The organism is Thauera butanivorans NBRC 103042 (assembly GCF_001591165.1).
In the GTDB taxonomy this organism is placed as follows: domain Bacteria; phylum Pseudomonadota; class Gammaproteobacteria; order Burkholderiales; family Rhodocyclaceae; genus Thauera; species Thauera butanivorans.
The window spans coordinates 1-55799 of sequence record NZ_BCUG01000016.1 but is presented as its reverse complement, the minus strand read 5'-3'; the positions used below and the strand labels follow the sequence as shown (position 1 = coordinate 55799).

The 55799-nt window shown below is 67.9% G+C and carries 55 protein-coding genes, 1 other RNA gene and 1 pseudogene (1 of these 57 running past the window's edge); 19 read left to right on the top strand and 38 right to left on the bottom strand.

Features of this window, described 5'->3' with window-relative positions; genetic code table 11:
- A protein-coding gene (gene secD / locus TBU01S_RS07585; protein WP_068636034.1) for a protein translocase subunit SecD crosses the window boundary here: on the top strand, positions 1-504 show its end. Its footprint begins 1362 nt before the window's first position; the window shows 504 of its 1866 coding nt (coding positions 1363-1866); its start codon lies off the left edge, out of view; the stop codon is at positions 502-504.
- Positions 505-529: 25 nt separating this feature from the next.
- Positions 530-1462 carry a protein translocase subunit SecF gene (gene secF, locus TBU01S_RS07580; protein WP_068636033.1) on the top strand — a complete coding sequence of 311 codons (933 nt, stop codon included), beginning with the start codon at positions 530-532 and terminating at the stop codon, positions 1460-1462.
- Between the two features lie 280 nt (positions 1463-1742).
- Here the strand turns inward: secF and TBU01S_RS07575 are convergent, their stop codons facing one another.
- The 4 genes from TBU01S_RS07575 to TBU01S_RS07560 form a co-directional block, all read right to left on the bottom strand.
- Positions 1743-3623, bottom strand: coding sequence for an MFS transporter (locus TBU01S_RS07575; protein WP_068636032.1), 1881 nt, complete (start codon positions 3621-3623; stop codon positions 1743-1745).
- Positions 3620-4891, bottom strand: coding sequence for an amidohydrolase family protein (locus TBU01S_RS07570; RefSeq protein ID WP_245650870.1), 1272 nt, complete (start codon positions 4889-4891; stop codon positions 3620-3622). Before TBU01S_RS07570 ends, TBU01S_RS07575 begins: the two co-directional genes overlap by 4 nt.
- Positions 4888-7041, bottom strand: coding sequence for a bifunctional acyl-ACP--phospholipid O-acyltransferase/long-chain-fatty-acid--ACP ligase (gene aas / locus TBU01S_RS07565; RefSeq protein ID WP_068636096.1), 2154 nt, complete (start codon positions 7039-7041; stop codon positions 4888-4890). Before aas ends, TBU01S_RS07570 begins: the two co-directional genes overlap by 4 nt.
- A gap of 96 nt (positions 7042-7137) precedes the next feature.
- Positions 7138-7899, bottom strand: a complete 762-nt coding sequence (locus TBU01S_RS07560) for a helix-turn-helix domain-containing protein (RefSeq protein ID WP_068636031.1) — start codon at positions 7897-7899, stop codon at positions 7138-7140.
- Positions 7900-8033: 134 nt separating this feature from the next.
- On the opposite strand from TBU01S_RS07560, the gene TBU01S_RS07555 reads away from it, so the two are divergent.
- Positions 8034-8585, top strand: coding sequence for a class I SAM-dependent methyltransferase (locus tag TBU01S_RS07555; RefSeq protein ID WP_068636030.1), 552 nt, complete (start codon positions 8034-8036; stop codon positions 8583-8585).
- Positions 8586-8620: 35 nt separating this feature from the next.
- Here the strand turns inward: TBU01S_RS07555 and TBU01S_RS07550 are convergent, their stop codons facing one another.
- Together TBU01S_RS07550 and purB are read right to left on the bottom strand one after the other, a co-directional pair.
- Complete coding sequence (locus TBU01S_RS07550; protein ID WP_068636029.1) at positions 8621-8938, bottom strand: DUF2322 family protein; 318 nt, start codon at positions 8936-8938, stop codon at positions 8621-8623.
- A gap of 74 nt (positions 8939-9012) precedes the next feature.
- On the bottom strand, positions 9013-10389 hold the full coding sequence (purB, locus tag TBU01S_RS07545) for an adenylosuccinate lyase (RefSeq protein ID WP_068636028.1): 1377 nt from the start codon (positions 10387-10389) through the stop codon (positions 9013-9015).
- A gap of 83 nt (positions 10390-10472) precedes the next feature.
- Here purB and apaG point away from each other — a divergent pair, with 83 nt between their 5' ends.
- Positions 10473-10868 carry a Co2+/Mg2+ efflux facilitator ApaG/CorD gene (apaG, locus tag TBU01S_RS07540; RefSeq protein WP_068636027.1) on the top strand — a complete coding sequence of 132 codons (396 nt, stop codon included), beginning with the start codon at positions 10473-10475 and terminating at the stop codon, positions 10866-10868.
- A 194-nt stretch (positions 10869-11062) separates the two neighbouring features.
- Here apaG and pqqE read toward each other — a convergent pair whose 3' ends face one another.
- The 5 genes from pqqE to pqqA are packed head-to-tail and all read right to left on the bottom strand — an operon-like array spanning position 11063 to position 14398.
- Positions 11063-12229: a pyrroloquinoline quinone biosynthesis protein PqqE gene (gene pqqE, locus TBU01S_RS07535; protein ID WP_068636026.1), complete on the bottom strand. Its 1167-nt coding sequence runs from the start codon at positions 12227-12229 to the stop codon at positions 11063-11065.
- On the bottom strand, positions 12226-12537 hold the full coding sequence (gene pqqD, locus TBU01S_RS07530; protein ID WP_068636025.1) for a pyrroloquinoline quinone biosynthesis peptide chaperone PqqD: 312 nt from the start codon (positions 12535-12537) through the stop codon (positions 12226-12228). The genes pqqE and pqqD overlap by 4 nt, the downstream gene beginning before the upstream one ends.
- Positions 12534-13304 (bottom strand): pyrroloquinoline-quinone synthase PqqC, encoded by a 771-nt coding sequence (gene pqqC / locus TBU01S_RS07525; RefSeq protein ID WP_068636024.1) that lies wholly within the window; start codon positions 13302-13304, stop codon positions 12534-12536. Before pqqC ends, pqqD begins: the two co-directional genes overlap by 4 nt.
- A 46-nt stretch (positions 13305-13350) precedes the next feature.
- Positions 13351-14265 carry a pyrroloquinoline quinone biosynthesis protein PqqB gene (pqqB, locus tag TBU01S_RS07520; RefSeq protein ID WP_068636023.1) on the bottom strand — a complete coding sequence of 305 codons (915 nt, stop codon included), beginning with the start codon at positions 14263-14265 and terminating at the stop codon, positions 13351-13353.
- Between the two features lie 58 nt (positions 14266-14323).
- Positions 14324-14398, bottom strand: a complete 75-nt coding sequence (pqqA, locus tag TBU01S_RS07515) for a pyrroloquinoline quinone precursor peptide PqqA (RefSeq protein WP_068636095.1) — start codon at positions 14396-14398, stop codon at positions 14324-14326.
- A 197-nt stretch (positions 14399-14595) separates the two neighbouring features.
- Between pqqA and TBU01S_RS07510 the strand changes: the two genes are divergently transcribed.
- Complete coding sequence (locus tag TBU01S_RS07510) at positions 14596-15561, top strand: alpha/beta fold hydrolase (RefSeq protein WP_369404197.1); 966 nt, start codon at positions 14596-14598, stop codon at positions 15559-15561.
- A gap of 211 nt (positions 15562-15772) precedes the next feature.
- Positions 15773-16186, top strand: a complete 414-nt coding sequence (locus tag TBU01S_RS07505; RefSeq protein WP_217999583.1) for an NUDIX hydrolase — start codon at positions 15773-15775, stop codon at positions 16184-16186.
- Here TBU01S_RS07505 and argJ read toward each other — a convergent pair.
- Together argJ and secA are read right to left on the bottom strand one after the other, a co-directional pair.
- Positions 16164-17402, bottom strand: coding sequence for a bifunctional glutamate N-acetyltransferase/amino-acid acetyltransferase ArgJ (argJ, locus tag TBU01S_RS07500; RefSeq protein WP_068636021.1), 1239 nt, complete (start codon positions 17400-17402; stop codon positions 16164-16166). The genes TBU01S_RS07505 and argJ overlap by 23 nt on opposite strands.
- Positions 17403-17421: 19 nt before the next feature.
- Positions 17422-20151 carry a preprotein translocase subunit SecA gene (secA, locus tag TBU01S_RS07495; protein WP_068636020.1) on the bottom strand — a complete coding sequence of 910 codons (2730 nt, stop codon included), beginning with the start codon at positions 20149-20151 and terminating at the stop codon, positions 17422-17424.
- Positions 20152-20259: 108 nt separating this feature from the next.
- Here secA and TBU01S_RS07490 point away from each other — a divergent pair, with 108 nt between their 5' ends.
- Positions 20260-20691, top strand: a complete 432-nt coding sequence (locus tag TBU01S_RS07490) for a DciA family protein (RefSeq protein WP_068636019.1) — start codon at positions 20260-20262, stop codon at positions 20689-20691.
- Between the two features lie 45 nt (positions 20692-20736).
- Here TBU01S_RS07490 and TBU01S_RS07485 read toward each other — a convergent pair whose 3' ends face one another.
- The 21 genes from TBU01S_RS07485 to rsmI all read right to left on the bottom strand — a co-directional run bounded on the left by TBU01S_RS07485 (position 20737) and on the right by rsmI (position 42466).
- Positions 20737-20925, bottom strand: a complete 189-nt coding sequence (locus TBU01S_RS07485) for a hypothetical protein (RefSeq protein WP_068636018.1) — start codon at positions 20923-20925, stop codon at positions 20737-20739.
- Positions 20926-20953: 28 nt separating this feature from the next.
- Complete coding sequence (lpxC, locus tag TBU01S_RS07480; protein ID WP_068636017.1) at positions 20954-21880, bottom strand: UDP-3-O-acyl-N-acetylglucosamine deacetylase; 927 nt, start codon at positions 21878-21880, stop codon at positions 20954-20956.
- Between the two features lie 280 nt (positions 21881-22160).
- A complete protein-coding gene (gene ftsZ / locus TBU01S_RS07475) occupies positions 22161-23309 on the bottom strand; it encodes a cell division protein FtsZ (RefSeq protein ID WP_068636016.1) in 1149 nt (382 codons plus the stop codon).
- A 157-nt stretch (positions 23310-23466) separates the two neighbouring features.
- Positions 23467-24696, bottom strand: coding sequence for a cell division protein FtsA (ftsA, locus tag TBU01S_RS07470; protein ID WP_068636015.1), 1230 nt, complete (start codon positions 24694-24696; stop codon positions 23467-23469).
- Positions 24696-25565: a cell division protein FtsQ/DivIB gene (locus TBU01S_RS07465; RefSeq protein WP_068636014.1), complete on the bottom strand. Its 870-nt coding sequence runs from the start codon at positions 25563-25565 to the stop codon at positions 24696-24698. Before TBU01S_RS07465 ends, ftsA begins: the two co-directional genes overlap by 1 nt.
- Positions 25558-26472: a D-alanine--D-alanine ligase gene (locus TBU01S_RS07460; protein ID WP_068636013.1), complete on the bottom strand. Its 915-nt coding sequence runs from the start codon at positions 26470-26472 to the stop codon at positions 25558-25560. The genes TBU01S_RS07465 and TBU01S_RS07460 overlap by 8 nt, the downstream gene beginning before the upstream one ends.
- Positions 26469-27884: a UDP-N-acetylmuramate--L-alanine ligase gene (gene murC, locus TBU01S_RS07455; RefSeq protein WP_068636093.1), complete on the bottom strand. Its 1416-nt coding sequence runs from the start codon at positions 27882-27884 to the stop codon at positions 26469-26471. Before murC ends, TBU01S_RS07460 begins: the two co-directional genes overlap by 4 nt.
- Positions 27885-27980: 96 nt before the next feature.
- Entirely contained in the window at positions 27981-29051 is a 1071-nt protein-coding gene (gene murG, locus TBU01S_RS07450; protein WP_068636012.1) for an undecaprenyldiphospho-muramoylpentapeptide beta-N-acetylglucosaminyltransferase, read from the bottom strand.
- Complete coding sequence (ftsW, locus tag TBU01S_RS07445; RefSeq protein ID WP_088178851.1) at positions 29048-30274, bottom strand: putative lipid II flippase FtsW; 1227 nt, start codon at positions 30272-30274, stop codon at positions 29048-29050. Before ftsW ends, murG begins: the two co-directional genes overlap by 4 nt.
- Positions 30271-31674, bottom strand: a complete 1404-nt coding sequence (murD, locus tag TBU01S_RS07440; protein ID WP_068636011.1) for a UDP-N-acetylmuramoyl-L-alanine--D-glutamate ligase — start codon at positions 31672-31674, stop codon at positions 30271-30273. The genes ftsW and murD overlap by 4 nt, the downstream gene beginning before the upstream one ends.
- Positions 31671-32759, bottom strand: coding sequence for a phospho-N-acetylmuramoyl-pentapeptide-transferase (mraY, locus tag TBU01S_RS07435; protein ID WP_068636010.1), 1089 nt, complete (start codon positions 32757-32759; stop codon positions 31671-31673). Before mraY ends, murD begins: the two co-directional genes overlap by 4 nt.
- A gap of 1 nt (position 32760) precedes the next feature.
- The gene (locus tag TBU01S_RS07430) at positions 32761-34173 is read right to left on the bottom strand and encodes a UDP-N-acetylmuramoyl-tripeptide--D-alanyl-D-alanine ligase (RefSeq protein WP_068636009.1); all 1413 of its coding nucleotides are present in this window, start codon (positions 34171-34173) and stop codon (positions 32761-32763) included.
- Positions 34170-35669, bottom strand: coding sequence for a UDP-N-acetylmuramoyl-L-alanyl-D-glutamate--2,6-diaminopimelate ligase (locus tag TBU01S_RS07425; RefSeq protein WP_068636008.1), 1500 nt, complete (start codon positions 35667-35669; stop codon positions 34170-34172). The genes TBU01S_RS07430 and TBU01S_RS07425 overlap by 4 nt, the downstream gene beginning before the upstream one ends.
- The gene (locus TBU01S_RS07420) at positions 35670-37442 is read right to left on the bottom strand and encodes a peptidoglycan D,D-transpeptidase FtsI family protein (RefSeq protein ID WP_068636007.1); all 1773 of its coding nucleotides are present in this window, start codon (positions 37440-37442) and stop codon (positions 35670-35672) included.
- Complete coding sequence (gene ftsL, locus TBU01S_RS07415) at positions 37439-37708, bottom strand: cell division protein FtsL (RefSeq protein ID WP_068636006.1); 270 nt, start codon at positions 37706-37708, stop codon at positions 37439-37441. The genes TBU01S_RS07420 and ftsL overlap by 4 nt, the downstream gene beginning before the upstream one ends.
- Positions 37705-38652 (bottom strand): 16S rRNA (cytosine(1402)-N(4))-methyltransferase RsmH, encoded by a 948-nt coding sequence (gene rsmH / locus TBU01S_RS07410; protein WP_068636005.1) that lies wholly within the window; start codon positions 38650-38652, stop codon positions 37705-37707. Before rsmH ends, ftsL begins: the two co-directional genes overlap by 4 nt.
- A gap of 8 nt (positions 38653-38660) precedes the next feature.
- Positions 38661-39104, bottom strand: coding sequence for a division/cell wall cluster transcriptional repressor MraZ (gene mraZ / locus TBU01S_RS07405; RefSeq protein ID WP_068636004.1), 444 nt, complete (start codon positions 39102-39104; stop codon positions 38661-38663).
- Positions 39105-39578: 474 nt separating this feature from the next.
- Positions 39579-40023, bottom strand: an RNA gene (gene rnpB / locus TBU01S_RS07400) — RNase P RNA component class A.
- A gap of 22 nt (positions 40024-40045) precedes the next feature.
- Complete coding sequence (locus tag TBU01S_RS07395; protein ID WP_068636003.1) at positions 40046-40483, bottom strand: hypothetical protein; 438 nt, start codon at positions 40481-40483, stop codon at positions 40046-40048.
- Positions 40484-40494: 11 nt separating this feature from the next.
- Positions 40495-41529, bottom strand: a complete 1035-nt coding sequence (gene pyrC / locus TBU01S_RS07390; RefSeq protein WP_068636002.1) for a dihydroorotase — start codon at positions 41527-41529, stop codon at positions 40495-40497.
- A gap of 103 nt (positions 41530-41632) precedes the next feature.
- A complete protein-coding gene (gene rsmI, locus TBU01S_RS07385; protein ID WP_068636091.1) occupies positions 41633-42466 on the bottom strand; it encodes a 16S rRNA (cytidine(1402)-2'-O)-methyltransferase in 834 nt (277 codons plus the stop codon).
- Between the two features lie 111 nt (positions 42467-42577).
- On the opposite strand from rsmI, the gene TBU01S_RS07380 reads away from it, so the two are divergent.
- Genes TBU01S_RS07380 through TBU01S_RS07370 form a run of 3 tightly spaced genes read left to right on the top strand, consistent with a single transcriptional unit; the run spans position 42578 to position 44291 of the window.
- Complete coding sequence (locus TBU01S_RS07380) at positions 42578-43006, top strand: YraN family protein (RefSeq protein WP_068636001.1); 429 nt, start codon at positions 42578-42580, stop codon at positions 43004-43006.
- 44 nt (positions 43007-43050) lie between these two features.
- Positions 43051-43644, top strand: a complete 594-nt coding sequence (locus tag TBU01S_RS07375) for an SIS domain-containing protein (protein ID WP_068636000.1) — start codon at positions 43051-43053, stop codon at positions 43642-43644.
- Positions 43644-44291 (top strand): BON domain-containing protein, encoded by a 648-nt coding sequence (locus TBU01S_RS07370; protein ID WP_068635999.1) that lies wholly within the window; start codon positions 43644-43646, stop codon positions 44289-44291. Before TBU01S_RS07375 ends, TBU01S_RS07370 begins: the two co-directional genes overlap by 1 nt.
- Positions 44292-44323: 32 nt before the next feature.
- On the opposite strand, the gene mpl is transcribed toward TBU01S_RS07370, so the two are convergent.
- Entirely contained in the window at positions 44324-45676 is a 1353-nt protein-coding gene (mpl, locus tag TBU01S_RS07365) for a UDP-N-acetylmuramate:L-alanyl-gamma-D-glutamyl-meso-diaminopimelate ligase (protein ID WP_068635998.1), read from the bottom strand.
- A 143-nt stretch (positions 45677-45819) separates the two neighbouring features.
- Between mpl and TBU01S_RS07360 the strand changes: the two genes are divergently transcribed.
- The 7 genes and pseudogenes from TBU01S_RS07360 to TBU01S_RS07335 all read left to right on the top strand — a co-directional run bounded on the left by TBU01S_RS07360 (position 45820) and on the right by TBU01S_RS07335 (position 51345).
- Positions 45820-46368, top strand: coding sequence for a hypothetical protein (locus tag TBU01S_RS07360; protein WP_245650873.1), 549 nt, complete (start codon positions 45820-45822; stop codon positions 46366-46368).
- A gap of 11 nt (positions 46369-46379) precedes the next feature.
- Positions 46380-46925, top strand: coding sequence for a TlpA family protein disulfide reductase (locus tag TBU01S_RS07355; RefSeq protein WP_068635996.1), 546 nt, complete (start codon positions 46380-46382; stop codon positions 46923-46925).
- Between the two features lie 348 nt (positions 46926-47273).
- Positions 47274-47729: an acetyl-CoA carboxylase biotin carboxyl carrier protein gene (gene accB, locus TBU01S_RS07350; RefSeq protein WP_068635995.1), complete on the top strand. Its 456-nt coding sequence runs from the start codon at positions 47274-47276 to the stop codon at positions 47727-47729.
- Between the two features lie 7 nt (positions 47730-47736).
- A complete protein-coding gene (gene accC / locus TBU01S_RS07345) occupies positions 47737-49095 on the top strand; it encodes an acetyl-CoA carboxylase biotin carboxylase subunit (protein ID WP_068635994.1) in 1359 nt (452 codons plus the stop codon).
- A gap of 4 nt (positions 49096-49099) precedes the next feature.
- Positions 49100-50002: a 50S ribosomal protein L11 methyltransferase gene (prmA, locus tag TBU01S_RS07340; protein ID WP_068635993.1), complete on the top strand. Its 903-nt coding sequence runs from the start codon at positions 49100-49102 to the stop codon at positions 50000-50002.
- Positions 49999-50100, top strand: a pseudogene (locus TBU01S_RS24965) (zinc-ribbon domain-containing protein); the annotation flags it as partial. The gene prmA and the pseudogene TBU01S_RS24965, both read left to right, overlap by 4 nt.
- A gap of 255 nt (positions 50101-50355) precedes the next feature.
- A complete protein-coding gene (locus TBU01S_RS07335; RefSeq protein WP_068635992.1) occupies positions 50356-51345 on the top strand; it encodes a DUF3426 domain-containing protein in 990 nt (329 codons plus the stop codon).
- 26 nt (positions 51346-51371) lie between these two features.
- Here the strand turns inward: TBU01S_RS07335 and TBU01S_RS07330 are convergent, their stop codons facing one another.
- Positions 51372-51827, bottom strand: coding sequence for an outer membrane lipoprotein (locus TBU01S_RS07330; RefSeq protein ID WP_169802959.1), 456 nt, complete (start codon positions 51825-51827; stop codon positions 51372-51374).
- 11 nt (positions 51828-51838) lie between these two features.
- Positions 51839-52774, bottom strand: coding sequence for a carbohydrate kinase family protein (locus TBU01S_RS07325; RefSeq protein WP_068635990.1), 936 nt, complete (start codon positions 52772-52774; stop codon positions 51839-51841).
- 176 nt (positions 52775-52950) lie between these two features.
- Between TBU01S_RS07325 and TBU01S_RS07320 the strand changes: the two genes are divergently transcribed.
- On the top strand, positions 52951-53718 hold the full coding sequence (locus TBU01S_RS07320) for a GNAT family N-acetyltransferase (protein WP_068635989.1): 768 nt from the start codon (positions 52951-52953) through the stop codon (positions 53716-53718).
- 20 nt (positions 53719-53738) lie between these two features.
- A complete protein-coding gene (locus tag TBU01S_RS07315) occupies positions 53739-54605 on the top strand; it encodes a lysophospholipid acyltransferase family protein (RefSeq protein ID WP_088178850.1) in 867 nt (288 codons plus the stop codon).
- On the opposite strand, the gene TBU01S_RS07310 is transcribed toward TBU01S_RS07315, so the two are convergent.
- Positions 54606-55403 carry a symmetrical bis(5'-nucleosyl)-tetraphosphatase gene (locus tag TBU01S_RS07310; protein ID WP_068635988.1) on the bottom strand — a complete coding sequence of 266 codons (798 nt, stop codon included), beginning with the start codon at positions 55401-55403 and terminating at the stop codon, positions 54606-54608.
- Positions 55404-55799 lie beyond the last annotated feature (396 nt).

Below are 55799 nucleotides of genomic sequence, written 5' to 3'. Positions count from 1 at the left end.
CTGTGGGGCTTCGTCGCCATCGCCGTGTTCATGTGCCTGTACTACGCGCTGTTCGGCGTCGTGTCGTCGATCGCGCTGGCCGCCAACCTGCTGCTGCTGGTGGCGCTGCTGTCGCTGCTGCAGGCCACGCTGACGCTGCCCGGCATCGCCGCAATGGCGCTCACACTGGGCATGGCGATCGACGCCAACGTGCTGATCAACGAGCGCATTCGCGAGGAACTGCGCAACGGTTCCAGCCCGCAGGCCGCGATCGCCGCCGGCTACGAGCGTGCCGGGAGCACCATTCTCGACTCCAACGTCACCAGCCTGATCGCCGGTATCGCGCTGCTGGTGTTCGGTTCGGGGCCGGTGCGCGGCTTCGCCGTGGTGCACTGCCTCGGCATCCTGACTTCGATGTTCAGCGCCATCCTGGTGTCGCGGATGCTGATCAACTTCATCTACGGCCGCCGCCGCAAGATCGACAGCCTGTCCATCGGCCAGGTCTGGAAACCGGACAGCAACTGAGCGCGGGACAAGGGAACGCACAATCATGGAATTCTTCCGCATCAAGAAAGACATCCCGTTCATGCGCCACTCGCTGGTGTTCAACGCGATCTCTTTCGCCACTTTCCTGCTCGCGGTGTTCTTCATCGCCACCCGCGGCCTGCACCTGTCGGTGGAGTTCACCGGCGGCACGCTGGTCGAAGTCATCTATACCGAGGCCCAGCCGCTGGAGCCGATCCGTACCGCGCTCGCGGCCGACGGCAACACCGACATCCTGGTGCAGCACTTCGGCAGCGCGCGCGACGTGCTGATCCGCCTGCCCAACCGCGACGACGTCGACAGCAACGGCATCGCCGACCGCGTGATGGCCACGCTGCACAAGATGGACGCGCCGGCGCCGGAACTGCGCCGCGTCGAGTTCGTCGGCCCGCAGGTGGGCAAGGAGCTCGCCAGCGACGGCGCGATGGCGCTGCTGCTGGTGATCATCGGCATCGTCGTCTATCTGGCGCTGCGCTTCGAATGGCGCCTGGGCGTCGCCACCATCGTCGCCAACCTCCACGACGTGATCATCATCCTGGGCTTCTTCGCCTTCTTCCAGTGGGAATTCTCGCTGGCGGTACTGGCGGCGACGCTGGCGGTGCTGGGCTACTCGGTGAACGAATCGGTGGTCATCTTCGACCGCGTGCGCGAAACCTTCCGCAAGAAGCGCGGCTACACCACCGAGCAGGTGGTCGATCATGCCATCACCAGCACCATCTCGCGTACCGTCATCACTCACGGCAGCACCCAGATGATGGTGTTGTCGATGCTGATCTTCGGCGGCGAGACGCTGTTCTACTTCTCGCTGGCGCTGACCATCGGCATCTGCTTCGGCATCTACTCCTCGGTGCTGGTCGCCAGCCCGCTGGCGATCTGGCTCGGCATGAAGCGCGAGCAGTTCGTGAAGGTGAAGAAGGAGAAAGAAGAAGCGGTGGTCTGATACGGCCCGGCACGCTGAGGAAAAGGCGCCCCACCCGGGCGCCTTTTTCATTTCGGCACCGGGTTCCGCTGGACTGCGCCGAATCCCGGCATGGCAGGCCCGTCACCGCGGCGAAACGCCCGGACAGGGCGCAGTCCTCCGATCAGGCGCAGGGCCGGCAGGGAGACGGAAAGACGCCGGCTCCTGCTCATCGAGCGGGCCGACCAGGCCCGTCTCCCAGGCCAGGTAGCGCCGCGCGTCTTCCTTGTTGCCGTCGTGCCAATCCGCCCGGCCCGCCAACTCAAGCCCGGTCGCCGCGCAGGGCCGCCACCCGCTGATACAAGGCTTCGGGCGAAACCTCGGCGGCTTCGATCGGCGCATCCGCCACCAGCTCGATGCGGCTGAAGGCACCGCGGCGGAAGGGCCGCGTCATCGCCGCGCCGCCCTTGCGGCTGAAGAAGCTGCCCCACAGCCCGCGCAAGGCCATCGGCACCACCGGCACCGGCGTGCGGGCGACGATGCGGGCGATGCCGGGGCGGAAAGGCGACATCCCGCCGTCGCCGGTGATCTTCCCTTCCGGAAACAGGCCCACCAGTTCACCGGCTTCCAGCGCCCGCGCCACTTCGTCGAAGGCGCGCTCCATCATTGCCCGGTCTTCACTGGCCGGCGCGATCGGAATCGCGCGGCTGGTGCGGAAAATGAAGGACAGGATCGGCCAGCGGAAGATGCGGTGATCCATGACGAAGCGGATCGGCCGCCGGCAGGCCGCCATGATGATCAGCGCATCGACGAAGCTCACGTGGTTGGCGACGATGACCGCGCCGCCCTTCTCCGGCACCTGCTCGATGCCCTCGACGCGCAGCCGGTACACCGTATGCACCAGCAGCCAGACGATGAAGCGCAGCAGGAACTCCGGCACCAGGGTGTAGATGTAGATCGCCACCACGGCATTGAGCAGCGCCGTCACCAGGAACAGTTGCGGCACGCTGGCGCCGGCCGCCAGCAGCCCGGCCCCCAGACCGGCCGCCGCGACCATGAACAGCGCATTGAGAATGTTGTTGGCAGCGATGATGCGCGAACGGTGCGAAGGCGCAGAGCGGCTCTGCACCAGCGCGTACAGCGGCACGATGTAGAAGCCGCCGCATAGCGACAGCATCACCAGATCGAACAGGATGCGCCACACCGCCGGCTCGGCCAGCAGTTCGGCGAGCGGACGCATCGCCGCGCCGGCTTCCAGCCCCGCGCTCGCCCACCACAGGTCCAGGCCGAACAGGGTCAGGCCGATCGAACCGAATGGCACCAGGCCGATCTCGACCTGCTTGCCCGACAGCCGCTCGCACAGCAGCGAACCGAGCGCGATGCCGAGCGAGAACACTGCCAGCAACAGGGTGACCGCCTTCTCGTCGCCGCCCAGCACGGTGGCGGCGAAACCGGGAAACTGCGACAGGAACATCGCGCCGTAGAACCAGAACCACGAGATGCCGAGGATGGACAGGAACACCGTGCGCTCGTCGGCAGCGAAGCGGATCATCTGCCAGGTCTGGCGGACCGGGCTCCAGGCTATCTTCATCTGCGGATCGACCGCGGCCGCCGGCGGAATCGCGCGGCTGCTCAGATAGCCCAGCACCGCCACCGCCAGCGTGCCGGCCGACACCCAGGCCACGCCGTTCGGCGCCTCGATCAGCAGGCCGCCGACGATGGTGCCGAGCAGGATCGCCAGGAAAGTGCCCGATTCCACCAGCGCATTGCCGCCGACCAGTTCGGTTTCGTCCAGCATCTGCGGCAGGATGGCGTATTTCACCGGGCCGAAGATCGCCGACTGCGTGCCCATCAGGAACAGCGTCGCCAGCAGCAGCGGCAGCGACATCAGCGCGAAGCCGAGCGCGGCGAGCAGCATCAGGCCGATTTCCAGCAGCTTGGTCCAGCGGATCAGCCGGCTCTTCTCGAACTTGTCGGCGAACTGCCCGGCAATCGCGGAAAACAGCAGGAAAGGCAGGATGAACAGCCCCGCCGCCAGATTCACCAGCACGCCGGGCGACAGTTCGGTGAGCCGGGCGGCCTGGAAAGTGATCAGCACCACCAGCGCATTCTTGTAGAAATTGTCGTTGAAGGCGCCGAGGAACTGGGTCAGGAAGAAAGGCAGGAAGCGGCGCTGCTCCATCAGCTTGAACTGGCTGCTCATACAGGATTCCGGTCGAAGAAACGGCGGGTTTCGAACACTGCTGCCGAAAAACGGCGGCCCTTGCTGTGCAGCAGGCGCTTCAGCACGAAACTGAACAGCAGCGGATTGTGCTCGCGAATCGTTTCGAGCAAGGGTACGGCCTCCTCGTCCAGCATGTCCTCGCGCGCCAGCGCGGCGGGCGAGATCAGCGGCAGGATGCCGGGCAGAGGATAATCGGTGCCGTACAGCAGGCGCGGATGCCAGTCCTCGCGCTCGATCAGCACGCGCAGGCGTTCAGGCTCACGATTGCGCAGCACGATGGCCGAGATGTCGCCGAACAGCAGGCTCCGCCAGGCCGGCTCCGCCATCATGCGCTCGAACAATGCAAAGCTCGGCACACGCGGGCCGTTCTCGCCCCGGTCCAGATCGACATCCTCGCCCACCGTCGCGCAATGCGCCATCACCACCCGCGCCCCCAGGTCCAGCGCGCGGCGCAGGCGCAGCGGATTGCCCCATTCCGGCCGGCCGATGCCGTGCACCGCCCTCTCCTCGCCGACATGGGTGATCAGCGGCAGCCCCAGCCGTGCCAGCACCCGGTAGACACGGTCACAGGCCGGATCGGCGGGGTCGATGCCCATCGCCGGCGGCAGCCACTTCACCGCACGGGCGCCCTGCTCCGCCGCCTGCTGCAAGGCGTCCTCGGCATCGGCGCGATACGGATGCACCGAGCACACCCACTCGAAACGCTCCGGCATCGCCTGCGCCAGCTTGCGGGCATAGGCGTCCGGCACATACAGCGCGCTGCGCTCGGGCATCGGCGTACCGTCCGCCGCATGGGCGCGGTCGAAGGCAAACAGCATGCTCTTGTAGCCGGGCGCCATGCCGTCGCTCAGGTTCAGCAGGCGCTCGACGTAGCTGTCGTCCACCCGGCCCGGCGCCTGATGCACGCAGCCGGCATTGAGGTAGAACAGGCGCTGCAGGTATTGCAGCGGATTCAAGGGGCTCAGCATGTCCGGCGACATCTCGATGCCATGGCCGCCATCGCCGGTGCCGGCCAGGTGCACATGGCAGTCCCACACCTGTGCCGGGTCCAGCCCTTGCCACGCAGCCGCCACCAGCGGATGCCCGGCCCATTCCGGCGGCAATGCCGCAAAGCAGGGATTCAGCAGCCGGGACTGGGCCATCCTGGCAGCCACGCCGCCGCCCGCTGCCAGCACGCCGGCAGCAAGCCCTGCGCGCAGCCAGCGCCGGCGCGCGGGCGAAGCGATCTTCGGGACGGGTTTCATCATGCGGCCTCCGCCCATTGCTTGAGGGTGACGTAGTCGGTCTTGCCGGTGCCCAGCAGCGGCAGTGCCGCCACCGGTACGATCAGGCGCGGCACCGCCAGTTCGGCCATGCCGGCCTTCTGCGCCGCGGCGGTGAGCGCCTCGCGGCCCAGCGCCGGGTCGGTGCTGAACAGCACCAGCGCCTCGCCGCGCGCCGCGTCGGCACGGCTGCTGGCAGCGTGCTGGGCAGCGGGCGAAGCCAGCGCGGCGATCTTCTCCACCACCTCCAGGCTGACCATTTCGCCGGCAAGCTTGGCGAAGCGCTTGACGCGGCCGACGATGCGCACGAAGCCCTCGTCGTCGATCTCCACCACGTCGCCGGTTTCGTACCAGCCTTCGCCCAGCGCCGACACCGGCGGCTGCAGCAGACCCGGCGCTTCGGCGCGCAGGTAGCCGCTCATCAGGTTCGGCCCCTGCACGTGCAGCATGCCGCGCCGGCCATCGAAATCGCCGATGCCCGCCACCGGCACCAGCTTCGCATGCAGGCCGGGCAGGATCTGGCCGACGGTGCCGCGGCGGAAAGCCATCGGCGTGTTCACCGCAATCACCGGGGCAGTTTCGGTGGCGCCATAGCCTTCGAGGATACGGATGCCGAACTTGTCGAACCAGGCCTCCCTCACCGGCTCGGCCAGCTTCTCGGCGCCGGCGATGACGTAGCGCAGGCGATGGAAATCGTAAGGGTGGGCGTGCCTGGCGTAGTTGCCGAGAAAGGTCGAGGTACCCAGCAGCGCAGTGCAGCCTCGATCGTAGGCCAGTTCCGGAATCACCCGGTAGTGCAGCGGGCTGGGATACAGGAACACCCGCGCGCCGCACAGCACCGGCAGCAGGCCGCCGGCCGTCAGGCCGAAGGAATGGAACAGCGGCAGCGCATCCAGCACCTTGTCATCCACCGAGAAATCCACCACCGCACGAATCTGCGCGATGTTGGCGAGCAGCGCACGGTGCGACAGCACCACGCCCTTGGGCTTGCCTTCGGAACCCGAAGTGAACAGGATCACCGCCGGATCCTCTGCATCGCCGATGTGACTGGCCAGGCGCGGGAAGCGTACCGCCCACAGCACCAGCCACAGCCTGTCGGCCAGCGACATGCCGGCACGCAGGTCTTCCAGGTACAGTACGCGCACGCCCTGCAGCGCCGCCAGCTTGTCGCCCAGCCTGGCCTGGTCGACGAAGGCGCGGGCGGTCAGCACGGTGCGGATGCCGGCGGCAGTGCAGGCAGCCTGCATGCCGTCCACGCCGGCAGTGTAGTTGAGCATCGCCGGCACGCGGCGCTGCGCGCTCAAACCGAACACCAGCGCCAACGTGGGCGCCAGATTGGGCAGCAGCACGCCGACGTTCTCGCCCGCCTCGGTATGGCGCGACACCAGCCGCCCCAGGCCGAGCGCCATGCGCAACACTTCGCCGTAGCCGTATTCCTGCTGCTTGACGTCTTCCACCACCGGCCGCCGGGCGCCGTGAATGGCGCTGGCGTCGAGCAGCGCTTCGAACAGGGTCTGGCGCGGCCGGCTGGCGAAGATCATCTCCTGCATCACCCGGCGCATCGCCTCGCCCGCCTTGCGCCGACGTTCGCGGGCGGTCGGCGCCGACGGCATGTCGATGCGCGTGGCGGGCTGCACGAACAGGCTGATCTGCGGCAACAGGCGGCGCGGATAGCGCCCACCCAGGCGGGAGAAATAGGTGCGCGCGGCGCCGTCGATGCGCACCGGCAGCAAGGTGGCGCCGGTGCGGGCGGCGACGAAGGCCGGACCGTCGTAGGTCTTCATCAGGCTGCCGGTAGTGGTGATGCGCCCTTCCGGGAAGATCGCCACCGGGCGGCCGGATTCGATCAGGCGCACCACCTGCCTCATCGCCATCGGGCTGCTCGTATCGACTTTCAGGTGATCGACCAGTGCCAGCAGAAGGCGGAAGAAGGGACGCTCGGCGATCCGGGTATTGACGACGAACACCGGGTCGTAAGGCAGGAACAGGGCGAGCAGCAGGCCGTCGAGAAAGGATTCGTGGTTGGCGATGACCAGCAGCCGCGACGGCTGCGCGGGCAGGCAGCCTTCGACGCGGACGCGGAACAGCACCCGTGCGGCGGCGCGCAGCACGGTCTTGAGCAGGGAACGGAACATGGTGTCGGGTCTGGACAGGAAAGCGGGAAAAGGAATGAAGCCCGGCAAGCGGCAGGATTCGGCCGGGATTTGGTCAGGACTTGGCCAGATGAGGCTTCAGCCGGCATCCGGCCAGGCGACGTCGTCGCGCTTGAGGTCGCGGAACGCCGACATCAGCCACGAACGCATCGCGATCACCAAGGTGTAGGGACGGCGCCGGGCGGATGGCAGTTTCTGGTCGGCCACGTGCTGGCGGGAAAAGTCCTCGCCGATGCGCATCAGCCGTTCGCGGAAGCCTTCGGCCACACCGACGCCGAGCTGGCCATGGACCACGCTCAGCATCTCGGCTTCGCCGTCGAAGCCGCCGGCAAAGTACTCGTCCAGCACTTCGCTGCGGAAATAACTCATCACCGGGCCGTGCGGACACCAGCGAAAGCCTTTCGCCACGCGCAAGCGGTAACGGTTGAGCGGCCGCAGCTCGATGATGCCAAGGCAGTCCAGCCGCAGCAGATGGGCGGTGCATTCGGCCGCGTCGATACGGTAGGTGGCGACGATCTGCTCGGCGCTCCACTGGCTCATGCAGCAGGTCGCCACCAGCAGCAGGCGACGATCCGCCACCACCGCCTGTTCCTGTTCCAGCGTCAGTTCGGCAAGCAGCGGCTGACGCTCCGCCACGCGGCGGGCGAGATCGGCGAAGTCCAGCCGCAGCACGCGGCAGATTTCATCGACGCGCGACAAGGGCATGTCGCCGCCCTGGGCGAACATGCGCTTGACGCTGGATTCGGCCAGGCCGATGCGCTCGGCCAGCTCGGCATAGGTGATGCGGGCCTCGCGCAGTTCGGCTTTCAGCGCGGCGACGAGATCGGCGGAAGTGCTCATGGCGTAGAAATTCGGGAAGTGATGACAGGGTTCGCAGCATAGTCCTGAAAACACTTTCAATCTTCATTCTGAGAAAAAGTACCGTATAAAGATACTTTCGAGTGCGCTGTACAACACACCTTGCTGAACCGGCCGTGCTTTCGGCTCCGAACCTTCGGGTCTCCCGCAGCCCTTTCCATACGCCTGGCTCAGACGCAGCCGGCGCCGCCGACGCGACGCGGCTTCCGCGCTTCTTCTGCCAGCAGCACGTATTCGAGCAGGCAACGCGCTTCAGCGCCCATCACTGGCACGCCTTCGACGGCGGGCTGGCCGAAATGCAGCGCGTCCTCAAGCCCGGCGGCACGGCCATCTTCATGGACGTAGTGTCGCCCGGCAGCTTCCTGCTCGACATCTGGCTGCAAAGCCTCGAACTGCTGCGCGCCCCTTCCCACGTGCGCAACGCCTCGGCCGCCGAATGGCTGGCGGCACTGGCGCGCGCGGGCTTCGCCATCGAGGAATGCAGGACCTTCCGCCTGCGCCTCGCCTTTCCCACCTGGGTCGCGCGCATGAACACGCCGGCACCGCATGTCGCCGCGATCCGCTCGCTGCAGGATCAGGCTACGCCTGCCGTGAAGGAATGCTTCGAGATCGAGGAAGATGGCAGTTTCACTGGGGACACCGCCTTCTTCCTCGCCCGGAAAGCCTGAACGCCCCCTCGCCCGCAGGCGAGGGCCACAGGCGATCAGACGGCGAACACCTGCTTCACGCGCAGGGTCTCGCCCCGCTCCATCAGCCCGATCAGGCGGTCGATGTTGGGATGCTTGCCGGGGTTGGTGCGCGCATCCTCGGTGTGCTCGGCGTAGAGCTCCAGGCCTTTCTTCGCCGCCTCGGGCGTGATCGCGCCATAGAGCTGGGCGAGGTGGTTGTAGACCACCAGCGAGCCCGCCTGGCCCGGCTTGTTCTCGATGGAGGCGACGATGCTGTCGGCAGCGTCGATCAGGTTCAGGGCGCAAAGATGCGACACGCCGGGCATCGCTTTCAGGTTGTCGGCAAAAGCCATGTGCTTGCTCCTTGCTTACGGCAAAGCGCCACCCGCAGGTGGCGCTCGTTTTCATTGATCCTCTCCTGCGGGACTCAGATGCGGCGCGCCAGTTCGGCAGCCTTGCCGACGTAACTGGCCGGCGTCATCGCCAGCAGGTGGTCGCGCGCTTCGGCGGGAATCGCCAGCGTGCGGATGAAGTCCTGCAGCGCTTCGCGGGTGATGCCCTTGCCGCGCGTCATCGCCTTGAGCTGCTCGTAGGGGTTCTCGATGCCGAAGCGGCGCATCACGGTCTGCACCGGCTCGGCCAGCACTTCCCAGCATTCGTCGAGGTCGGCGGCGAGGCGGGCCGGATCGGCTTCGAGCTTGCCCAGGCCGCGCAGGCAGCTGTCGAGCGCCAGCACGGTGTGGCCGAAGCCCACGCCCATGTTGCGCAGCACGGTGGAGTCGGTCAGGTCGCGCTGCATGCGCGAGATCGGCAGCTTCTCGGAGAAGTGCTTCAGCACCGCGTTGGCGATGCCGAAGTTGCCTTCGGCGTTCTCGAAGTCGATCGGGTTGACCTTGTGCGGCATCGTCGACGAGCCGACTTCGCCTTCCTTGAGTTTCTGCTTGAAGTAGCCGAGCGAGATGTACATCCAGATGTCGCGGCAGGCGTCGATCAGCATGGTGTTGGCGCGGGCGACGGCGTCGAACAGTTCGGCCATCGCGTCGTGCGGTTCGATCTGGATGGTGTATTCGTTGAAGGCGAGGCCGAGCGATTCGATGAAGCGGCGGTTGAAGCCTTCCCAGTCGAAGGCCGGCCAGGCCGACAGGTGGGCATTGTAGTTGCCCACCGCGCCGTTGAACTTGGCGGTCATCGCCACGCCGGCGATCGCCGCGCGGGCACGCATCAGGCGAGCGGCGATGTTGGCCATCTCCTTGCCCAGCGTGGTCGGGCTGGCGGGCTGGCCGTGGGTGCGCGACAGCATCGGCAGCTCGGCCAGCGCGTGGGCCAGTTCGCGGAAGCGGGCGATCACGGCATCGAGCGCCGGCAGCAGCACCTGGTCGCGGCCTTCGGCCAGCATCAGCGCATGCGAAGTGTTGTTGATGTCTTCCGAGGTGCAGGCGAAGTGGATGAACTCGGACACTTTCATCACTTCGGCGTTGTGGCCGAGGCGCTTCTTCAGCCAGTATTCCATCGCCTTGACGTCGTGGTTGGTGGTGGCTTCGATCGCCTTCACCGCCTCGCCGTCCGCGGTCGAGAAGGCGGCGACGACGCCGTCGAGTTCCGCGACCGTGGCCGGCGAAAAGGGCGCGATCTCCGCCAGCGCCGGCTCGGCGGCCAGCGCCTTCAGCCATTCGACTTCCACCTTCACCCGGTTGCGGATCAGGCCGTGCTCGGAGAAGTGGTCGCGCAGGCCCGCGACCTTGCCGTGGTAGCGGCCATCGAGCGGAGACAGGGCGGTGAGCGGAGACGGTACGGCTTGGGACATGGCGGCGGTTCCGGGCAAAAGTGCTATTTTACCGCTTCGCCCCGGCGAAACAGAGCACAACAAGACCAAGGAGAGGCAGAGACGTGAATACCCCAGACACCCCGGCGCCCCCCTACCGTATCGAGATATCGGCCAGGGCCGAATACATCGCCGCGCAATCCCGCCCGGACGAAGGGCATTACGTGTTCGCCTACCACATCAGCCTGCGCAACACCGGCAGCCTGCCCGCACAGTTGATCAGCCGGCACTGGATCATCACCGACGGCAACAGCAAGGTGCAGGACGTGCGCGGCAAGGGCGTGGTCGGCGAGCAGCCACTGCTGGCGCCCGGCGAGAGCTTCGGCTACACCAGCGGCTGTGTGCTGGAAACGCCGGTCGGCACCATGCATGGCAGCTACCAGATGGTGGCGGCCGACGGCCATCGTTTCGATGCGGCGATTCCGCCTTTCATGCTGGCAATGCCGCATGTGCTGCATTGAAGCCATGACACCGTACCGACGACGGCCCAGTCATTGCAGGAGCGGCTTGGCCCGGGGCGCCTGGCCGCGAACGGGGCTGCGCCGCGCTTCCACGGCTGCTTTCGCCGCCAGGCGCTCCCGGCTGAAGCCGTCCCTGCGGATACGGTACATGGAGTGTTGGACCGAATCGGCTGAATGACGGCATCGGCGACGGCTCAGCCGTCCGCCGCACTCTTTTCTAGCGCCCCGAGTTCCCGCGAGCGGCGCAGATCGCGGAAGATCAGCGGCTTCGCACCGCCCTTCCAGCCGGGGTCGCTGGCCTGTTCCACCACCTGCACGACCTTGCTGTGGTGGGGCGATTTGTCGCAGACCGGATCGGCCGCAGCCGGATCGCCGGCCAGCATCCAGGCCTGGCAGCGGCAGCCGCCGCGGTCCTTTTCCTTGTCGGGACAGCTTCGGCACGGATCCTTCATCCAGGCATCGCCGCGATAGCGGCTGAAGCCTTCCGAGCCGTACCAGATCGACTTCACGTCCATGTCGCGGACGTTGGGAAAGTCCAGCCCGGGCAGCATGCGCGCGGTATGGCAGGGCAAGGCCGTGCCGTCCGGCGTCACCGTCAGGAAGACTTCGCCCCAGCCATTCATGCACTTCTTGGGCCGCGTCTCGTAGTAGTCGGGCACGACGAAGAAGATGCGGATGCGGTCGCCGAGGCGCTGCCGGCATTCGTTGACGATACGCTCGGCGCGCTCGAGCTGGGCACGCGAGGGCATCAACTGGTCGCGGTTGAGCAGTGCCCAGGAGTAGTACTGGCTGTTGGCGAGCTCCAGGTATTCGGCGCCGAGCTCGACCGCCATGTCGATGATGTTCTCGACGTAGTCGATGTTGAGCCGGTGGATCACGCAATTCATTACCATCGGCCAGCCGTTGTGCTTGATCAGGCCGGCAACGCGCTGCTTGAGGTCGAAGGTGCGGGTGTGCGAGAGGAAATCGTTGAGTTCGCGGGTCGAGTCCTGGAAGGACAACTGGATGTGATCCAGCCCGGCCTCGCGCAAGGCCTGGGCGCGCCTGGCATCGAGGCCGACGCCCGAGGTCAGCAGGTTGGTGTAGAAGCCGAGGCGGTGCGCTTCTGCCACCAGGATTTCGAGATCGTCGCGCATCAGCGGCTCGCCGCCGGAAAAGCCGCACTGCACGCTGCCGGCGGCACGCGCTTCGCGCAGCACCCGCAGCCAGTCCTCGGTGGCCAGTTCGCTATCGTGGCGGGCGAAATCGACCGGGTTGTAGCAGAAGGCGCAATGCAGCGGGCAGCGATAAGTCACTTCCGCCAGCAGCCACAGCGGCGGGCCGGGCGAGGCAACCGGCGTAACTGGCAGCGGCGCGTTCATGGCCGGCCTGCCCTGGCTTCGAGCCATTGCTGCTGGCGCGCCATGTCGATGAAGGCACTGACGTCGGCGGTCAGATCACTGGCACCGAAGCTCTGCTCCAGTTCGCCGACGATGGTCTCCAGCGTGCGAGTGCCGTCGCAGCGCCGCAGGATCTCGCCGGCGCTCCGGTTGAGCCTGACCATGCCTTCCGGGTAGAGCAGTACCCAGGACTGCTGCGCCTCCTCCCATTGCAGACGAAAGCGGCGCGACACTTTCGGGCAGGCGCCGGCGAGCGGCCCGGCAGCTTCCGCGATATTTTCCCGGCTCATGCCTTCGCTCCCCGTATCTCGATCTCGCACTGATCGAGCATGATCGCGTCGGCCAGCGCCCACAGCACGTCGAGCTTGAACTGCAGGATTTCCAGCGCACGCTCCTGCAAGGCACGGCTGCGGCTGAAGTGCTCGAGCGTGAAGCGCAGGCCGTGGTCGACGTCGCGCCTGGCCTGGGTGAGGCGGTTGCGGAAATACTGCAGCCCCGCCGGATCGACCCAGGGGTAGACCTGTGGCCAGGTGTCGATGCGCTGCTGGTGGATGTGCGGCGCGAACAGCTCGGTGAGGCTGGAAGCGACCGCCTCCTCCCAGGGCTGCCGGCGGGCGAAATTGACGTAGGCATCGACCGCGAAGCGCGCCGCCGGCGCCACCAGGCGCAGCGAGGTGACGTCCTCCCTCGTCAGTCCGACCGCTTCGCCGAGCCGGATCCAGGCTTCGATGCCGCCGGGGTCGTCGGCGCCGCGGCCGTCATGGTCGAGGATGCGCTGGATCCACTCGCGGCGGATCTCGCGCTCCGGGCAGTTGGCGAGAATCGCGGCGTCCTTCAGCGGAATCGACACCTGGTAGTAGAAGCGGTTGGCAACCCAGCCGCGAAGCTGCGCCGGCGTCAGCCGCCCTTCGGCCATCATCACGTGGAAGGGATGATGGATGTGGTAGCGCGTGCTCTTGCCGCGCAGCCGCGCTTCGAATTCCTCGTGCGGCAGCGGCGCCTCCCCGTCATCGACGGCAGGGGCGGCAGGCGGCGGGGCAATCAGTTCAGCGTCCATCAGTCGCTCCCATCGGGCAATCCTCGGCAGGCTGCAGCACAGCCGCTCAGAGTTCGATCACCATGCCGTCCCAGGCGACTTCCACGCCGCGTGCATTCAGCTCGGCACGCTCGGGGCTGTCCTCGTCCAGGATCGGATTGGTGTTGTTGATGTGGATCAGGATCTTGCGGGTAGTAGCCGGCAGTTGCTCCAACCACTCCAGCATGCCGCCGGGGCCGCTCTGCGGCAGGTGCCCCATCGAGCGTGAGGTCTTGCCGGAAGCGCTGAGACGGATCATCTCGTCGTCGGTCCACAAGGTGCCATCGACCAGCACGCAGTCGGCGGCCTGCATCGCCGCCCAGACGTCGGGCGTCATCTCGCCGAGGCCGGGCGCGTAGAACAGGCGGCGGCCGCTGTCCGCACAATTCAGCGTGACGCCGATGTTGTCGCCCGGCTGCGGGCGGTCGCGCCGCGGCGAATACGGCGGTGCATTGCTGCTGATCGGCAGCGCGGCGAAACCGATGCCCGGCAGTTCGGGAATGCTGAAGCCGCCCTGCAGCGGAATCTCGTGCAGGTCCAGCCCGCAGTAGTGGCCGAGCACGCCGAACAGCGGGTTGCCGGTGCTCAGGTCCTCGCGCACCGGCGCGGTGCACCACAGCACGTGCGGCTGGCGGTGCTCGCGCAGCATCAGCAGGCCGGTGGTATGGTCGATCTGCGCATCGATCAGCACGATGGCACGAATCGCGGTGTCGCGCAGCGAACGTGCCGGTTGCAGCTCCGGCGTCTCGCGCAACTGCTGCAGGATGTCGGGCGAAGCGTTGAACAGCACCCAGTTCTCGCCGTCGCCGCTCGCCGCGATCGACGACTGGGTGCGGGCACGGGCACGCACGCTGCCGCGGCGCAGGCCATCGCAGTTGCGGCAGTTGCAGTTCCACTGCGGGAATCCGCCGCCGGCAGCCGAGCCGAGAACACGTACTTTCACCTGCAGCCCTCCATCCCTGCCTGGCCGGGAGCTGCCGCGCAGCTCCCGGGCGACGGCATCAGCGGTTCGCGATGTACATGGTGATTTCGAAGCCGAAACGCATGTCGGTGGCAGTCGGGGTTTCCCATTTCATGGTGTGTCTCCTGTCGTGGTCGGGGGTTTGCCGGTTCGCCCGGTGCGGTGCGGGACGAAGCGTCCGGGGCACGGTGCATAGCCTGCGCCTGCCCGCGACCGCGGGCATCGGCAAAGCTCTGAAGCCGCCCTCAAGATTTTCATGAAGCTGGTGTGCCGCCGGCGCGGGCCCCGCCGTGCAGCAGTAGCATGGCCACCATGAACGACAACCCTGCCCCCGACGAAGTCCGTTCCGGAGCCTCTTTCGCAGACCACTCGCGGCCCTGGCAGCAGGGCATGCTGGAAGTCGGCGACGGCCACGCGATCTGGTTCGGGCAATACGGCAACCCGGGCGGCATTCCGCTGCTGTTCCTGCACGGCGGCCCGGGCAGCGGCTGCAGTCCGCGTCATCCCGGCCTGTTCGATGCCAGCCGCTTCCGCATCGTGATGTTCGACCAGCGCGGCTGCGGCCGCAGCACGCCGCGCGGCGCGCCGGCCGCCAATACCACGGCCGGCCTGGTGGCCGACATCGAGCGCCTGCGCCGCCATCTCGGCATCGAACGCTGGCTGGTCAGCGGCGGCTCATGGGGTTCGACGCTGGCACTGGCCTGGAGCGCGCAGCATCGCGCAGCCTGCCTCGGCGCGGTGCTGCGCGGCATCTTCCTCGCCCGCCGCAGTGACATCGACTGGTTCTTCGACGGTGCGGCCGCGCTGCAGCCGACGGCACATGCCCGGCTCGCCGCCTGCGTGCCGGGCAATGGACGGCTGGCGGAACGGATCTGCGACGCGGTGCTCGGGAATGGCCACGGCCTGGCGCTGAACGTCGTCCGCCACTGGATGCAATGGGAAGACAGCCTCACCCGCGGCCAGCCGGCGCCGCTGCCGCAACTCGACGCGGCAAGCGCCGCACGCATGCTGGACAAGTACCGGGTGCAGGCCCACTACCTCCGCCACGACTGCTTCCTGGCCGAGGGCGAATGGCGGCGCCAGGCCGCCGCGCTCGCCGGCCTGCCGATCGTCCTGCTGCACGGCCGCCGGGACGCGGTCTGCCGCCCGGAAGGCGCGCTCGCGCTGCACCGGCACCTGCCCGCCAGCCGGCTGGCGTGGGTGGACGACGCGGGGCACGATCCTTTCGAACCGGCAATGCGAGCGGCCCTGCGCGATGCCTGCGCGAGCTTCGGATGAGTCGCTGCCGCCGCCAGGCACAGGCAGAACCGGCATAATCGGATGCCTTGCGGCCGGAAACCCAAGCTATCGTTTCCATCCCGGCAAAGGTAGGCGCTGGAATACCGCCTGTCTGCCGGCCTCATCCCGGGAGCATGCCATGCCGGAAAGAACCTCCCCTTCACATCCCGCCGAGCCGCCGCTCCGGCCGATCGCAGCGACCATCGCCGCGGTGTTTCTCGACGGCCGCATACTCCTGGTGCGGCGAGCCAATCCGCCCGATGCCGGACGATGGGGTTTCCCGGGCGGAAAGATCGACGCCGGAGAGACGATCGAGAATGCGGCAGTCCGCGAACTGCTCGAAGAAACCGGCGTTCACGCCGAGGCGCATCGGGTCTTCACCGCGGTCGATGTCTTCGACCGCGATGGCGGCGGCAGGCTGCGCCGGCACTTCGTCCTGATTGCAGTGCTGTGCAAGTGGCAGTCGGGCCAGCCGATCGCCGGAGACGACGCACTCGAAGCAAGGTGGTTCGAGCTCGACGAGCTGGATGAATCAGGACTCGCGCTCAGCCTCGATGTCGCGCGAGTGGCACGCCAGGCAGCAGTCGTTTTCGAGCAGGATCTCAGGAGCGGTAATCCGCATTGATCCTGACGTAGTCGTACGAGAAGTCGCAAGTCCATACCCTCGCGGCAGCCTGGCCGCGGGCGAGGTCGATGCGCACCGACAGTTCGGCGTGCTGCATGATGCGCGCGCCCGCTTCTTCGACGTAGGACGCCGCCCGGCCGCCGTGCTCGGCGACCAGCACGGCTTCGTCCGGATTGCCGAGCCACACGCGCAGCTTCGACACCTCCAGGTCGTCGATGCCGGCATAGCCGATCGCGGCCAGGATGCGGCCGAGGTTGGGATCCGAGGCAAAGAAGGCCGTCTTCACCAACGGCGAATGCGCCACCGCATAGCCGACCTTGCGGCACTCGTCGCGATCGCGGCCGCCTTCGACCGCGACCGTCATGAACTTGGTCGCGCCCTCGCCGTCGCGCACGATGGCCTGCGCCAGCGCGATCGACACCTCGACCACCGCATCGCGCAGCGCCTGGTAGTCGGCGCCGCTGGCGGCGGCGATCTCGGCGTTGCCGGCCCGGCCGGTGGCGATCAGGATGAAGGAATCGTTGGTCGAAGTGTCGCCATCGACCGTGATGCTGTTGAAGGACAGGTCAGCCGCTTCCCGGACCAGTGCATCGAGCACCGGCTGGGCGACGGCGGCGTCGCAGGCGAGGAAGCCAAGCATCGTCGCCATGTTCGGCCGGATCATGCCGGCGCCCTTGCTGATGCCGGTCAGCGTCACGGTCCTGCCGCCGACCTGCACCTGCTTCGACACCGCCTTGGCCAGCGTGTCGGTGGTCATGATTGCGTGCGCGGCGTCGAACCAGCCGTCGGCGCGCAGATCGGCGATCGCGCGCGGCAGGGCGGCGATCAGCCGGTCGACCGGCAGCGGCTCCAGGATCACGCCGGTCGAGAACGGCAGCACCTGCCCGGCAGCGATGTTCATTTCCTTCGCCAGCGCCGCGCAGGTACCACGCGCAGCGGCCAGGCCGGGCTCGCCGGTGCCGGCATTGGCATTGCCGGTGTTGATGACCATCGCCCGGATCGCCCCGGACGGCAGGTGCTCGCGGCACACCTGCACCGGTGCCGCGCAGAAGCGGTTGCGGGTGAACACGCCCGCCGCGCGGCTGCCTTCGGCGAGTTCGAGCACGGTCAGGTCGCGGCGGGCGGCCTTGCGGATGCCAGCTTCGGCAACACCCAGACGGACGCCGGCAACCGGCAGCAGATCGGCAGGATTCGGAGTATTCAGATTGACGGCCATGTGCTTCTCCGGAAAAGGCTCAATTCAACTGGCCGTGGCAATGCTTGTATTTCTTGCCCGAGCCGCAGGGGCAGGGATCGTTGCGGCCGACGCGCGGCCCGGCCTGCGCAGGCTGCGGCCCCTTCGCCGCCTGCGCGGCATTGGCGGCAGCCAGCACTTCGTCCTGGTCGGCATGGTGGTACTGCACGTTTTCCAGCGCAGGCGGCATTTCTGCCTCGTCGAGCTGGGCTTCGGTGCGCACCTGGACCGTCATCAGGATCTTGGTGACGTCGGCGCGGATCGCGTCGAGCAGGGTTTCGAACAGCTCGAAGGCTTCGCGCTTGTATTCCTGCTTGGGGTTCTTCTGCGCATAGCCGCGCAGGTGGATGCCCTGGCGCAGATGGTCGAGCGCGGCGAGGTGCTCGCGCCAATGGGTATCCAGGCTCTGCAGCATCACGTTGCGTTCGAACTGATGCCAGGCCGAGACATCGACCAGCGAGATCTTGGCGGCATAGGCTTCCTCGCCCGCGGCGATGATACGTTCCAGCATCGCCTCGTCGTCCAGGCTCGGCTCGGCCTTGATCCATTCGCCCACCGGCAGCTTCAGCGCCAGCTCGGCGGCCAGCGCCAGCTCCAGGCCGGGGATGTCCCACTGCTCCTCGACGCTGTCCAGCGGCACGTAGCGGCGGAGCACGTCATTCAGCACCCCCTGGCGCATCGCCTGGACGGTGTCGGAGATGTCCTCGGTCTCGAGCAGTTCGTTGCGCTGCTGGTAGATGACCTTGCGCTGGTCGTTGGCGACGTCGTCGTATTCCAGCAACTGCTTGCGGATGTCGAAGTTGCGCTGCTCGACCTTGCGCTGCGCCGATTCGAGCGAGCGGGTGACCATGCCGTGCTCGATGGCCTCGCCTTCGGGCATCTTCAGCCGCACCATGATCGCGTTCAGGCGCTCGCCGGCGAAGATCTTCATCAGCGGGTCTTCCAGCGACAGGTAGAAGCGACTGGAGCCCGGATCGCCCTGGCGGCCCGAACGGCCGCGCAACTGGTTGTCGATGCGGCGCGACTCGTGGCGCTCGGTGCCGATGATGTGCAGGCCGCCGGCGGCGATCACCTGCTCATGCACCTTGGCCCAGTCCTCGCGCATCGCGGCGATCTTCGCTTCCTTTTCGTCCTGCGGCACGCTGTCGTCGTCGCGCACCGCGGCGACCGGCCGCTCGATGTTGCCGCCGAGGACGATGTCGGTACCACGGCCGGCCATGTTGGTGGCGATGGTCACCACCCCCGGACGCCCGGCCTGGGCAACGATCTGCGCTTCGCTGTCGTGCTGCTTGGCGTTGAGCAACTGGTGCTCGATCCCGGCCTTCTTCAGCAGGTTCGAGAGGAATTCGTTGGTTTCGATCGAGGTGGTGCCCACCAGCACCGGCTGGCCGCGCTGCACGCAGTCGCGGATGTCCTCGATCACCGCGTCCCACTTCTCCTTCGCGGTGCGATAGACCTTGTCGTTCTCGTCCCTGCGCTGGGTGGGCCTGTTGGTCGGGATCACCACCGTTTCGAGGCCGTAGATGGAGTGGAACTCGAAGGCTTCGGTGTCGGCGGTACCGGTCATGCCGGCCAGCTTGCCGTACATGCGGAAGTAGTTCTGGAAGGTGATCGAGGCCAGGGTCTGGTTCTCGGCCTGGATGCGCACGCCTTCCTTGGCCTCGACCGCCTGATGCAGGCCGTCGGACCAGCGCCGGCCGGCCATCAGGCGGCCGGTGAATTCGTCGACGATGACGACTTCGCCGTTCTGCACCACGTAGTGCTGGTCCTTGTGGTACAGCGCATGGGCGCGCAGCGATGCGTACAGGTGATGCACCAGCAGAATGTTGCCCGGATCGTAGAGGCTGGTGCCTTCGGCCAGCAGGCCCATGCGCATCAGGATCTGCTCGGCATTCTCATGGCCATCCTCAGTCAGCAGCACCTGGTGCGACTTCAGGTCGACGGTGTAGTCGCCCGGCTCGGTGATGTTGTCGCCCTCGCCTTCCTGCTTCTTCAGCAGCGGTGCAACCTGGTTCATCTTCAGGTAGAGCTCGGTGTGGTCCTCGGCCTGGCCGGAGATGATCAGCGGCGTGCGCGCCTCGTCGATCAGGATGGAGTCCACCTCGTCGACGATGGCGAAGTTCAGCGCGCGCTGCACCCGCTCGCTGGCCGCATAGACCATGTTGTCGCGCAGGTAGTCGAAGCCGAACTCGTTGTTGGTGCCGTAGGTGATGTCGGCCGCGTAGGCCGCCTGCTTCTGGTCGTGCGACATGCGCGACAGGTTGCAGCCCGTGGAGAGGCCGAGGAAGCCGTAGATCCGTCCCATCCACTCGGCGTCGCGGCTGGCGAGGTAGTCGTTCACCGTGATCACATGCACGCCCTTGCCGGACAGCGCGTTCAGGTAGGCGGGCAGCGTGGCGACCAGGGTCTTGCCCTCGCCGGTGCGCATTTCGGCGATCTTGCCGTGGTGCAGCACCATGCCGCCGACCAGCTGGACGTCGAAGTGGCGCATGCCATGCACGCGCTTGCCGGCCTCCCGCACCACCGCGAAAGCCTCGGGCAGCAGCATGTCGAGCGCTTCGCCGTTCGCCACGCGTTGCTTGAACTCGGCGGTCTTGCCGCGCAGCTCATCATCGGACAATGCGGAGATTTCCGGCTCGAACGCGTTGATCTTGCGCACGGTCTGGGAATACTGGCGGACGAGGCGGTCGTTGCGACTACCGAAGATTTTCTTGAGCAGGCCGGAGATCATGTTGGAGGTGGACGTCGATTCGGCAAAGGCGCGAGTTTATCATGCCGCGCAGGGCACCCCACTGCGCACCACGGCACGACCTTCCGCATTCCTCCTTTCCCACGCCCCATGAGCCGCCTTCTCCATCGTTTTCTCGGCAGCGCCGAATCCCTCGCCCGCCTGCAGGACCACGCCGCCCGCCTGCGGCGGCTGCAGGGCACGCTGGAAGCCGCGCTGCCCCTGCAACTGGCAGAGCAGTGCCATGTGGCCAACCTGAAGGACGACGTGCTGGTCATCAGCACGCGCAACGGCGCCACCGCGGTGCGGCTCAAGCAGATGCTGCCCAGCCTGCAGGAGCACTTCCTGCGCGCCGGCCACGCGCTGGGTACGATCAGGGTCAAGGTCGGCACGCCGGAACAGACGGCCTGGCGCCCGCCCGCGACGGAGCGCCACATTTCGGCCAATGCCAAGGCCAATCTGTCGGAGTTCGCCGCCTCGCTGCCACCGGATTCACCCTTGCGCGAATCTCTCGAGCGCCTGGTCAGGCGCGGGCGCGAGTAGCAGCGGGAAAAGTGGCGGGCGCGAAAACAGGCGGCCCAAGGCCGTTCAGATCATCGGCACCAGCACGCGCTCGATGGCGAACAAGGCCAGCACGGCCAGCAGCAGCACGACGACGATGCGGAAAGCCTTCCACGCCCACAGCTTGAAGCGCGGGTTGCCGGTGATCAGCCACAGGATCACCGAGCCGCCGATGGCGAGCACCGCCAGCAACAGCAGCAGACGCATGATCAGCATCGCCGTCGCTCCGTGATCGTGGCCGGCATCAGGCCTGGGCCGGCAGGGCGTCGCCGAACTGGTGGACGACGGCCGGCGGCGCGGCCCTGGGCTGCTCGAAGCTGACGACCTCCCAGGCTTCGCGGTCTTCGAGCAGCACGCGCAGGATCTGGTTGTTCAGCGCATGGCCGGCCTTGTGCGCCGTATAGGACGCCAGCAGCGGATGGCCGCACAGATAGAGGTCGCCGATGGCATCGAGCACCTTGTGCTTGACGAATTCGTCGGCGTAGCGCAACCCCTCGGCGTTGAGCACACGGTACTCGTCCATCACGATCGCGTTGTCGAGGCTGCCGCCGAGTGCGAGGCCGTTGGACTGCATGAACTCCACGTCCTGCATGAAGCCGAAGGTGCGCGCGCGGGCGACGTCGCGGATGTAGGAGTGGGTGGCGAAATCGACCTTGACCGAGGTCGCCGTGCGGTCGATCGCGGGATGGTCGAAGACGATGGAGAATTCGAGGCTGAAGCCGTCGTAGGGGTCGAGGCGCACCCACTTGTCGCCTTCGCGGTATTCGACCGGCTTCTTCACGCGCAGGAACTTCTTCGGCGCCTTCTGCTCCTCGATGCCTGCCGACTGCAGCAGGAACACGAAGGGCGCGGAGCTGCCGTCGAGGATGGGGATCTCGGGCGCATCGACATCGACGTGCAGGTTGTCGATGCCGAGGCCGGCCAGCGCCGACATCAGATGCTCGACGGTGCCGACCTTCTCGCCGTTCTTCTCCAGGCCCGAGCACATCCGCGTGTCGCAGACGGCGTAGGGATCGGCCGGCAGGGTCAGCGGCGGATCGAGATCGACGCGGTGGAAGACGATGCCGGTGTCCGGTGCCGCCGGACGCAGCACCAGCGTCACCTTGCGCCCGCCGTGCAGACCGACGCCGGTGGCCTTGACGATGGATTTGAGGGTGCGCTGCCTGATCATTGTTAAATTCCTTATATCGGCCAGCAGTTTAGCACGCACCCGCCGACGGTACGGACTATGGGTGCAATGCAGCAAAGCTGTTGCATGGGCACCCCCGCCGCCGCTCAACTCCTCTCCCCCACACGCGGGATGGGCTGTGGAAGCGGGGAACAGGCATGCAAGCACTGCCGCCCCAAGACGAAACGGGCATCTGCCGCGAACCGGAGGCGGCGGTTCACGGCAGATGCCCGTCGGACGCCAGGCACCGCGAAGCGGCGCCCGGCACCGGAGCAGACGGCGGTCAGTCGGCCTGGCGGCGCAGGAAAGCCGGGATGTCGTAGGTGCCGACGCCGCTGGTGCTCATCGCTTCGACCGTGGTGCGGCGGCCGGTGCGCATCACCGCCGGCACGTCGAGGCTGTTCATGTCGACCGCGCCGCTGCCGCCCATCGCCGGGCCGTAGGTACCGGTGCCCTTCACCACTTCCATGATCGGCTGGCGGGCCGAACGCGGCGCACCGAGGCCGGTGGCGACGACGGTGATGCGGATGCGGTCCTCCATGCTTTCCTCGAACACCGTGCCGTACTTGACGAAGGCTTCCGGCGCGGCGAAGGCCTGCACGGTCTTCACCGCGTCGCGCACTTCGGACATCTTCAGCGACTTGCTGGCGGTGATGTTGATCAGCACGCAGCGCGCCCCCGACAGCTCGGTGCCTTCGAGCAGCGGCGACACCGCAGCCTGTTCGGCGGCGATGCGGGCGCGGTCCATGCCGGCGGCTTCGGCCGAGCCCATCATCGCGCGGCCCATTTCGGCCATCGCGGTGCGCACGTCCTGGAAGTCGACGTTGACCAGGCCGGGGACGTTGATGATCTCGGCAATGCCGCCGACGGCCGAGCGCAGCACGTTGTCGGCCGAACGGAAGCACTCCTCGAAGCCGGCGTCGTCGCCATAGACGTCGAGCAGCTTGTCGTTGAGCACGACGATCAGCGAATCGACGTGGCGGGTCAGCTCCTCGACGCCGCTTTCGGCGACGCGGATGCGGTTCTCGAAGTCGAATGGCTTGGTCACCACGGCGACGGTCAGGATGCCCATTTCCTTGGCGATCTCGGCCACCACCGGCGCAGCGCCGGTGCCGGTGCCGCCGCCCATGCCGCCGGTGATGAACACCATGTGCGCGCCTTCCAGCGCGGCGGCGATCTCCTCGCGCGACTCCTGCGCCGCGGCACGTCCGGCTTCCGGCTTGGAGCCGGCGCCGAGGCCGGTGCTGCCGAGCTGGACCTTGTGGGACGCCAGGCAGCGGTTCAGCGCCTGGGCGTCGGTGTTGGCGGTGATGAAATGCACCCCCTTCACCCCTTCACGGATCATGTGGTCGACGGCATTGCCACCCGCGCCACCGACACCGATCACCTTGATGACCGTACCGGACGGTTCCTTCTCAACGATTTCAAACATTTGCCTCGCCTCCTGAATTAACGGCCCTGCTCAACAACGAATGCCGATCCGCCTGCATCTAGTAAATTCCGGAAAGTGTAATACTAAATACGGGCTGCCAAATCGGCCTTCATACAAAATGACACCATGACAAAATTCCTGGACTTTTCGCGTCCGCTCAGAAATTGCGTTCGAACCACGACTTCATGCGGCCGAAGAACTGTTTCACGCTGCGCGTGTCGCGTGCCTGGAAACCCCGCCGGCGCTGCGCCGCGCCTTCCATGACCAGGCCCATCGCGGTGGAGTAGCGCGGCTGGCAGACCACGTCCGCCAAGCCGCCGTCGTACTGCGGCGCGCCCACGCGCACCGGCATGTGGAACACGTCCTCGCCCAGCTCGGCCATGCCGCGCATCACCGCCGAACCGCCGGTCAGCACGATGCCGGACGACAGCAGTTCCTCGTAGCCGCTGCGGCGCAGCTCGGCCTGGACCAGTTCGAACAGCTCGGACACGCGCGGCTCGATGACGTCGGCCAGCGCCTGGCGCGACAATTTGCGCGGCGGCCGGTCGCCCACGCCGGGCACTTCGATCATCTCTTCCGGGTCGGCCATCTGGTGCATCGCCACGCCGTGGCGGATCTTGATTTCCTCGGCCTCGGCGGTCGGCGTGCGCAGCGCCATGGCGATGTCGTTGGTGATCTGGTCGCCCGCCACCGGAATCACCGCGGTGTGCCGGATCGCGCCCTGGGTGAACACCGCGATGTCGGTCGTGCCGCCGCCGATGTCCACCATGCAGACCCCCAGCTCCTTCTCGTCCTCGGTCAGCACCGCATAGCTGGAAGCGAGCGGCTGCAGGCTCAAGTCCATGACTTCCAGGCCGCAGCGGCGCACGCACTTGATCACGTTCTGCGCCGCCGACACCGCGCCGGTGACGATGTGCACCTTCACCTCCAGGCGCACGCCGCTCATGCCGATCGGCTCGCGCACGCCGCCCTGGCCGTCGATGATGAATTCCTGGGTCAGGATGTGCAGGATCTGCTGCTCGGCCGGAATCGGCATCGCCCGTGCGACCTCGATCACCCGATCGACGTCGGTCGGCGTGACTTCCTTCTCCTTGATCGCCACGGTGCCGCTGGAGTTGAAGCTCTTGATGTGGCTGCCGGCGATGCCGGTATAGACGTCGTGGATCTTGCATTCGGCCATCAGCTCGACCTCCTGCAGCACGCGCGAGATCGCATCCACCGTGGCTTCGATATTGACCACCACGCCGCGCTTGAGGCCGTTGGTGGGCTGGGTGCCCAGGCCGACGACGTTGAGCCGGCCGTCGGGCCGCACCTCGGCCACCATGCAGGTCACCTTGGTCGTGCCGATGTCGAGTCCGACGATCAGTTCCTTGTATTCCTTGCTCATTACCTGCCCTTTCTGCCACTTTGCGGCGCGGCTTGCAGCAGCACCGTGCCGTCGGTCGGCGTCAGCGCAAATCCGCTCGGGTAGCGCAGATCCGCCACCTTGATGTCGATGTCGACCTGCTCGCGCACTCGCGGCCACACCGCGATGAAGCGCTTGAGCCGGTCGGCGAGTAGAGACCGTTCCTGCTCGCGGCCGAGCATGATCACCAGGCCGTTGTCGAGCTTGAGCTGCCAGGCTTCACGCGCCGACAGCGCCAGTCCGACCAGCCGCACGCCCATCGGCTGCAGCAGTTCGGAAAATTCGCCATGGCGCGCCAGCAGCCAGCCCGAGGTCCCCTGCGGCCCGTCGAAATGCGGCATGTCGGCGTCGCTGGCAGCGACGAAGACTTCGCCCTGCGCATTGACCAGCCGCGCGTCGCCGCTGTCGGACACCGTCCAGTAGGCCACCGCCTGGTGCTCCTCGATGCGCAGTTCGAGCGCATCGGGCCAGCGCCGGCGCACCTCGGCCTTGCGCACCCAGGGCAGCTTCTCGAAGGTCGCCTTCACCGCCTCCAGATCGACGGTGAAGAAATTGCCGTCGATCGCGGTACGCGCGGCGTACTCGAGTTGCTCCCCGGTGACCTGCGCCGGCGGCGTCAGCACCACGACCTCGCCGATCGGGAACAGCGGCCGCGACACGAACCAGATCATCAGCGCCCAGCCCAGGCCGACCGCCCCCAGCAGGGTCAGCAGGTCCGAGATCAGGTTCAGCAGCGCCGGCCTGTGCCACAGCCCCTTGCCGTCGCGCGCCGCGGCCGCCCGCGCCGCCGGCCGGGCGGAACGGATGGCGGCAGGACGAACGGCCGCGGGCCGGGCACCGACTTCAGCCAAGACGGGCTCCTTCGAGAATCTTCAGGCACAGGGCGTCGAACTCCAGCCCGGCCACACGCGCCGACATCGGCACCAGCGAATGGCTGGTCATGCCGGGCGAAGTGTTCATTTCCAGCAGATAGGGCTTGCCTTCGGCGGTCAGGATCAGGTCGCCGCGGCCCCAGCCGCGGCAGCCGAGCACGCGCGCGGACTTCATCACCAGTGCCCGCAGTTCGGCCTCCTGCCCGGCCGGCAGGCCGCAGGGGCAATCGTAGCGGGTGTCGTCGGTGAAATACTTGTGCTGGTAGTCGTAGTTGCCGTCCGGCGCGACGATGCGCACCAGCGGCAGCGCCTGGTCTTCGAGGAAGGGCGCGGTCAGTTCCTGGCCTTCGATGAATTCCTCGGCGATCACCAGGCTGTCGTAGCGCGCCGCCAGCTCCCAGGCCGCCTGCAACTGCTCCGCGGCGGCGACCTTGGTCGCGCCCATGCTCGAGCCTTCATGCACCGGCTTGACGTAGATCGGCAGGCCGAGCTCGGCCACCACCGCATCCCAGTCGGTCCCGGCATCGAGAATGGCGTAGCGCGGGGTCGGCAGGCCGCAGGCCAGCCACACCATCTTGGTGCGCCACTTGTCCATCGACAGCGCCGAAGCCATCACGCCGCTGCCGGTGTAGGGAATGCCCATCAGTTCCAGCGCGCCCTGCACCGTGCCATCCTCGCCGCCGCGGCCGTGCAGGGCGATGAAGGCGCGCTCGAAGCCTTCGTCCTTCAGCGCGTGCAGGTCGCGCTCGGCCGGATCGAAGGCATGCGCATCCACGCCGGCGCCCTGCAGCGCGGCCAGCACCGCCGCGCCGGACATCAAGGACACCTCGCGTTCGGCCGACGTTCCGCCGAACAGCACCGCAACCTTGCCGAACCGCGCCTTCACGTCACGTCCTCGATCGATGCGAGCTTGCCCGGCACCGTGCCGATGCTGCCCGCGCCCATGGTGATCACCACGTCGCCGTCGCGCGCGGTGGACAGAATCATCTTCGGCATGTCGGCGATGTCCTCGACGAACACCGGCTCGACGCTGCCGGCGACGCGTATCGCACGCGCCAGCGAGCGCCCGTCGGCGGCGACGATCGGCGCCTCGCCGGCGGCATAGACTTCGGCCAGCAGCAGGCCATCGACCGAGGACAGCACCTTGACGAAGTCCTCGAAGCAGTCGCGCGTGCGGGTGTAGCGATGGGGCTGGAAGGCCAGCACCAGGCGACGGCCCGGGAAAGCGCCGCGCGCCGCAGCGATCGTCGCCGCCATTTCCACCGGGTGATGGCCGTAGTCGTCCACCAGCGTGAAGCTGCCGGCCTCGTCGCCGTCCAGATCGACCAACTGCACTTCGCCGTAGCGCTGGAAGCGGCGGCCGACGCCGCTGAAGTCCGCCAGCGCCTTGGCGATGGCCTCGTCCGGCACCTGCACTTCGGTCGCCACCGCGATCGCCGCCAGCGCATTGAGCACGTTGTGCATGCCGGGCAGGTTGAGCTCGATCGGCAGCCGCGTGGTCGAGCCATTGACCCGCACGCAGTCGAACAGCATCCGCCCGCCGTCGGCGCGCACGTTCTCGGCGCGGATGCTGGCGCTCGGCGACAGGCCGTAGCGCACGATCTGCTTCGACACCTGCGGCATGATCTCGCGCACGTTGGCGTCGTCCTCGCACAGCACGGCGACGCCGTAGAACGGCAGCCGCTGCAGGAAATCGACGAAAGCCTGCTTGACCCGGCCGAAATCGTGGCCGTAGGTGTCCATGTGGTCGGCGTCGATGTTGGTGACGACCGCGACCATCGGGCTCAGCAGCAGGAAAGACGCATCCGACTCGTCGGCCTCGGCCACCAGGTACTCGCCCTTGCCGAGGCGCGCGTTGGCGCCGGCAGCGTTGAGCCGGCCGCCGATGACGAAGGTCGGGTCGATGCCGCCTTCGGCGAGGATGCTCGCCACCAGCGAGGTGGTGGTGGTCTTGCCGTGGGTGCCGGCGATGGCGATGCCCTGCTTGAAGCGCATCAGCTCGGCCAGCATCAGCGCGCGCGGCACGACCGGGATGTTGCGCTCGCGCGCCGCCACCACTTCCGGGTTGTCCGGCTTGACCGCGGTGGAAGCCACCAGCACGTCGGCGCCGGCGACGTTGCCAGCCGAATGGCCGCGCATGACGCGAGCGCCCATCTTCTGCAGCCGGCGCGTCGCGGCGTTGTCGCCGAGATCGGAGCCGCTCACCGCATAGCCCTGGTTCACCAGCACTTCGGCGATGCCGCTCATGCCGGAGCCACCGATGCCGACGAAGTGGATGTTCCTGACCTTATGCTTCACGGCCATATTCCTCATGGCGGTCGAGCAGCGCCCCGAACGGCGCCTTGGCGTCGCGAGCCCATGCTCCGACGAAATGGATGTTCCCGAGCTTGTGCTTCATGTCCTGTCTCCGCCGGCCAGTGCCTCGCAGACGCGCGCCACTTCGGCAGCCGCCTGCGGGCGGGCCAGGGCACGGGCGTTCTCCGCCATCTGCAGCAGGCGCGGACGGTCGATGCTGGCGAGGATGCCGGCCAGCCGTTCGGCGTTGAGTTCGGTCTGCGGCAGCAGATAGGCCGCGCCGCGATCGGCGAGGAAGCGGGCATTGCCGGTCTGGTGATCGTCCACCGCGTACGGGAAGGGCACCAGCAGGCTGGCCGCCCCCACCGCAGCGAGTTCGGACACCGTCAGCGCGCCAGCGCGGCAGATCACCAGGTCGGCCTCCGCGTAGGCGCTCGCCATGTCGTCGATGAAGGGACGCAGTTCCCCCTCCACCTGCGCGCTCGCATACGCGGCGTGCAAGGCCTCGATCTGCTTCTCGCCCGCCTGGTGCAGCACCTGCGGCCGGGCGTCGGCCGGCAGGCGGGCGAGCGCGGCCGGCACCGCGTCGTTGAGCGCCGCCGCGCCGAGGCTGCCGCCGACGACGAGAAGCTTCAGTGGCCCTTCGCGGCCGGCGAAACGCTCGCCCGGCGGCGCCACGGCGGCGATCTCGGCGCGCACCGGGTTGCCGACCCAGCGGCCTTTCCCCAGCACCTCGGGGAAACCCGTCAGCACCCGCTCGGCGACGCCGGCCAGCACGCGGTTGGCCAGCCCCGCCACCGAGTTCTGCTCGTGCAGCACCAGCGGACGGCCGAGCAGCGCCGCCATCATGCCGCCGGGGAAGGTGATGTAGCCGCCCATGCCCAGCACCACGTCGGGCCGGCTGCGGCGCAGCGCGCGCAGCGCCTGCCAGAAGCCGGACAGCAGGTTCAGCGGCAGCATCAGCTTGCGCACCAGGCCCTTGCCGCGCAGCGCGCCGAAGCGCACCCAGGCGGTGTCGTAGCCGCGCGCCGGCACGATGCGGGCTTCCATGCCGTCCGGATTGCCCATCCAGACGATGCGCCAGCCGTGCTCGCGCAGGGCTTCGGCCACCGCGATGCCGGGGAAGATGTGGCCGCCGGTGCCGCCGGCCATGACCATCAGCGTCTTCATGGCTGGACCCCGCGCTTCAGTTGCCGCACTTCCCAGTCGCAGCGCAGCAGGATCGCCAGCGCGATGCAGTTGGCGACGATGCTCGAGCCGCCGAAGCTCATCAGCGGCAGGGTCAGGCCCTTGGTGGGCAGCAGGCCCATGTTGACGCCCATGTTGATGAAGGACTGCACGCCGATCCACAGGCCGATGCCCTGCGCCACCAGGCCGGCGAAGTAGCGTTCGAGCCGGATCGCCTCGCGGCCGATCACGAAGGCGCGCTGCACCAGCACCGCGAACATGGCGATGACCGCGATGATGCCGACGAAGCCGAGCTCCTCGGCGATGACCGCGAGCAGGAAATCGGTATGCGCCTCGGGCAGGTAGAACAGCTTCTCCACGCTCGCCCCCAGGCCGACGCCGAACCATTCGCCGCGGCCGAACGCGATCAGCGCGTGCGACAGCTGGTAGCCCTTGCCGAAGGCATCCTTCCACGGGTCCATGAAGCCGAGCACGCGCTCCAGGCGGTAGGGCGACACCAGAATCAGGATGACGAAACCGATCACCGCGGCGATCGCCAGCAGCGCGAACACGCGGCCATTGATGCCGCCGAGGAAGAGCACGCCGAAGGCGATCGTGGTGATGACGACGAAGGCGCCGAAGTCCGGCTCGCGCAGCAGCAGGAAGCCGACGAACAGGATCACCGCCATCATCGGCAGGAAGCCGCGCTTGAAGCTGCTCATGGCGTCGAGCTTGCGCACCGTGTAGTCGGCGGCATACAGCGCGGCGAAGATCTTCATCAACTCCGACGGCTGCAGGTTGACCGGCCCGAGCGACAGCCAGCGCTGCGCGCCATTGACTTCGCGCCCCACGCCCGGAATCAGCACCACGATCAGCAGCACCACACCGGCCACGAACAAGGGCATCGCCAGTTGCTGCCAGCGCGCCATCGGCAGTTGGAAGGCGAGCAGCCCGCAGCCGATGCCGACGGCCATGAACACCGCATGGCGCGCGACGAAGTAATAGGGCTGGTAGTTGGTGAAACGGCTGCCTTCGGCGATCGCGATCGAAGCCGAATACACCATCACCAGTCCGAGCAGCAGCAAGCCGATGGCCGACCAGATCAGCAGCGGATCGAGTTCGCGCATCGAGTTGCCGCCGCGCGCGAAGCGATCGCCCCCTCTCGGCGCCGCGGACTTGCCCGAAACGGCGGAGAACATGTTCGTCAGGCTGGAGCCGAGTTTCATCGCGCGTCGACCTCCGGCAAGCGCCGCACCGCGGCAATGAACACTTCGGCGCGATGGGCATAGCCGCGGAACATGTCGAAGCTGGCGCAGGCGGGGGACAGCAGCACCGCATCCCCTTGCTGCGCCAGTTCAGCGGCACGAACAACCGCGGTTTCGAGATCGGCAGCATGCTCCAGCGGAACACCTGTACCTGCCAATGCAGCTTCGATCAGGGCCGCATCGCGGCCGATCAGCAGTACCGCGCGCGCCCTGCCGGCGACCGCGGGCGCGAGCGGCGAGAAATCCTGACCCTTGCCGTCGCCGCCGGCGATCAACACCACCGGACGGTCGAAGCCGTCCAGCGCGGCGACCGTCGCGCCGACGTTGGTGCCCTTGGAATCGTCGTAGAAGCGCACGCCGTCGGCGCGCTCGGCGACCAGCTCGACACGGTGCGGCAAGCCGCGGAAGGCACGCAGGCCGGCAATCAACTGCGCGGGTGCCATGTCCAGTCCGGCTTCGCACAGCGCCAGCGCGGCCAGCGCGTTGGCGGCGTTGTGACGCCCGGCCAGCGCCAGCTCGGCCAGCGCCAGCAGCGGCTGGTGGCCGCGCACCAGCCAGTCGGCGCCGTTGTGGCAGGCGATGCCGTAATCCGTCTCGGCGCCGTGCGGAGCGTCGACACCGAAGCGGATCACCCGGCGGCCCGGCAGCGCCATCGCCGCGACGCGCGCGTCCTGGCGGTTCAGCACCTGCACGCCCTGCCCCTGGAAGATCGCGGCCTTGGTCGCGGCATAGGCCTCGACGCCGGCATAGCGGTCCAGATGGTCGTCGCTGACGTTCAGCACCGTCGCCGCCTCGGCATCCAGGCCGTCCAGAGTCTCGAGCTGGAAGCTGGACAGCTCCAGCACCCAGCAGGCGGGCAGCTCGATGCCCAGCTCCAGGCGCTCCATCAGCACGTCGAGCGCCGCCGGGCTGATGTTGCCGGCGGCGACCGCGTCGATGCCCGCCGACTGCGCCAGCGCGGCAGTCAGCGCCGTGGTCGTGGTCTTGCCGTTGGTGCCGGTGATGGCGAGGATGCGGCTGCGCCCGCGCACGCCGAGTTCGGCCAGCGCCTGCGCCAGCAGGCTCATTTCGCCGGTGACGGGCAGGCCGCGGCGGCAGGCTTCGGCGGCGACGCCGGTGCGCGGATCGAGCCCGGGGCTGAGAGCGACGAGATCGATGCCATCGAGCACTTCGGCGCCGAAGCCGCCGCTGACGATTTCGGCCAGCGGCGCGTCCTCGCGCAGCGCCTCGAGGCCGGGCGGCACGGCACGGCTGTCGGCGACGCGCAGGCGCGCGCCGCGCAGCGCGCACCAGCGCGCCATCGCCAGGCCCGATTCGCCGAGCCCGAGCACCAGAACGTGTTTGCCCGTCAGTTCGCTCATCTCAGTTTCAGCGTCGACAACCCGAACAGCACCAGCATGATGGTGATGATCCAGAAGCGGACCACCACCTGCGTTTCCTTCCAGCCACCCAGCTCGTAGTGGTGGTGCAGCGGCGCCATGCGGAAGATGCGCTTGCCGCCGCTGGCCTTGAAGTACAGCACCTGCACCATCACCGACAGGGTCTCGGCGACGAACAGCCCGCCCATGATGAAGAGCACGATCTCCTGGCGCACGATGACCGCGATGGTGCCCAGCGCCGCGCCCAGCGCCAGCGCGCCGACGTCGCCCATGAACACTTCGGCCGGATAGGCGTTGAACCACAGGAAGCCCAGCCCGGCGCCGCAGATCGCGCCGCAGAACACCGCCAGTTCGCCCGCGCCGGCAACGTAGGGCACGCCGAGGTACTTGGCGAAGCCGGCATGGCCGGCGACGTAGGCGAAGATCGCCAGCGCGCCGGCCACCATCACCGTCGGCATGATCGCCAGGCCGTCGAGGCCGTCGGTGAGGTTGACCGCGTGGCTGGTGCCGTTGATGACGAAATAGGTCAGCGCGACGAAGCCGACGATGCCCAGCGGATAGGCCACGGCCTTGAAGAAGGGCACGATCAGCTCGGTCTGCGCCGGCGTGTCGGCGCTGAGGCCGAGGTAGATCGCCGCCGCCAGCGCGATCGCCGAGGTCCAGAAATACTTCCAGCGGCTGGCCAGCCCCTTGGGGTCGCGGTGCACGACCTTGCGCCAGTCATCCACCCAGCCGACGGCGCCGAAGCCGAGGGTGACGAGCAGCGTCACCCAGACGTAGTCGTTCTTCAGGTCGCCCCACAGCAGCACGGTGATGCCGATCGAGATCAGGATCAGCGCGCCGCCCATGGTCGGCGTGCCGGCCTTGGTCAGGTGCGACTTGGGGCCGTCGTCGCGCACCGCCTGGCCGATCTTCTTGGCCGCCAGCCAGCGGATGACGCCGGGGCCGGCGATCAGCGAGATCGCCAGCGCGGTCAGCGCGGCCAGCACCGTCCGCAGCGTGATGTAGCCGAAGACGTTGAAGCCACGAATGTCCTGGCCTAGCCAGAGTGCGATTTCCAACAGCATGTCAGGAGCCGGTTCCGTTCGAAGGGGCAGGATTGTGCACTGCCGCAAGCGCATCCGCCACTCTTTCCATACGCATGAAGCGCGAGCCTTTCACCAACACCACCGAGTCCGCATCGAGCCGTGCCGACAGCGCCCGGACCAGTGCTTCGGGCGAGTTGAAGTGGTGTCCGCCCTCGCCGAAATTGCGCACCGCCACCGCCGTCATGTCGCCCAGCGCGAACAGGCCGTCGATGCCCTTGCTCTTGGCGTAGCCGCCGATCTCGTCGTGCACCTGGGCGCTGGTTTCGCCCACTTCGCCCATGTCGCCCAGCACCAGCCAGGTATGGCCCGGCATCGCCGCCAGCACGTCGATCCCGGCACGCACGGAGTCGGGATTGGCGTTGTAGGAATCGTCCAGGATCACCGCGCCGCTCAAGCCTTCGCGCCGCTGCAGGCGGCCGCGGCTGCCGGCGAAGGCAGCCAGGCCTTCGGCCACCGCTTCGAGTGTCGCACCGGCCGCCAGGCAGGCCGCGGCGGCGCCGACGGCGTTACGCACGTTGTGCAGGCCGGGCACCTGCAGCGCGAATTCGATGCGGCCCTGCGGCGTGTCGAGTCCCACCCGCGAGCCGAGGCCGCGAAGGGTAGCTTGTCCGCGCACGTCGGCAGCGCGGTCGATACCGAATGTCACAATCCGGCGCCCGTCGTTGAGGCGGCGCCAGCCGTCCGCATGCGGATCGTCGGCATTGATCACGGCGGCGCCGGCCGTACCGAGCCCGCCGTAGATCGCGCCCTTCTCCTGCGCGACTTCGTCCAGCGTGCCCATGCCCTGCAGGTGCGCGCGCTGGGCATTGTTGACGATCGCCACCGTCGGCTGCGCCAGCCCGGTGAGATAGGCGATCTCGCCCGGCTGGTTCATGCCCATCTCGATCACCGCGGCGCGGTGGAAGTCGCGCAGGCCGAGCAGGGTCAGCGGCAGGCCGATGTCGTTGTTCAGGTTGCCCTGCGTCGCCAGCACCGACTCGTCGCAGAAGCCCTCGCGGCGGGCCTGGGCGCGCAGGATGGCGGCGCACATTTCCTTCACCGTGGTCTTGCCGTTGCTGCCGGTGATGCCGATCAGCGGCAGTGCGAAGCGCGCGCGCCAGGCCGCGGCCAGCGTGCCGAGCGCGCGCCGGGTATCGTCGACCACCACTACCGGCAGCACCGGCGCGGGGTTTTCGGCGAACCAGCGCGCATCCACCAGCGCAGCCGCCGCGCCGGCCTCGGCCGCGGTGCCGACGAAAGCATGGCCGTCGAAGCGCTCGCCCCGCAGGGCGACGAACAGCTGGCCCGGCACCAGCGCCCGGCTGTCGCTGCCGACACTGCCGAAACGCACCATGGCGGTGGCATGCGCGCCGTGCGCGGCGAGCGCGCGGGCCGCATCCTGCAGGCTCATCATCGCTGCGCACCTCGGGCATGCCAGGCGCGCAGGGCAAGATCGGCCTGTTCGAGATCGGAGAACGGCAGGCGCCGGCCATGGATTTCCTGGTAAGGCTCGTGGCCCTTGCCGGCGATCACCACCACGTCGTCCGCCGCCGCTTCGGCGACGGCGAAGCCGATCGCCCGGGCGCGATCGACGATGCACTCGGCTGCCGGCCCCGCCCCGGCCGCAACCGCTTCGAGGATCTTCTGCGGATCCTCGGTACGCGGATTGTCGCTGGTGACGATGACGCGATCGGCCAACCGGCGCGCCACCTCGCCCATGATCGGCCGCTTGCCGGGATCGCGATCACCGCCGCAGCCGAACACGCAGACCAGTCTGCCCTGACGCGAGTTCACCGTCGGCCGCAGGGATTCGAGCACCTGGGCGAGCGCGTCCGGCGTATGCGCGTAGTCGATCACGATCAGCGGTTCGCAGACGCCGCCCACCAGTTGCATGCGCCCTTCCGGCGGCTGCAGGCGCGCCAGATGCGGTGCCAGTTCGTCGAACGGAAGACCGTGGACGAGCAGGGCCGCGGCGACCAGCAACAGGTTGGAGACGTTGAAATGCCCGACCACGCGCACCTGGACGTCCACAGTGCGCCCGTCCCAGTGCAGCGCGAAGCGGAAGCCGGTGGCGGACGACTGCAGCCGGTCGGCGAACAGCACGCGCGCGCCGGGCACGGCATCGGCATTGGCCTGGTACAGCGTGCAGGCGATCACCTCGCGGCCTTCGCCGGCCAGGCGCCGCGCCAGCATCAGCCCGAACGGATCGTCGATGTTGATGATCGCGGCCGCGCTGCTGCCCAGCGCGAACAGGCGGGACTTGGCCTCGCCATAGACTTCCATCGAACCGTGATAATCGAGGTGGTCGCGGCTCAGGTTGGTGAAGATCACCGCATCGAAGCAGGCGCCGTTCACCCTGCCCTGGTCGAGGCCGATCGACGACACTTCCATCACTGCCGCGCCCGCGCCGGCCGCAACGAAGCCGGCCAGCAGCCGATGCAGTTCCAGCGCGTCGGGCGTGGTGTTGAGCGCGCTCTCCAGTTCCCCCGGAAAGCCGTTGCCGAGCGTGCCGACGATGCCGCAGCGCGTCCCCAGGCCCTGCAGCGCGGCAGCGAGCATCTGGCTCACCGTCGTCTTGCCGTTGGTCCCGGTCACGCCCGCCAGCCAGAGTTTTTCGGACGGACGGCCGTATATCTCGTGAGCGAGATGCCCGGCAAGCTCGCGCAGACCTTCGACCGGCAGCGACGGCACCGGCAGGTGACCCGGGTTGAAGCCGTCGGCGCTTTCCCACAGCACGGCCGCAGCCCCCCCCTCGATCGCCGAAGCCAGGTAGCGGCGGCCGTCGGTACGAAAACCCGGCCATGCCGCGAACACTTCGCCGGCGCCGAGCTTGCGCGAATCGGCGGTGATGCCGGCAGGCTGCACGCCCGCCGCACGCAGGCAGGCCAGGATCGAGGCGACCCTGCCCATTTACATGCTCTCCTGCGCCACGCCGGCCGCCTCGCTTTCTTCGCTCTGGCGACGGGCAAGATGCAGCGGCGTCAGCGGCGCGTCCGGCGCCACGCCCAGCGAGCGCAACGAGCCTTCCATGATGCGCGAGAACAGCGGTCCGACCACGGTGCCGGCGTAGTAGCTGCCGGCGCTCGGCTCGTCGATCATCACGGCGACGACCAGGCGCGGGTTCGAAACCGGCGCGAAGCCGACGAAGGAGGCGATGTAGCGCTTGACGTAGCGGCCGTTCTCGATCTTCAGCGCGGTGCCGGTCTTGCCGCCGACGCGGTAGCCGGCCACCTGGGCCCTGGTCGCGGTGCCGCCGGTCTGGGTCACCGACTCCAGCATCGTGCGCATCGCCCGCGCGGTCTCGACCGAGAAGATCCGCCGTCCATTGCTGGGCCTGCCTTCGAGGCGGGTCAACGACAGCGGAACGAGTTCGCCATCGCGTGCAAAGGCGAGATAGGCGCGTGCCATCTGGATCAGGCTGACCGAAATGCCGTGGCCGTAGGACATCGTCGCCTGCTCGATCGGCTTCCAGCTCTTGGCCGGGCGCAGCCGCCCGCCGCTTTCACCCGGGAAGCCCAGATTGAGCGGCTTGCCGAAGCCCAGGTCGTCGAACAGCTGCCACATCTCGGTCGGCGTGAAATGCTGGGCGAGCTTGACCGTGCCGATGTTGGAGGACTTCTGGATGACCTCGGCGACGGTCATCGGCTTGGCATGGCGATGCGAATCCGAAATCGTCGCCGTGCCGATGGTCATGCGGCCGGCGGTCGCATCGATCATCGTCGTCGGCCTGACCTTGCCGCGGTCGAGCGCCAACCCGGCAATGAACGGTTTCATGATCGAGCCCGGCTCGAAACTGTCGGTGAACACCCGGTTGCGCAACTGTTCACCGGTCAGGTTGCGGCGGTTGTTGGGGTTGAAGGTCGGCGCATTCACCATCGCGAGGATCTCGCCGCTGCGCGAATCGATGACCACCGCCGCGCCCGCCTTGGCCTTGTGCTCCTTCATCGTGTCGCGCAGCGCCGACCAGGCGAGGTACTGGATCTTGCCGTCGATCGACAGCGCCACCTCCTCGCCTTCGCGCGGCGGGCGGACGGCCTCGGCACCTTCGATGATCTGGCCGCGGCGGTCCTTGATCACGCGGCGCAGGCCGGGCTCGCCGGCGAGCTGCTTGTCGAAGGCCAGTTCGATGCCTTCCTGGCCCCGGTCCTCGACGTTGGTGAAGCCGAGAATGTGCGCCATCACTTCGCCGCCCGGGTAGTAGCGGCGGAACTCGCGCTGCTGGTGGATGCCGGGCAGTTCGAGATCGGCGATGCGCTGGGCCACTTCCGGCGACAGCTGGCGCTTCAGGTAGACGAAATCACGCTGGCTGGCGAGCTTCTCGTTGAGCTCGCGCACATCCATTTCCAGCATCCGCGCCAGTTCGCGCACCTGCGCGGGTTCGAGCTTGGCGTCGGCCGGCATTGCCCATACCGAACGCACCGGCGTGCTGACCGCCAGCATGTCGCCGTGGCGGTCGGTGATGCGGCCGCGCGTGGCCGGAATCTCGATCGTGCGCGCATAGCGCGACTCGCCCTTGGCCTGCAGGAAATCGTTATTGACGCCCTGCAGATACAGGGCGCGCCCGGCCAGGGTCATCGACCCCGCCAGCAGCGCGAGCAGCAGAAAGCGCGGGCGCCACATCGGCAGCTCGCGCTTGAGCAAGGGGTTGTGATTGAAGGTGACCGCGCGCTGGTTCTTCTTCATGATGACGGCTCCACCACCAGGACCTGGCCCGGCACGGGCGGGCGCATGCCCAACCTTTCCCGCGCGAGCTTTTCCACCCGGGCATGCGCTGCCCAGGTGCTTTGTTCAAGTTGCAATTGACCCCATTCCACTTCGAGGCTGTGCGCCCGCGCCTGCTCGCGCTCGAACTCGGCATACAGCTTGCGGGCCTGGTGCTGGGCGGAGACCACCCCCAGCGCACTCGCCACCGTCAGCGCCACCAGCACGGCATCGAAGCGCATCTTCATGCTTCGCTCCCGGCGCGTTCGGCCACCCGCATCACCGCGCTGCGCGAACGGGGGTTGGCCGCCACTTCCGCGGCAGCCGGCCGCAGCGCCTTGCCGATCAGGCGCAGGCGGGGCGGCGGCAGCTCGGCGGCACGGACCGGCAACCGGGCCGGCAGCACTGGCGGACGGGATTCGTCACGCATGAAACGCTTGACGATGCGGTCTTCGAGGGAATGGAAGCTGATCACCACCAGCCGCCCGCCCGTACCGAGACGGTTCACGCAGGCAGGCAGCACGCGCGTCAGCTCCTCGAGCTCCTGATTGATGAAAATCCGTAGAGCCTGGAAGGTGCGTGTCGCCGGGTGCTGCCCCGGCTCGCGTGTACGGACCGCTTTTTCCACGATCGCGGCAAGTTGTCCAGTGGTTGCAACAGCCCCCCCTGTCCGAGCAGTTGCAATCGCCTTTGCAATCGCATGAGCAAACCGTTCCTCGCCATAATCCCTGATCACCTCCGTCATCCGGCCGACGGACGCTTCCGCCAGCCAGTCCGCCACGGTCTGCCCGCGGCTGGTATCCATACGCATGTCCAGCGGCGCATCGAAGCGAAAGCTCATGCCTCGCGCCGCCTCGTCGAGCTGGGGTGAGGACACCCCGAGATCCAGCAACACCCCATCCACCTGCACCACACCCAGCTCGCCCAGCACTGCGTCCAGCGAGCTGAAAGCCTCATGCACCAGCGTCAGCCGTGCATCACCCAGTGCCCGGCCCGCCGCAATCGCCGCCGGATCGCGGTCGAAGGCGATCAGCCGCCCCGCCGGTCCGAGACGTTCGAGCACGGCGCGGCTATGTCCGCCACGGCCGAAAGTGCCGTCGACGTACACCCCGCCCGGCTTGACGTCGAGCGCATCGAGCGCCTCTTTCAGCAGCACGGTGACGTGGGCAGCAGGCACTTCGGCAGCATTCATCGCGGTGCTCACAGCGCCAGACTCTCGAAACCGGGCGGCAGGCCCGCGTTCATCAGCGCCAGCATGGCCTCCTGCTGCTTCTGCCAGCCTTCGTCGGACCACAGTTCGAAGTGGCTGCCCTGGCCCACCAGCCAGACCTGCTTGTCGAGCTTGGCGAACTGGCGCAGCGACGGCGCCACCAGCACACGGCCGGCAGCATCGAGGGATTCCTCCTGGGCGAACCCCACGAGCAGGCGCTTGAGCATGGCGGAAGTCGGATCCAGGCCGGGCGCGGCCAGCACCGTGTCGCGAATCGGCACCCAGGCGGGCACCGGGTAGACGAGCAGGCAACCATGGGGATGGGCGGTCAGCACCACCTGGCCGTTTTCGACGGCCAGGGCATCACGATGCCGTGCAGGAATCGCGAGGCGACCCTTGGCATCGAGATTGAGCGCAGCGGCCCCCTGGAACATTGACCCCCCTGACTGGATTGGGGTAGCGCCTGATCGACACTTTTCCCCACTTTTTTCCACTTAGCCCCACTTTAGTGGAAAGGATTTACCCGGTCAAGCTGACGAATCAGGAATTTCTTTGTGACACAATGACTTATACCGCATCGGCAAAGATCGGATAAACCCTGAAAAATCAAGGGAGATCATGTATCGATATGCGAAAACAGGTGAACTTGCGCCCGGACCGGGGACAAGTGGGAGAAAGTGGGGGAAAACGTCCGCAGCGAAGGCCGGGCGGGTGCCGCAGGCATGCCCATGAGCGGAAAAGGCGGGCGCAGCGGCCACGCTGCCTGCCAGCAGCCGGGGTTTCCTCGCCACGCGCTTGTGGAGCCTTCGGCTCCTCCAGGCACGCTCGTCTCGCCGACCCGCCATGAATGGCGGGCTTGCGCTCGCGGGCTGCGGTCATGCCTGCCCGAATCGGGGAACGAAGGGGGAAAAGGAAGTTCGCCGATAAGCCGGGTTCTGTCGAACGCCGCCGGCAAGCCGGCGTCGTCGGGCAGTCATTCCTCTGGGCGCCACGTTGCCGTGGCGCTCTAGCAGCCTACCCGGGAGCGACGCGAGCCACGCCGATGCTCCCCTATTTGGCCTTGCCCCGGATGGGGTTTGCCGTACCAGTCCTGTTGCCAGTCCTGCGGTGGGCTCTTACCCGCCGACGCTTTCGCATCGGCCCGCGGCATGCTTGCGCATACCCCGGCACCGTTTCACCCTTGCCTGTGCGCCGTCGAAGAGCAAGCTCCCCGGCATGCGCCATCGGCGGTCTGCTCTCTGTTGCACTTTCCGTCGCCTCACGGCGCCCGGCCGTTAGCCGGCATCCTGCTCTGCGGGGCCCGGACTTTCCTCCACGCACGACGAGGTGCGCAGCGACTGCCTGGCGAACTTCCTGCGGCGGATTATACGGGACTTCAGTCCTGGTCGGCCGGCGCGGCAACGAAAGCCGGCGCGCCGTCCTTGAGCACGAAACTGCCGACCCAAGGGCCCGGCGGCTTGCCGGCCGCGTTGTCCCAGTCCTGCACACGGCACACTTCGGTGCTGGCGAGATACCAGCGCGGCCCCTGTTGCAGCGCCCACAGGTGGTCGCCCGCCTCATACACCCGCATCTCGACCAGCGTGGTCGAACCCGGATGGATGGACACGCGCTTCTGGCACTTGGGCAGGCGCGAGGCGATCACCGCCTGCTTGAGCTCGTCATCCCAGAAGAATTTCTGCTCGCGCACCAGGATCAGCGCATGATCCTTGCCGTCGATCATGTAGGCGGTCGCGCTGTTCTCGCAGGCCGCCAGCACCGGCAACACGCCCAGCACAGCCAGCGCTCGGCCGAATCGGGCGATACGAGTCACCATGAATTGCTCCCTCAGGCAAACAGTTTCCACGCGATCGTCTCGCCGGCGCGCAGCGGCACCAGCGGATCTTCGCCGAGATAGGGGTAGGCCGCCGGCACCGCCCAGTCCTCGCGCTGCAGCGTGATGGTGTCGGCATTGGGCGGCAGGCCGTAGAAAGCCGGGCCGTTGAGGCTGGCGAAGGCCTCCAGCTTGTCGAGCGCGCCGACCGCATCGAACGCTTCGGCATAAAGCTCGATGCCGGCGTGGGCGGTATAGCAGCCCGCGCAGCCACAGGCGTTTTCCTTGGCGCTGCGCGAATGCGGCGCCGAATCGGTACCGAGGAAGAAGCGCGTGCTGCCCGAAGTGACGGCTGCGAGCAGCGCCTCACGGTGGGATTCGCGCTTGAGCACCGGCAGGCAGTAATGGTGCGGACGGATGCCACCCTGGAAGATGGCGTTGCGATTGAGCAGCAGGTGGTGCGCGGTGACGGTGGCGGCGACGTGGCTGCCCGCCGCGCGCACGAACTGCGCCGCCTCGGCGGTGGTGATGTGCTCGAAGACGATCTTCAGCCCCGGGAAGCGCCGCACCAGCGGCGACAGCGTGCGCTCGATGAAGACCCGTTCGCGGTCGAACACATCGACGTCGGCGCCGGTCGCCTCGCCATGCACGCACAGCACCAGGCCGCGCTTTTCCATGCGCTCGAGCACCGGATAGATCTTGTCGACCGCGGTCACGCCGGCATCGGAGTTGGTCGTGGCACCGGCCGGATAGAGCTTGGCGGCGACGACATGACCGGACGCGACGGCGCGGTCGATCTCGTCGGGCGGCAGGTTGTCGGTCAGGTACAAGCTCATCAGGGGATCGAAGCGCGTGCCGGATGCTGCGGCGAGGATGCGCTCGCGATAGGCCAGGGCCTGCCCGGTGGTCGTCACCGGCGGCTTCAGGTTCGGCATGATCAGCGCCCGGCCGAAGCGCTCGGCCGTATGCGGAACCACGGCGGCAAGCGCCGCGTCGTCGCGCACGTGGAGATGCCAGTCATCGGGACGAACCAGGGTGATCGATTGCATTGTGCGAATCCTTGAAGCCGGAGCACTGATTATAGGCTCTCGCATCAGGCTTGGGCGCGGGTGGAATCGCATGCTGCGGCCATGCATCACGCTGCGCCGCCGATTATTCGTTTCCGCTCCCCTCGCGCATGGCCAGCGCCCGCGCATACAGCGCGTTCCTCGATGCTCCGGTGATGTCGGCGGCAAGCCGGGCGGCGCTCTTCAACGGCAGCTCGCCGAGCAGCAGCGCCAGCACCCGCTCGGCTTCGGCATCCAGCCCCGCGCCCGGCGGCTTGCCCGCCAGCACCAGCACGAACTCACCACGGCTGCGGTTCGGATCGGCGGCGAACCATGCCGCGGTTTCGGCCAGCGGCATGCGCACGATCTGCTCGTGCAGCTTGGTCATCTCCCGCGCGATCAACAGTTCACGCTCGCCGCCGAAGATCTTCTCGAAGTCGGCCACACATTCGGCGATGCGATGCGGCGCCTCGTAGAACACCATCGCAGCCGCTTCGTCGCGCAGCGGCTGCAAGACCGCCAGCCGCGCCGCCGACTTCGCCGGCAGGAAGCCGACGAAGCGAAAGCCGCCTTCGGCCAGCCCCGCCACCGACAGCGCCGCGATCGCCGCACAGGCCCCCGGCACCGGCACCACTGCAAACCCCGCCTCGCGCACCCGCGCCACCAGCCGCGCGCCGGGATCGGACACCGCCGGCGTGCCGGCATCGGTGATGAAAGCCACCTGCTGCCCGGCTTCGAGCAGCGCGATCAGGCGCCCGGCCGCCTCCTGCTCGTTGTGCTGATGCACCGCGAGCATGCGCGTATCCACGCCGAAGGCATCGAGCAGGCGCTGGCTGTGGCGGGTGTCCTCGGCAGCAACGACGTCGACCGCCTTCAGCACGGCGATCGCGCGCAGGCCGATGTCGCCGATGTTTCCGAGTGGCGTCGCCACCACATACAATGACGGCGTACTGGACAGCGGGCTTTCGGGCAGCGCGACGCTGGAGCGGGGAATGATGGTATTCATGGCGATGGCTGCGGCGCGCGGGCGCCGCCTGGCGAGGACTCAGGAATGACGGCAGGCAGTCGCACGAGCCGCGCGCCCGCCGCGACGGACGACATTGTCGGTGCCCGCGCGACACCGGCGCAAGCGCGCGGCCGGATTGCCGAAGAGCTGGCCGCGCGCCATCTCGAAGCGCAGGGCCTGCGCATCCTCGCCCGCAACGTCCGCTGCCGCGGCGGCGAGGTCGACCTGATCTGCATGGAGCGCGGCGGCATCGTCTTCGTCGAGGTGCGGCTGCGCACCAACGCCAGATTCGGCGGCGCCGGCGAGAGCATCACCGCCGCCAAGCAGCGCCGCGTGCTGCTGGCGGCGCGCTGGTGGCTCAATGGTCCGGGCCGCCGCTTCCAGACCGCCCCCTGCCGCTTCGACGCCGTGCTGCTCGACGGCCTGGACGACACCCGCATTACCTGGCTGCGCGGCGCCTTCGATGCCGGCTGAGCCGGCATGCTAGACTTCCCAGCCCAGCGGACGACTCTTGCGACATGGATCTCATCGCGCGCATCTCACGCCAGTTCCAGGACAACACACGCACCACGCTCGATGCGCTCGAAATGCTGGCCGCGCCGATCGCAGGCGCGATCGAGACCATCACCGCCAGCCTGCTCGACAACGGCAAGATCCTGGTCTGCGGCGGCAGCGGCTCGTCCGGCGACGCACGGCGCTTCGCCGCCCAACTGGTCAATGGCTTCGAACTCGAACGCCCCTCGCTGGCCGCGTTCGCGCTCAGCGCCGACGCCTCGACGCTGGCCCCCATCGCCGGCGACCCCTCGCCCGAAGGCCTGCTGTCGCGCCAGATCCTCGCCCTCGGCCAGCCCGGCGACATCCTGCTGACGCTGTCGGCGCACGGCGATTCGCCCCGCATTCTCGAAGCCATCGGCGCCGCGCACGAGCGCGACATGCGGGTCATCGCCCTGACCGGTGCCGACAGCAAGGCCACGACCGAACTTCTCGGCCCCGAAGACATCCACATCTGCGCCCCCGCCGAACGCACGGCGCGCATTCAGGAATTGCACCTGCTGATCCTGCATTGCCTGTGCGACGGCATCGATTGTCTGTTACTTGGAGTGGAAGACTGATGCGCCCTACGCACGACACCCCCAGCCCGTCCCGCCGCCGTCTCCTGCTCGGCCTCGCCGCGGCGGGCACCCTGCCCTTGCTGCAAGGCTGCTTCCCGGTGGTCGCCACCGGCGTCGGCGCCGGCGCCGCGATGGTCGCCGACCGGCGCACCAGTGGTGCCTACGTCGAGGACGAAAGCATCGAATGGAAAGTCGCCAGCCGCATCCGCGAACGTTTCGGCGACGCCGTCCATGTCAACGTCACCTCCTACAACCGCAACGTGCTGCTGACCGGCGAGGCATCGAACGACACCGTGCGCAGCCAGCTCGACAGCATCGTTGCCGGGGTGGAAAACGTCCGCGGCGTGATCAACGAAGTGGCGGTCGGCCCCAACTCGACGCTGACCGCGCGCGGCAACGACGCCCTGATCACCTCCAACGTCAAGGCGCGCTTCCTCGACGCCAGACGCTTCGCTGCTCATAACGTCAAGGTCGTGACCGAGGCCAACGTCGTCTTCCTGCTCGGCATCGTCACCCGCGCCGAAGCCGACGCCGCCGCCGAAATCGCCCGCACCAGCAAGGGCGTCAGCAAGGTGGTGCGCGTGTTCGAGTACGTCAGCGACGAAGAAGCGCGCCGGCTCGACAATCCGACCAGCGCGCGCAAGTAAGCCCTTCGGGCGCCCCCCTCGGACAAGTTCCCTCAGGCAGCGGCGGCAAGCGCATCCAGCAGTTTCTGGTGCACGCCGCCGAAGCCGCCGTTGCTCATCACCAGCACGTGATCGCCCGGCCGGGCGGCCGCGGCCACGTCCGCCACCAGGCGCTCCAGGGATTCATGCACCCGCGCCCGCCCGCCCAGCGGCGACAGCGCCGCCGCCGCATCCCAGCCCAGATTCCCCGCATAGCAGAACACCGCGTCGGCCTCGGCCAGGCTGGCGGGTAGCTGCGCCTTCATCACGCCCAGCTTCATCGTGTTCGAGCGCGGCTCCAGCACCGCCAGGATGCGCCCCTGCGGCTCCCGCCGCCGCAGCCCGCCCACGGTCAGCGCGATCGCCGTCGGGTGGTGGGCGAAATCATCGTAGACACGGACCCCTCGTTCCGTGCCGCGCAGCTCCAGCCTGCGCTTGATGCCGCCGAAGCGCGCCAGGCTGGCGATGGCCTGCGCCGGCGTGACGCCGACGTGTCGCGCCGCCGCGATCGCCGCCAGCGCGTTCTCGCGGTTGTGGCTGCCCGCCAGCGGCATCTCCGCCCGCCCCAGCTCCTTGCCGCCCAGGCTGAACACCGCCTCGGCCTCCGACGCACCCGTTCCGGCCTGCCACTGCGCCGCATCGTTGAACCATTCCAGTTCGGACCAGCAGCCGCGCTCGATCACCCGCTTCAGGCTGTCCTCGCGGCCGTTGGCGATCACCCTGCCGCTCGCCGGGATCGTGCGCACCAGATGGTGGAACTGCGTCTCGATCGCCGCCAGGTCGGCAAAGATGTCGGCGTGATCGAACTCGAGGTTGTTCAGGATCGCGGTGCGCGGCCGGTAATGGACGAACTTCGAGCGCTTGTCGCAGAAGGCGGTGTCGTACTCGTCGGCCTCGATGACGAAGAACGGCGACTCCGTCAGCCGCGCCGACACGCCGAAGTTCTGCGGCACGCCGCCGACCAGGAAGCCGGGGTTCAGGCCGGCATCCTCCAGCATCCAGGCCAGCAGCGAGGTCGTCGTGGTCTTGCCGTGCGTACCTGCCACCGCCAGCACCCAGCGCCCCGCCAGCACGTGCTCGGCCAGCCATTGCGGCCCCGACACGTAGGGTAGGCCGCGGTCCAGAATGGCTTCGAGCAGGGGGTTGCCGCGCGACACCGCATTGCCGACGACGAACACGTCCGGCGCCAGATCGAGCTGCGAGGCATCGTAGCCTTCGATCAGGCGGATGCCCTGCTCTTCGAGCTGGGTGCTCATCGGCGGATAGACGTTGGCATCGCAGCCGGTGACGACGTGGCCGGCCGCACGCGCGAGCAGCGCCACGCCGCCCATGAAGGTGCCGCAGATGCCGAGGATGTGGATGTGCATGGCGAAGAAGCTCCGGGAGGCCGTCATCCGGATGAAACCGGCCCGTGTAGAATGGGCCCGCATTCTACCCGACCCCCATCATGCACTCACACGCGACCCCCAACGGCACTCTGCGGCGCGAGATCGCCGCGCTGGCAGCCCGCATGATGGCCGAAGACGGCATCAGCGACTTCGGCTTCGCCAAGCGCAAGGCAGCCAAGCAACTCGGCGCGGCCGACTCCGACGCCCTGCCGACGAATGCCGAAATCGAGGCCGAACTGCGCGCCTGGCAGGCGCTGTACCAGGACGAGGAGCAGCCCGAGCGCCTGCACGAGATGCGCAGCGCCGCGGTCGACGTGATGCGCCTGCTGGCCGATTTCCGCCCCTATCTGACCGGTGGCGCGCTGGACGGCACCGCGGGGCGCTATTCCGAACTGGAGATCGAACTCTTCCCCGAAAGCGCCAAGGAAGTGGAAATCTTCTTCCTCAACCAAGACTTCCACTACGAGCACCGCGAGCCGCGCCGCCCGGCGCCGAACAGCCCCGAAGCGATACTGAGCTTCGACTGGGACGAAGTCCCGGTGCGGCTGTCGATCTATCCGGCCGGCGCCGAACGCAACAACCGGCGCGGCCAGGAACGGGCGCGGCTGGCCCAGGTCGAAGCCCTGCTCAAAGCCGAGGGCAAGGACGCCCCTCCTGTCACGGACGCCTGAAGGACACACCGATGAGCCGCACTTTCCAGACCCTGCTGATCCTCGCCGTCGCCGTCCTGGCCGGCGTCGCCGGCTACTTCGCCAATCGCGGCAGCGCTCCGGCCGGCCAGACCCATGTCGTGCCCGACGCGGCGATCGACGCCCTGTTCGCCCTCACCCTGCCGGACACCGAAGAGCAGCCGCAGGCGCTGGAACAATGGCGCGGCAAGATCGTCGTCGCCAATTTCTGGGCGACGTGGTGCCCGCCCTGCCGCGAGGAGATTCCGGACTTCGCCGCCGCCAGCCAGGCATTTGCCGGCCAGCCGGTCCAGTTCGTCGGCATCAGCATCGACAGCCTCGACAAGGTCCGCGCCTTCGGTGCGGAATTCGGCGTCCCCTACCCGCTGCTGATTGCCGGCCCCGAAACCCTGAGCCTGGCGAAAGACTTCGGCAACAATGCCCGTGCGCTGCCCTTCACCGTCATCATCGATCGCGATGGCAAGGCACGCCACATCAAGCTGGGCACCTTGAAACGGGACGAACTCGAGAGCAGAATCCGCGCACTGCTGCCGTCCTGAGACAGCGCCCGGGCCAACGCCAATGTAGACAATTTGCATCGATTTGCTGCAAACTTGCCGCCATGAAGCGCAGAAAACGCGGCCCCGTGGCACTACAGGCGACTGTCTGCAAGCGCCCGCTGCACCACTTCCCAAGGCGTCCGAGCAGCCGCTGCAGCCTCGCTTTGCCACGCAGGCCGACCCCCTCTGCCCGTCCAGATTCGCAAGGCGCGCCCTTGCACCATCCTCGCCCCATCGAAGCACCGCAGCCTGCCGGCCCAAGGGCCCGCGCATGCCTGCGGAAACGAGAACACTGATCGCCGACGAGCACCGCCCGCAGGGCTGCATCGTCAAGCATGGAGAAATAGCATGGATCTGCGCAAGCTGAAGAAACTCATCGACCTCGTCCAGGAATCCGGGATTTCCGAGCTGGAAGTCACCGAAGGCGAGGAAAAGGTCCGCATCGCCAAGCACATGGGCGTGGCCGCACCGGCCGCCTACCTCCCCCCGGTGCCGGCCGCCGTACCGGCCCCGGTCGCCGCGGCCTCTGCACCGGCAGCAGCCGAACCTGCCGCGGACGCGCTGCCCGAAGGCGACATCGTCAAATCGCCGATGGTCGGCACCTTCTACCGCGCCTCGGCGCCCGGCGCCAAACCCCTGGTCGACATCGGCCAGACCGTCGCCGAAGGCGACCGGCTGTGCATCATCGAAGCGATGAAGCTGATGAACGAAATCGAGTCGGAGTTCTCCGGCGTGGTCAAGGCCATCCTGGTCGAAAATGGCCAGCCGGTCGAATACGGCCAACCGCTCTTCGTCATCGGCTGATCGCACCATGTTCGAGAAGATCCTCATCGCCAACCGCGGAGAGATCGCCCTCCGCATCCTGCGCGCCTGCCGCGAACTGGGCATCAAGACGGTCGCGGTGCATTCAGAGGCCGACACCGAAGCCAAGTACGTCCGCCTCGCCGACGAATCGGTCTGCATCGGCCCGGCCTCGTCCACGCTGAGCTACCTCAACGTACCGGCGATCATCTCGGCGGCCGAGGTCACCGATGCCGAGGCCATCCATCCCGGCTACGGCTTCCTGTCCGAAAACGCCGACTTCGCCGAGCGCGTCGAACAGTCCGGCTTCGTCTTCATCGGTCCGCGCCCCGACACCATCCGCCTGATGGGCGACAAGGTTTCCGCCAAGGACGCGATGAAGGCCGCGGGCGTGCCCTGCGTGCCCGGCTCCGACGGCGCCCTGCCCGAAGAGCCCAAGGAAATCATCAGGATCGCGCGCGCCATCGGCTATCCGGTCATCATCAAGGCCGCCGGCGGCGGCGGCGGGCGCGGCATGCGCGTGGTGCATACCGAAGCCGCGCTGCTCAACGCCGTCACCACCACCCGCGCCGAAGCCCAGGCGGCTTTCGGCAACCCGGTGGTGTACATGGAGAAGTACCTCGAGAATCCGCGCCACGTCGAGATCCAGGTCCTCGCCGACCAGCACGGCAGCGCGGTCTATCTGGGCGAGCGCGACTGCTCGATGCAGCGCCGCCACCAGAAGGTCATCGAGGAAGCGCCCGCGCCCGGCATCGACCGCAAGCTGATCGCCAGGATCGGCGAGCGCTGCGCCGAAGCGTGCCGCAAGATCGGCTACCGCGGCGCGGGCACTTTCGAGTTCCTGTACGAGAACGGCGAGTTCTACTTCATCGAGATGAACACCCGCCTGCAGGTCGAACACCCGGTCACCGAATACATCACCGGCATCGACCTCGTGCAGGCGCAGATCCGCATCGCCGCCGGCGAAAAGCTGTGGTTCGGCCAGCGCGACATCAGCTTCCACGGCCACGCCATCGAATGCCGCATCAACGCCGAGGACCCTTTCAAGTTCACCCCCTCGCCCGGCCGCATCAGCAACTGGCACACGCCCGGCGGCCCCGGCATCCGCGTCGATTCGCATGTATACAACGGCTACACCGTGCCGCCGCACTACGACTCGATGATCGGCAAGCTGATCGCCTACGGCGACAGCCGCGACCAGGCCATCCGCCGCATGCGCATCGCCCTGTCCGAGATGATGGTCGAAGGCATCAAGACCAACGTGCCGCTGCACCAGACCCTGATGCTCGACCCGCGCTTCATCGAAGGCGGCACCAGCATCCACTACCTGGAAAACAAGCTGGCCGACCGCAACGAAGTGAAGAGCTGAGCCGATGTGGATCTCGGTCACCCTGCAGGCTGACGCCGCCCGCGCCGAAGCCCTGTCCGACGCCCTGATGGAGGTCGGCGCCTTGTCGGTGTCCATCGAGGACGCCGACGCCGGCACCGACGCGGAAACGCCGCAATTCGGCGAACCCGGCCACCTGCCGGCCGCGCTGTGGGATCACAGCCGGGTGATCGCGCTGATCGACGGCAGCACCGGCGGCGACGCCCTCGAGGCGCTGCTGGCCGAAGCCGCGCAGGCCGCCGGGCTGGACGGCGTCCCGCCGTACACCGTCGAGGAAGTCGCGGAGCAGAACTGGGTGCAATTGACACAGAGCCAGTTCGACCCCATCCGCATCACCGGCCGCCTGTGGATCGTGCCCTCGTGGCACGCAGCGCCGGACGACAGCGCGATCAACATCGAGCTCGACCCCGGCATGGCTTTCGGCACCGGCTCGCACCCAACCACCCGGCTGTGCCTGGAATGGCTGTGCGACACCGTCACGCCCGGCTGCAGCCTGCTCGACTACGGCTGCGGCTCCGGCATCCTCGCCATCGCCGCCGCCAAGCTGGGTGCGGCCGAAGTGCTGGGCATCGACATCGACGAAAAAGCCGTCGACGCCGCGCGCGACAATGCCGAGCGCAACGCCGTGGCAATCCGCCTGCAGCACTCCGGCGTGCCGCTGGGCGACACTTTCGACCTCGTCGTCGCCAACATCCTGACCAACCCGCTGTGCGTGCTCGCCCCCGCCATCGCCGCACGCGTCGCGCCGGGCGGCCGCGTGGCCCTCTCCGGCGTGCTCGAAACCCAGGCCGGCCAGGTCATCGAAGCCTGGGCGCCGTTCATCGCGCTGCAGGTCGGCTCGGCGCACGACGGCTGGATCCGGCTGGAGGGGCAACGCTCCGCAGCATGATGCTGACACGCTGCCCCGCCTGCCAGACGACGTTCCGGCTCGGACCGGAGCAACTGCGCGCGCGCCAGGGCGAAGTCCGCTGCGGTCATTGCTTCCACCCCTTCAACGCACTCGAGCATGAGATCGTCCCGCCCTCCAGCACCACCCATGCAGCCCGGGTGACGCAGGACGCATATCCGGCACCATCGCCCGCTTCGTACCGGACTTGGCCGCATCAGGCCGCGCGTGGCTCAGCCGCTCATGGCCCGGCCGGGCCGCGAGAGGCTGGGCCACAGGAGATCACCCTTCGGGACGCCAATCCTCATCAGGACGGACTCCTGGCGGATAGTCATCCGCAAGACGCCGGCTTCATCGTGCTGGAAGAAAAGTCGGCAGCGGCGCCGGCCGCCGAAGATCCGGTCCTCGACGATCCGCGCGAACTCCCTCCTCCTCCCCCCCTGCCCATGCCTCACGGTTCGGACACGGCCGAGGAGGAGGCGACAGCGGAAGACGCGCCTCCGGTACTGCCCGAAGTGCTTCGAAGTGGCCGGCGGGCAACAGCCGGCACGGCGTCCGATACCCGGCCCAGCCTTTCGCGGCCCGGCCGGGAAGACAGCTTCACCGGCTCACGCACCACCGGGGACAGCGCCGATTCCGACGATGCGGAGCAGCCTGAAGCTGAGCTTCCTGCCTCTGGCACGCCAGCCTCGGACACCGCCGGAACCACGAACACAGGCACCGGCGAGCAGGAGGACGACACCTCGCTGCTCAGGCCGGCCGCGCCCCAGCCGGCCCATTGGGCAGCCGCCAAAGAAGCCCCCGAAGCCGCCCACATCGACATCGAACAGCTCGATGCGAAATACGGCCGCCCCAAGTCACCCGCCAGCCCGCGCCAGCGCGCCCTGGGCAGCCTGGCGGTCGGCCTGCTCGGCGGCCTGCTGGCTGCGCAGTGCGTCTATCTCTACCGCATGGAAATCGCGCGCGATCTGCCGGGGCTGCGTCCGCTGCTGGAAACGGCGTGCGCCGCACTCAACTGCACGGTCCCCTTTCCGCGCGACGTGGAACTGATCAGCGTCGACCTCTCGGATCTGCAATCGGAGCCCGGCAAGCCCGGCCAGTACATCCTGTACGCCACGATCAGCAACCGCGCCGGATACGCGCAGGCCTGGCCCCACCTGGAACTGACCCTGACCGATGCGCGCGACACGCCGGTCGCGCGCCGCGTGCTCGCCCCCCACGAATGGATTCCGCCTGCGCAGCATGGCGAAACTTTCGCCAGCCGCAGCGCGGTCAATGCCCGCATCGCTTTCGCCGCCCCCGATCTCGCCCCGACGGGCTATCGGGTCGGCAAGTTCTACCCCTGATCATCCGGCCGCGCCGAAGCCGGCGCCTAGCGCGACACCCGCACCGTGCCGGCATCGCGCAGCACGCGCACCCGCTCGCCCGCGCGGAAAGCCTCGCCTTCGTCCGCCTGCACGACCGCCAGGAACTGGCCGTTGTCGAGCCTCACGGTCACTTCCACGCCGCGCGTCCGTGTCGCGCCTTCCTCGATCGCCGCACCAGCGACGCCGCCGGCCACCGCGCCGATGACGGCCGCCGCAGCGGCACCACGGCCGCCGCCGACCGAGCTGCCGGCAATGCCACCGACCGCCGCGCCGGCCACCGAGCCGATCGGCGTCTTGGTGCCTTCGAGCTGCACCGCACGCACCGACTCGACGGTGCCGAACTGCACGGTCATCGCCCGCCGCGCCTCGGTGCGCGAATACGCCCCGCCGCCCAGCCCCTGGGCGCAGCCGCCCAGCAGCAGCACTGCGGCGAGCGCAGCAGTGACGGCACGCAGGCTCATCGACCTCTCATTCACCATGCATCTTCTCCGAACGCCTGCCGATAGCGCGCGGCGATGTCGTCGCGCGCCGGCATGTGATTCTGTCCGCCGCGATGCGCGATCTTGAGCGCCCCCATCACCGCGGCAAGGCGGCCCGCCTTCAGCATGTCCCAGCCGTTCGCGAGTCCGTACAGCAAACCGGCGCGATAGGCATCTCCGCAGCCGGTGGGGTCGACGATCGCGTCGGGCTCCACGGCCGGCAGGTTCTGCACTTCGCCGCCGCGGTGGATGCGCGAACCCTCCGCACCCAGCGTCACGACGAAGCCTTCCACCATCGCCGCCAGTTCGGCCTCGCTACGGCCGGTCTTCTCGCACATCAGGCGGGCCTCGTAGTCATTGACCGTGCAGTAGCGGGCCAGTTGCAGGCATTCCAGTAACGCTTCGCTACCGAGCACGGGCAGCGCCTGGCCCGGATCGAACACGAAGGGCACGCCGAGCCGGGCCAATCCACGCGCATGGCGCAGCATGCCGTCGGGCCCGTCGGGCGAGACGATGCCCAGTTTCACCCCCTTGGCGTCGCCCACGTCGTTCAGATGCGAATGCAGCATCGCGCCCGGATGGAAGGCGGTGATCTGGTTGTCGTCCAGGTCGGTGGTGATGAAGCACTGCGCGGTGAACGTGCCCGGCACCTCGCGCACGTGGTCCTGGCGCAAGCCGAGCTTCTGCAACTGGTAGCGGTAAGGCGCGGCATCCTCGCCCACCGTCGCCATGATCAGCGGATCGCCGCCCAGCAGCTTCAGCGAATAGGCGATGTTGCCGGCGCAACCGCCGAACTCCCGGCGCATGTCGGGCACCAGGAAGGACACGTTCAGGATGTGGATCTGCTCGGGCAGGATGTGATTCCTGAAACGATCCGGGAACACCATGATCGAGTCGTAGGCGATCGACCCGCAGACGAGAATGGACATAGGGAATGGCCCGGCAAGGAAGGGAAAAAACCGTCATTATACGAGGCCGCCATTCCCCGGCGCGGCCTTCCGCCCTGCCCTGGCAGCGCCCGGTCACGCGGCCGTAACCCGCCCGTCACCGTAGCGCAACACGGAATTTCGAGAATGCTTCCGTCCCAACGGAACGGAGCCACGCCATGCTCGAGAACCGCCAGCCACGCCAGGAGACCGCCGCCCGCAAGAACCGCAGGCTCCAAGTCGGCCTCGCCAATTGCGAAACCGAAATCCTCGAAGCGCAGAAGCTGCGCTACCGCGTCTTCGCCGACGAAATGGGCGCTCGCCTGGCCACCCGCACTCCCGGCGTCGATCGCGACCTCTACGACCCCTTCTGCGAACACCTCATCGTCCGCGACGAAGACGCCGGCCGCATCGTCGGCACCTACCGCATCCTGTCGCCGGCCGCCGCACGCAAGGTCGGCGGCTACTATTCCGAAAACGAATTCGACCTCACCCGCCTGCAGCACCTGCGCCCCCGCCTGGTGGAGATCGGCCGCTCGTGCATCGACGCGGAATACCGCAGCGGCACCGTCATCGCCCTGCTGTGGGGCGGCCTGGCACGCTACATGCGGGACAACGGCTACGACTACCTCGTCGGCTGCGCCTCGGTCAGCATGGCCGACGGCGGGCACGCCGCGGCCAGCCTGTATAATCGCCTGCGCGAACAGCACCTGGCGCCTGCGGAATACCACGTCTTCCCGCGCTGCCCGCTGCCGCTGGCGGCACTGCGCGCCGATCTCGCCGCCGAAGCGCCGCCGCTGATCAAGGGCTACCTGCGCGCCGGCGCCTGGATCTGCGGCGCCCCTGCCTGGGACCCCGACTTCAACACCGCCGACCTGCCCATCCTGATGCCGATGAGCAAGGTCGACGACCGCTACGCGCGGCACTTCATGGAACGCAAGGACTGATGGATCGATCGGGGCAGGCCATGGAACACGCCAGTCATCCCGGTGCCTGCACGGAGCCGGCCCCCGATCCCTTCACCCGCCCTTTCGCTCCCTCCCTGGCCGCAAGCAGGGCGCTGCGCCCCGCCCCTGCCGCGCTGCGTGCCTGGCGCTACCTGCGCCTGGCCCTGCACCTGCTGGGCGGCGTGCTGACGCTGCTGCTGGCTGCCCCCTTCTGCGCCCGCCCCACCCTGCTCGGCCTGCGCCGGCGCTGGTCGCGGCGCCTGCTCGGCATCCTCGGACTGCGCCTGCAACTGCAGGGCGCTCCGATCGCGCCCGGCACGATGCTGATCGCCAACCACATTTCCTGGGTGGACATCTTCGTCATCAATGCCGTCGCACCGTCCGCCTTCGTCAGCAAGGCCGAAGTACGCAACTGGCCGGTGATCGGCTGGCTCTCGGCCAGAAGCGACACCATCTTCCTGCGGCGTGGCAGCCGCGGCCACGCCCGCATCATCAATGCCGAGATCGCCGCACTGCTCGATGCCGGCGACAATGTCGCGATCTTCCCGGAAGGCACCACCACCGACGGCAGCCACGTGCTCCACTTCCATGCCGCCTTGCTTCAGCCAGCCATCGCCTGCGGCCACGCCGTGCAGCCGCTGGCGCTGAGCTATCGCAAGCCGGACGGCAGCTACAGCCGCGCCCCCGCCTACGACGGCGAAGTGACGCTCGGCCAGTGCCTTGCCAACATCGTCGCCGAACGCGAAACCGTCGCCTGCGTCAGCGCGGCACCGCCGATCGAGACCCGCGACGGTGGCGACCGCCGCAGCCTGGCGCAAACGGCACGTGCCACGATCATGCGCAGCATCGGCTGCCTGCCTGAGCGCGCGGACGGCGAGCCGGGCTGATCAGCCCGGCACCTGGAACACCGCACCGTCCTCGATCCTCAGCGCGGTCAGCTTGCCGCCCCACACGCAGCCCGAATCGAGCGCGATCAGCCCCGGCTCGCGATGGAAGCCCAGCGCCGACCAGTGCCCGCAGACGACGGTATGCGTCCGGCTGAGCCGCTCGGGCACGCGGAACCACGGCAAGGTACCGGCCGGCGCCTGCGAGGGCGGCCCCTTGGCGCGCAGCGCCATGCGGCCGTCGGCCGTGCAGAAACGCATCCGGGTGCAGGCATTCACGATCACCCGCAGGCGGTCCCAGCCCTTGAGCTTGTCGCTCCAGCGCTCCGGCTCGTTGCCTGCCAGTTCGAGCAGGAACTTGCGCGCCTGCGGCCCGGCCAGCGCCGCACCCACCTCGTCGGACAGGGCTTTCGCCTGCGCCACCGTCCAGCCCGGCAGCAGCCCCGCATGCACCAGCACGTGCTCGCCTTCGAGCCGCACCAGGGGCTGACGCGCAAGCCAGTGCAGCAGTTCGTCGCGGTCGGGCGCTTCCAGCACCTGGCGCAGGGTGTCGTCGCTGCCGCGCCGCTTGTAGCCGGCCGCCACCATCAGCAGGTAGAGATCGTGGTTGCCCAGCACCACGTCCGCCGCGCCTTCCAGCTCGCGCAGCAGGCGCAGCACCCGCAAGGAATCGGGGCCGCGATTGACCAGATCGCCGACCAGCCACAGGCGGTCGCACGAAGGATCGAAGGCGACGCGTTCGAGCATGCGCGCAAGTTGCGCGTAGCAGCCCTGAATGTCGCCGATGGCGTAAGTCGACATGCTGAAGGACGGATGCTCACCGCATGGAATGCGCGGCAAAAGAGTCAAAGATCGCGATTGTAAAGGCTACTACGGCCTCTGACTTCTCGCTCCGGTTAAGCGCCGTCGCCCTTTCAGGCACAAGGCGAGACCTCCCCAGGTAAGAACGCACTCCTTCGCTGCACAACCGCAGGATCTACGCCACTTCGCCTTGATCACGAGAGCTTCGCGATTACGTGCTCGCTCGCCCTGCTCGGCAGCGCCTTCTATCCGATTCTTGTCCATCGGCTCGCAGCTTATGCTCCACGCTTCCTCCCCACGCTCGGTCACCCTCACGCAGTTGCGCTTCACTTCGTTCGCTGTGATCAACTTACGGCGGAACTTGCACCCGCAGGAGGGCGCCCATGCTGGGCGTAC

Excerpts from the sequence above, each read along its gene's own strand:
- mpl (WP_068635998.1), bottom strand. The coding sequence starts at position 45,676 with ATGCACATCCACATCCTCGGCATCTGCGGCACCTTCATGGGCGGCGTG.
- TBU01S_RS07570 (WP_245650870.1), bottom strand. The coding sequence starts at position 4,891 with ATGATGAAACCCGTCCCGAAGATCGCTTCGCCCGCGCGCCGGCGCTGG.
- lpxC (WP_068636017.1), bottom strand. The coding sequence starts at position 21,880 with ATGATCAGGCAGCGCACCCTCAAATCCATCGTCAAGGCCACCGGCGTC.
- TBU01S_RS07360 (WP_245650873.1), top strand. The coding sequence starts at position 45,820 with ATGATGGCCGAAGACGGCATCAGCGACTTCGGCTTCGCCAAGCGCAAG.
- TBU01S_RS07510 (WP_369404197.1), top strand. The coding sequence starts at position 14,596 with ATGAACGACAACCCTGCCCCCGACGAAGTCCGTTCCGGAGCCTCTTTC.
- mraZ (WP_068636004.1), bottom strand. The coding sequence starts at position 39,104 with ATGTTCCAGGGGGCCGCTGCGCTCAATCTCGATGCCAAGGGTCGCCTC.
- pyrC (WP_068636002.1), bottom strand. The coding sequence starts at position 41,529 with ATGCAATCGATCACCCTGGTTCGTCCCGATGACTGGCATCTCCACGTG.
- TBU01S_RS07425 (WP_068636008.1), bottom strand. The coding sequence starts at position 35,669 with ATGGGCAGGGTCGCCTCGATCCTGGCCTGCCTGCGTGCGGCGGGCGTG.
- TBU01S_RS07325 (WP_068635990.1), bottom strand. The coding sequence starts at position 52,774 with ATGTCCATTCTCGTCTGCGGGTCGATCGCCTACGACTCGATCATGGTG.
- TBU01S_RS07315 (WP_088178850.1), top strand. The coding sequence starts at position 53,739 with ATGGAACACGCCAGTCATCCCGGTGCCTGCACGGAGCCGGCCCCCGAT.
- accC (WP_068635994.1), top strand. The coding sequence starts at position 47,737 with ATGTTCGAGAAGATCCTCATCGCCAACCGCGGAGAGATCGCCCTCCGC.
- TBU01S_RS07490 (WP_068636019.1), top strand. The coding sequence starts at position 20,260 with ATGAGCCGCCTTCTCCATCGTTTTCTCGGCAGCGCCGAATCCCTCGCC.
- TBU01S_RS07355 (WP_068635996.1), top strand. The coding sequence starts at position 46,380 with ATGAGCCGCACTTTCCAGACCCTGCTGATCCTCGCCGTCGCCGTCCTG.
- TBU01S_RS07320 (WP_068635989.1), top strand. The coding sequence starts at position 52,951 with ATGCTCGAGAACCGCCAGCCACGCCAGGAGACCGCCGCCCGCAAGAAC.
- TBU01S_RS07485 (WP_068636018.1), bottom strand. The coding sequence starts at position 20,925 with ATGCTGATCATGCGTCTGCTGCTGTTGCTGGCGGTGCTCGCCATCGGC.
- accB (WP_068635995.1), top strand. The coding sequence starts at position 47,274 with ATGGATCTGCGCAAGCTGAAGAAACTCATCGACCTCGTCCAGGAATCC.
- TBU01S_RS07575 (WP_068636032.1), bottom strand. The coding sequence starts at position 3,623 with ATGAGCAGCCAGTTCAAGCTGATGGAGCAGCGCCGCTTCCTGCCTTTC.
- ftsW (WP_088178851.1), bottom strand. The coding sequence starts at position 30,274 with ATGAAACTCGGCTCCAGCCTGACGAACATGTTCTCCGCCGTTTCGGGC.
- TBU01S_RS07370 (WP_068635999.1), top strand. The coding sequence starts at position 43,644 with ATGCGCCCTACGCACGACACCCCCAGCCCGTCCCGCCGCCGTCTCCTG.
- ftsL (WP_068636006.1), bottom strand. The coding sequence starts at position 37,708 with ATGAAGATGCGCTTCGATGCCGTGCTGGTGGCGCTGACGGTGGCGAGT.
- murG (WP_068636012.1), bottom strand. The coding sequence starts at position 29,051 with ATGAAGACGCTGATGGTCATGGCCGGCGGCACCGGCGGCCACATCTTC.
- rsmH (WP_068636005.1), bottom strand. The coding sequence starts at position 38,652 with ATGAATGCTGCCGAAGTGCCTGCTGCCCACGTCACCGTGCTGCTGAAA.
- secF (WP_068636033.1), top strand. The coding sequence starts at position 530 with ATGGAATTCTTCCGCATCAAGAAAGACATCCCGTTCATGCGCCACTCG.
- TBU01S_RS07430 (WP_068636009.1), bottom strand. The coding sequence starts at position 34,173 with ATGATGAGCCTGCAGGATGCGGCCCGCGCGCTCGCCGCGCACGGCGCG.
- pqqC (WP_068636024.1), bottom strand. The coding sequence starts at position 13,304 with ATGGACGCTGAACTGATTGCCCCGCCGCCTGCCGCCCCTGCCGTCGAT.
- secA (WP_068636020.1), bottom strand. The coding sequence starts at position 20,151 with ATGATCTCCGGCCTGCTCAAGAAAATCTTCGGTAGTCGCAACGACCGC.
- TBU01S_RS07380 (WP_068636001.1), top strand. The coding sequence starts at position 42,578 with ATGACGGCAGGCAGTCGCACGAGCCGCGCGCCCGCCGCGACGGACGAC.
- TBU01S_RS07375 (WP_068636000.1), top strand. The coding sequence starts at position 43,051 with ATGGATCTCATCGCGCGCATCTCACGCCAGTTCCAGGACAACACACGC.
- pqqD (WP_068636025.1), bottom strand. The coding sequence starts at position 12,537 with ATGAGCCGGGAAAATATCGCGGAAGCTGCCGGGCCGCTCGCCGGCGCC.
- purB (WP_068636028.1), bottom strand. The coding sequence starts at position 10,389 with ATGTCCCAAGCCGTACCGTCTCCGCTCACCGCCCTGTCTCCGCTCGAT.
- ftsA (WP_068636015.1), bottom strand. The coding sequence starts at position 24,696 with ATGAGCAAGGAATACAAGGAACTGATCGTCGGACTCGACATCGGCACG.
- TBU01S_RS07310 (WP_068635988.1), bottom strand. The coding sequence starts at position 55,403 with ATGTCGACTTACGCCATCGGCGACATTCAGGGCTGCTACGCGCAACTT.
- prmA (WP_068635993.1), top strand. The coding sequence starts at position 49,100 with ATGTGGATCTCGGTCACCCTGCAGGCTGACGCCGCCCGCGCCGAAGCC.
- murD (WP_068636011.1), bottom strand. The coding sequence starts at position 31,674 with ATGAGCGAACTGACGGGCAAACACGTTCTGGTGCTCGGGCTCGGCGAA.
- TBU01S_RS07550 (WP_068636029.1), bottom strand. The coding sequence starts at position 8,938 with ATGGCTTTTGCCGACAACCTGAAAGCGATGCCCGGCGTGTCGCATCTT.
- TBU01S_RS07420 (WP_068636007.1), bottom strand. The coding sequence starts at position 37,442 with ATGAAGAAGAACCAGCGCGCGGTCACCTTCAATCACAACCCCTTGCTC.
- TBU01S_RS07330 (WP_169802959.1), bottom strand. The coding sequence starts at position 51,827 with ATGAGCCTGCGTGCCGTCACTGCTGCGCTCGCCGCAGTGCTGCTGCTG.
- ftsZ (WP_068636016.1), bottom strand. The coding sequence starts at position 23,309 with ATGTTTGAAATCGTTGAGAAGGAACCGTCCGGTACGGTCATCAAGGTG.
- mraY (WP_068636010.1), bottom strand. The coding sequence starts at position 32,759 with ATGCTGTTGGAAATCGCACTCTGGCTAGGCCAGGACATTCGTGGCTTC.
- argJ (WP_068636021.1), bottom strand. The coding sequence starts at position 17,402 with ATGGCCGTCAATCTGAATACTCCGAATCCTGCCGATCTGCTGCCGGTT.
- aas (WP_068636096.1), bottom strand. The coding sequence starts at position 7,041 with ATGTTCCGTTCCCTGCTCAAGACCGTGCTGCGCGCCGCCGCACGGGTG.
- TBU01S_RS07560 (WP_068636031.1), bottom strand. The coding sequence starts at position 7,899 with ATGAGCACTTCCGCCGATCTCGTCGCCGCGCTGAAAGCCGAACTGCGC.
- TBU01S_RS07395 (WP_068636003.1), bottom strand. The coding sequence starts at position 40,483 with ATGGTGACTCGTATCGCCCGATTCGGCCGAGCGCTGGCTGTGCTGGGC.
- pqqE (WP_068636026.1), bottom strand. The coding sequence starts at position 12,229 with ATGAACGCGCCGCTGCCAGTTACGCCGGTTGCCTCGCCCGGCCCGCCG.